Raw genomic sequence first — 56,885 nt, forward strand, 5'->3', positions numbered from 1 at the left:
CGGCCGCCCAGGCCAGCGGGGCCACCGCCAGCAGCCCCATCGACAGGACCAGGCCGGTCCAGCGCCGTGTGCGGCGCGCGTGCATGCTCATCGTTCCACCTGTGTGATGCGTGAAAACACCGACCTTAACAGGCCGTGCACGTGGCCCCATCTGCCGATGGTTGGGTCATGCCGATGTCACGCTGGGGCCGCGATATAATGGGGGTTCTCCCCTGCCGAGGGGCGCTGCGACCGGATCCCACGAGGCCCGGCCAGGCTCGGTAAGGTGGCTTTGTAACAACGGCGCCCGGCTAGATGCGAGCATCCGCTCGCCCACAACCGGAGCACACGAATGAACGCTGTTGCCAAGACCTTCTCCACCGAAGGTGATTACAAGATCCGCGATATCACGCTGGCCGACTGGGGCCGCAAGGAACTGGACATCGCCGAGCACGAAATGCCGGGCCTGATGTCGATCCGCCGCAAGTACCAGGCCGAACTGCCGCTGAAGGGCGTGCGCGTGACCGGCTCGCTGCACATGACCATCCAGACCGCGGTGCTGATCGAGACCCTGAAGGACATCGGCGCCGATGTGCGCTGGGCCTCGTGCAACATCTTCTCGACCCAGGACCACGCGGCTGCCGCCATCGCCGCCACCGGCACCCCGGTGTTCGCCTGGAAGGGCGAGACCCTGGAAGAGTACTGGGACTGCACCCTGGACGCGCTGACCTTCACCCTGGCCGACGGCACCCTGACCGGCCCGGAACTGGTGGTCGACGACGGCGGTGACGTGACCCTGCTGATCCACAAGGGCTACGAACTGGAAAACGGCAGCGACTGGGTCAACACCCCCTCTGCCTCGCACGAAGAACAGGTCATCAAGAACCTGCTCAAGCGCGTGGCCAAGGAGCGCCCGGGTTACTGGGGCCGCGTGGTGAAGGACTGGAAGGGCGTCTCCGAAGAGACCACCACCGGCGTGCACCGCCTGTACCAGCTGGCCCAGGCCGGCACCCTGCTGATCCCGGCGATCAACGTCAACGACTCGGTCACCAAGAGCAAGTTCGACAACCTGTACGGCTGCCGCGAGTCGCTGGCCGACGGCCTGAAGCGCGCGATGGACGTGATGCTGGCCGGCAAGGTGGCCGTGGTCTGCGGCTACGGCGACGTCGGCAAGGGCTGCGCGGCCTCGCTGCGTGCCTACGGCGCGCGCGTGATCGTCACCGAGATCGACCCGATCTGCGCGCTGCAGGCGGCGATGGAAGGCTATGAAGTCAACACCATCGAGTCGACCCTGGGCCGTGCCGACCTGTATGTCACCACCACCGGCAACCGCGACATCATCCGCATCGAGCACCTGAGCGCGATGAAGGACCAGGCCATCGTCTGCAACATCGGCCACTTCGACAACGAGATCCAGGTCGACGCACTGGTGTCCTACCCGGGCATCAAGCACGTCAACATCAAGCCGCAGGTGGACAAGTACATCTTCCCGAACGGCAACGCGATCTTCCTGCTGGCCGAAGGCCGCCTGGTGAACCTGGGCTGCGCCACCGGCCACCCGAGCTTCGTGATGTCCAACAGCTTCGCCAACCAGACCCTGGCACAGATCGACCTGTGGGCGAACAAGGACAGCTACGAGAAGAAGGTCTACCTGCTGCCGAAGAAGCTGGACGAAGAAGTGGCCCGCCTGCACCTGGAAAAGATCGGCGTGAAGCTGACCACCCTGACCCAGGACCAGGCCGACTACATCGGCGTGCCGGTGGAAGGCCCGTTCAAGCCGGACCACTACCGCTACTGATGCCTGCGGGGTACCGGCCAGCGGCCGGCACTACAGGCGTACGCGGGGCCGGATCCCTTTCCGCATGAAAGGGCTCTGACCCCGGCAACGGATGCAGACAGGACGGGCGCCTTCGGGCGCCCGTCCTGCGTTGCGGCACCCGGCAAGCGATCCGCGCACCCTGTCAGGGAGCACTAAGAAGCCGCTTGCTAGGCTTTACGCCCGCGTGGGCTGCCAACGGCAGGCCATGCGCCGGGACGCAGACACCAAAGGACAGGACATGCCGCGCAACCGTGAACGACTGAACCGGGCCATGAAGCCCCTGATGCCCCTGTGCTGGGTGGCCCTGCTGGCCGCCTGCACCCCACCTGCCGGCGAAGCCGGCGCTACGGCTCCGGCTGCGGCCAGCGGACAGGCCAGCCCCGCAGGCAAGGCCGCCGACGCGCCCGCCACGGTCGCCGACACGAGCGCTGGCTGCGCCGATGCAGCGTCGCCGGCACAGACCCTGGTCTGCAAGGACCCGACCCTGACCGGCCTGGATGCGGACGTGGGCAAGGCGGTCACTGCCGCACAGGCCACGCTCGATGCAGCAGGGCAGAGCAAGCTGCACGCCGAACAGCAGCGCTGGCAGGAGCACACCCGCGACCTGTGCACCGATGCACAGTGCCTGCAGCAGGTGTACGCCGATCGCCTCAAGGTGCTGTCCGCTACGCGTGACGGCCTGGTCGACCAGGATGCATGCGAAGCCCCTGACGGCCAGCAGCAATGCGTGGACCTGCTGGTGCTGCGCGATCCCAACAGCCAGCTGGCGAACTTCAACACGCTGCTGGGTGAGAACGGCCAGGAAGGCCGCCTGCTGGGCTGCACGGCCGCCACGAACATGGGCGGCGGCCCCAACGCCCTGCTCGCAGCCAACTGCACCCAGGAAACCTCCGCCGGCAGGCGCAACGTGCAGCTGTGCAGCAACCAGATGGTTGGCCAGTTCGCCCTCGAACCGGCGCCGGCTGCTTACGGCACCCAGGCCATCCGCCAGCTGCTCGGCTTCACCCAGCAGCACTGCGCCGGCTGACAATCGCCGGGCACGCCCGGCGCTTTACCCTCATTGAAGGACGATGACCATGGCAACGGATTCCACCCTTACGCGCGAACAGCTGTCCACGCTGTTCCTCAACACCGAGCTCGGCGGCAACACCCGCCACCTGGACCACTTCTCATACGCACAGAAAGGCGCAAGCACCTATTCGTTCGGGCTGGTGCAGTTCGATGTCGGCGGCAATCCGCAGGCCAGGCGCTTCCTGCGCGACAACGGCTTCACCGATGGCGACATCGCACTGTTGTCCCAGCAGGGCGGATTAAGCACCCAGCAGCTGGCGGCGCTCGACGCCAAGTTGCAGGCCATTCCGCAGGCCAGGATGGACGAGCTCACCAACGCCAAGCTGGACAGCGCCATCGAGCGTGTCGATCAGGCCATCGCCAAGGTGCGTGCAACCAATCCGGCCGCGGCCGATGCCATCGCCGCCAACCCGGAGTTGCAGCTGGCCATGGCGGACTATGACAACCAGTTCGGCAGCATGGGCCCGCAGTTCATCAGCTATCTGGCCGGCAATGCGGAAAAGCTGCAGGGCGGCACCGTCCAGGCCGGCAATCCGCCGACGCGCGGCGACGTGCAGAACTTCGTCGATGCCACCAAGTACGGCATCCAGTCGCAGGCCGCCGTAGCCAGCCGCGATGAGCGCTTCGACCGGGCCATGGTCCAGATCGGCATCACCCCCACCCATGCTCCCTCGCACGGGTCACCGGGCACGCCTGCGGGCAACGGCGTGCTGGTCAACGGCAGCAAGGGCGATGAGGTGCAGGCCATGCAGCAGAAGCTGTCCGACCTGGGCTACCTGGGCAAGGATGGCAAGCCGCTGGTGGCCGATGGCGATTTCGGCCCCGGCACCGTGGAAGCGGTCAAGCAGTTCCAGCGTGACCACCAGCTCACCGTTGACGGCAAGGCCGGCGGCGCAACCCTGGGGGCGCTGGAGGCGGCCACGCAGCAGCGCGCACCGGCGGCCGAGCCGACCATGGCCACCCCGGGCCACGCCGACCACCCCCGCTACCAGCAGGTCGTGGAAAAGCTGGAGGCACTGGAAGAACAGCGTCGCCAGGGCGGCCTGTCGCCGCTGTTCAATGACCGCAGCCAGCTCGAGAACGCCGCAGGCCAGGTGGCTTACGAGTCAAAGTTGGCCGGCATGAGCCAGGTCGATACCGTGCTGGCGCGGCCGGACAACCAGGGCGTGTTCGCGGTGCAGGGCCAGCTCGGCGATCCCGCCATGCACCGCACCTACGTCGACCTGTCGCAGGCGGTGAACCAGAACCTGCAGGACAGCACGCGGCAGAGCCAGGCGCTGGACAACGAGCTGTCACAGCGGCAGACCCAGGAACAGATACAGACGCAGCAATCGATGTCGCGCTGATGCTGGATGCAGCCGATCGCAGCCGGGACGGGCGCCCTTGGGCGCCCGTTCTGCATTGAGGCGCGAGTCTCGGTCAAGGCAACGCCCCTGTCCCGCGCTAGGATGCGCCCATGACTCCGGCCATCAACCTGCTCAAGCGCGAGAAGATCGCCCACACCGTGCGCAGCTATGTGCACGACGCCCACGCCGAATCGTATGGCGGCGAAGCCGTCGACAAGCTCGGCCTCGACCCGGCCCAGGTCTTCAAGACCCTGCTGGCCAGCACTGAAGCACATGAACTGCTGGTGGCGATCGTGCCGGTGGCCGGCCACCTGGACCTGAAAGCGCTGGCCGAAGCGGCCGGCTGCAAGAAGTGCGAGATGGCCGCCGCCGACGCCGCGCAGCGTGCGACCGGCTACCTGGTCGGCGGCATCAGCCCGCTGGGGCAGAAGAAGCGCCTGCGCACGTTCCTGGATGCCAGCGCGCAGGTGTTGCCCACGCTGCACGTCAGCGCCGGCCGCCGTGGCATGGAAGTGGAACTGGCGCCGGCCGACCTGCTGCGCCTGACCGCCGGCCACTACGCTGCCATCGGCAAGGCACGCTGATGCGCTGGCCGTGGTCTGCGGCGCCGCCGCCCAGGCTGGAAGACGCGCAGGCCGATGTGCTGCTGCAGGACCTGCTGTCGCGCGACGCGACGCGCATCACCGACGCCGCCCGCATCGTCGCACGACTGTTCAGTGCACCGTCGCTGGACGCATTGGCCGCGCATGTGGACCTGATTGAACGTAGCTGCCACAGCATCACCCTCGGCGGCATGCTGATCAGCAACCAGGCGCATCTGGAGGCGGCCCTGAAACGGCTGCGTCACTGGCAGGCGCACGCAGGCTGCCTGTGCGCGCTCAATCCCGGCTACCCGTTCTTCGATCCGCGCCGCTTGATCGAACAAGGGCAGATGCAGCTGCTCGCGTTGCAGGAGGCCGAGGATGGTTGGGGCGATTGCCACAACGTTGCCTGCATGCACTGCGGCCAGCATTGGCAGGCCATCGACCGCGAGTACCACTACCCGTGGTGGGAATGGAAAGCTGCCTGAAGGCCAGGCAGCCAAGCATGGCGTGGCTCTACTGCGGTCCGTACACTCACGCGATGCGTGGATGACCAATATCGCTCACGGCCGCCAGTTCGCGTTGCTCTCCCAGAACTCGACAGAACACCGGTAGGCCTCGCGGTCCAACGGCACGCCGGAACCGCCCTCTTCCACGCCCAGCGCATTGCGCATCATCGTAATCGGCGCCATCGGCACCTCTGCCGGCTCGGCAGTATAGATACAGCCGACGATGCCCCAGTCGGCCTCGATCGGCGAGCCTTCCTTCGCCAGCTGCTCGGCGCTGTACAGGATCACCACCAGATAGTTCGCACGCGGCGACTCCACGCCCTCGAACCAGCGCACCAGCACCGGCAGTTCGTCGCGATTGCGTGCCTCGTAACCACTGCGCAGCAGATGGCGGTTGGCCTCGGTGATCGGCACGGTCAGGCAGCGCGTGCTGGTCCAGTTCTCGTAGACGAACAGTTTGCAGAACGGCGCATAGCCGTCCAGTACCTTCATCGGCGCGTGCGCGTTGAGGTGCGCTTCGAACTGTTCGGCAGTGCAGTCCTGGATCGTGTTGCCACGCGGTACGCGCGGGAACAGGCGGGGACGGGCGAAATCGGTGAGAACGATGGACATGGCGCGGCGTGATCAGGGAATCCGCTGCACAGAGTACCTGCCCACGCCGCATGGAGGGCGGGATGCCGATGGTCACTGGCATCGGCAACCGTGTTGGCGCACCCTGCAGGCGACCCCATGCAAGGATTGCCGGCTCATGGATGCACTACCCCGCTCCGCCCGTCGTCGCCGCTGGCCGCGCGTGCTGGCCTTGCTCCTGCTGGTCCCCCCCCTGTTGTTCACCGCCGCCCTGCTCTGGCCGCTGTCTGCACCACCGCTGCCCCACCCCGGCAACAGTCACGTGATCGTCAACGCACGCGTGGTGGACATCGCCCGCGGCCAGGCCAGCGAACCCACCACGGTGACCGTGCGCAACGGCACCATCACCGCCATCGGTGAAGACCCGCCGGAGACCACGTTGCCGGTTCTCGATGCGGGCGGACGCTGGCTGCTGCCCGGTTTCTGGGACATGCACACCCATGCACTGCAGCTGTCACCGCAACTGCAGTTTCCGTTGATGCTGGCCAATGGCATTACCGGTACCCGCGACATGATGGACTGCCCACAGGCCACCGATCCGCTGATCGCCTGCGTGGCCGACAAACGCCGCTGGACCGCACAGGCCATTGCCGGGCAGCAGGTTGCACCGCGCTTCGTACAGATCGCCAGCTTCTATTTTGAAGACCCGGCGCTGACGCCAGATGCAGCGGCCGCACGTGCACACGCGTACCGCGCACGCGGCGTCGATGCGTTCAAGGTCTACAACCGCCTTCGCGCCGAGACCTACCAGCGGCTGGCCAGCGAAGCGCGGCAGCTGCATCTGCCCCTGGTCGGACACCTGCCCAGGGCGGTCCCGCTGGAAGCCGCATTGCACGCGGGCCAGCGCAGCTTCGAGCACGGCCATCTGTTCGTGCGCCATTGCTTCGACAACGCGGCGGCGTGGCGCGGTGGCACGCTCGACAGCGAGGATCCAACCGCGCTGGCCGAACGCATGGTCGGCGGCTACCAGCCCGCGCTCTGCAACGAGGCGTTCGGTGTGATGCAGGCCAGCGGTGCCGCGTTCGTACCAACCCATGTCACCCGCGAAGAGGATGCACGCGCGCGCGATCCGGCGTTCGTCGACGACCCGCGCCTGGCCTATCTGGATCCGCTCTCGCGCTGGGCATGGCGTGATGACCTGCAGGCCACCGTGGCGCGCTACCCCGGCCTGCGCGGCGAAGACGCACTGAAGGCCTACTTCGAGCACGGGCTGGCGCTGACCGGCACCGCGCATCGTGCGGGCGTCACCGTGCTGGTCGGCACCGATACCGGGCTGGGCGGCTTCCGCTACCACGATGAACTGCAGTGGCTGCGGCAGGCCGGCTTGAGCCAGGCCGACGTGCTGCGCGCAGCCACGCTGCAGGCCGCGCGCCATCTGGACCTGCAGGCATTGCATGGCAGCGTCGAGGTCGGCAAGGTGGCCGATCTGGTGCTGCTCGATGGCAATCCGCTGCACGAAACCGCCAGTACCCGCCGCGTGCACGCGGTGCTGCTTGCCGGCCATCTCTACGACCGCCCGCGGCTGGATGCGCTGCTGGCCTATGCGCGCAAGCAGGCACGTTCGCCCGCCGTGATGGCGCGGTTGTTGTGGGGCTTCATCATCAGCCCCGTCAGTGCCGAGCTGTAGCGGCAGCTACAACGCCATCCGCTCGCGCAGTTCACGCGCCTGCCGGCGCGACACCTCCACCTCGCTGCCGTCATCCAGCGCCAGGTCATAACCATCAGCGATGCTGGGCGTCACGCCGCGGATGCGGCGCAGGTTGACCAGCGTGTTGCGGTTGGCACGGAAGAACAGATCCTGTGGCAGGCGTGCCTCCAGCGCGCTCAGGCTGCGGGTCAGCAGGGCGTTCTGGTCGCGGAACCACAGCCGGGTGTAGTTGCCATCCACCACCAGCCGGCGGATCTCGGACACCGCTACGAACCAGCAGCGTTCGCCCTCGCGCACGAACACCTGGTCCTGCGCGCCCAGCGTGCCGCGCGACTCCGGCGTTTCGGCCGCCACCACTTCGCGCTGGCGCGCCCGCTGCAACGCCTCCAGCAACCGCGGCGCTTCCACCGGCTTCACCAGGTAGTCCAGCGCATTGGCCTGGAACGCGCGCACCGCGTAGGTGTCGTAGGCAGTAACGAAGACCACGGCCGGCACCACCTCCAGGCTGTCCAGCACGTCGAAACCGCTGCCGGAGGGCATCTGCACATCCAGCAGCACCAGGTCCGGGGCCAGCGTGGCGATCGCCTCGCGCGCGGCCGGCACATCGTCGGCCTCGCCCACGCACTGCACCCACGGCAGCGCCGACAACAGCGTGCGCAGCTCCTGGCGCGCCAGCCGTGCGTCATCAACGATCAACACACGCAGCACGCCACTCATTGCGGAATCTCCAGCAGGGCCTGCATGCGGTCGCCGACCGGCTGCAGGGTGAAACGACCCTGCGTGCCAAGCTGCGCACGCAGGTAGGCAAGGCCAACGCCATGGCCATGGGTGGGCTCGTTGGCGCTGCCCAGCGGATTGTCCACCTGCAGACGCAGCACGTCATTGTCCAGCGTGGCACGGATCTGCACCTCACCGCCGCCCGGGTGGCTGGCGCTGCCATGCTTGATCGCATTCTCCACCAGCAGCTGCAGCGCCATCGCCGGCAGCTGTGCCTGCATGGCATCGGCATCGATCTGCCGGTTCACCTGCAGGCGCTGTTCGAAGTGGACTGCCTCGATGGCCAGGTAGTCGTCCACGACCACCAGTTCCTCGGCCAGGGTGACCTGCTCGCTGCGGTTGTGTGCCAGCGCCTGGCGCAGCGTGCGCGACAGGCGGGTGACCATGTCGCGCGCACGCTCCGGGTCTTCCAGGATCAGCGCGCGCAGGTTGTTCAGCGCATTGAACATGAAATGCGGGTTGAGCCGTGCACGCAGTGCATCGCGCTCCAGCGCGCTGCGCTCGGCCTCGGCACGCAGGCGCGCCAGTTCCGCACTGCGTATCCGGCGCAGGCTGTGCAGGCCTGCCCAGAGCGCTGCCCACAGGGCCAGCATCACCGCAGTGGTGTACCAGTAGAGCAGCAGCGCCTTAGGGCTGAAGTCGGCCGTCTGCCGCCCCAGGCTCACCCAGTTCCAGGCCAGCGCCGAGTGCAGCGCGATGTTCACCAGCAGCTGCGCCACTGCCGCGCCCAATGCCACCGACAGCGCCAGCCGCAGCAACAGCCCGGCCGTGCCGCGCGCCCACCAGTCGGCACGCAGCGCCAGCGCACGGATGGCACCGCTGCACCCGAACAGGGCCAACGCCAGACCCAGCGTGATCAACACGCCTGCGCTTCCGGCATCGCTGAAATAGGCCTGGCGCAGGCCGATTCCGGCAACGCCATAGAGCGCCCACACCAGCGCATTGAGCAGCCAGAAGCGTACCGTCGAGGAGGAATCCGGCATGTCCATTTCGAGGCGTGTTGAAACTCAGTGGTGGTGGTCGAGGAAGGCCTGCACCTGACTGCGCAGCCAGCGCGGATCATCCCACATCAGGAAGTGGAAACCCTGCGCGCTCATCGCGATCTGCACGCCTTGCAGTTTCGCGTACTGCGCCTGGAACACCGCGCGCGTGCTGTCCTCGGTGCCGCCCATCGGCTGGTAGTCGGCCCAGCTGCCCAGCACCAGCGTCGGTGCGGTGATCGAGGCGATGCTGTCACGCAGGTCGGTGGTCATCACCGCATGCATGGCATCGGCCGTGGTCTGGCGGTCGCTGGCTTCGCCCCAGCGGCCCAGCTCGGCCTGCCGCTGCGGATCGCGGGTCATCCCCGGCAGGCCGGCCTTCAGCTGCGCCTGCCATTGCGCAGCGTCGGCGGCCAGCATGCCCTTGCGCAGCTGGTCGGCCATCGGCCGCACGCTGTCAGCGGTAGCCTTCGGGTCACGCGCGGCCGGCAGGAACGGCAGTGCGTCAACCACCACCAGCGCGCTGACCGCCTTCGGCTCGGTCTGCGCCATCTGCAGGCCCAGCAGGCCACCGAGGCTGTGGCCAACCACCACCACCGGCCCCAGGTGCTGGTCATGCAGGTAGGCCAGCAGCTGCCCGCGCATCGCCGGCAGGAACTCGGCCGGGCGCGGATCGGCCGCAAGCGCACCGGCAAAGCCCGGCAGCTGCACCAGATGACACTGCACAGCTTTCAGGGCCAGGCAGGTCTCGCGCCAGACCCCGGCGCTGCTGTTCAGGCCGGGGATCATCAGCAGCGGGCGACCTTTGCCGACCACCTCGACCTGCACCTTACCCGCCGCCGGGGCGCTGGCGGCGTGCGCCGAGCCGGAACCGAGCACGGCCATCGCCATGCCGATCATCGCCAGCCGGGCCAAGGCCTTCATTGCATACCAGAGTGCCAGGAAGATCTTCATCATTTGCTCCTTCGTCGGGTGGGTGTTGCCGGGATGGGAACAGCGTGGCGCCGACCACGGCACCCGGGTTGCGATTTCGGAGCAGCGGCCGATCGCCGGGGCGAACGGTCGCAGGCGACGGACGGTGCACACCCGTACGAATTGACAACATCCATCTTGATGGAGCGATATACTGATCCGCACCCGCCGCTGCCGCCCGTACCATGACCGCCATCAGCTTCGAGTTCTATCCGCCCAAGACCGACGAACAGCGCAGCCAGCTGGATCGTGCCGCAGCCAAGCTGAAGGACTACGGCCCCGAGTACGTGTCCTGTACCTTCGGCGCTGGTGGCTCGACCCTGAGCTATACCTCCGAGACCGTGCGCCATCTCAACCAGCACCATGGCTTCGAGGCGGCGCCGCATCTGTCCTGCGTCGGCGGCACCCGCCAGGAGATCCGCGAACTGCTCAAGCTGTACCGCGCCATCGGCTGCCATCGCCTGGTCGCGCTGCGCGGCGACCTGCCCTCCGGCATGGGGTTTCCCGGCGACATGCGCTACGCCGCCGAGCTGATCGAGTTCATCCGCGCCGAACACGGCGATGCGTTCCGCATCGAAGTGGGCGCCTACCCTGAGACCCATCCACAGGCCTCCGATGCACTGGCCGACCTCAAGCACTTCAAGGCCAAGATCGATGCCGGCGCCGACGCGGCGATCACCCAGTATTTCTACAACCCGGATGCGTACTTCCACTTCGTCGATGCCGTGCGCCGGCTCGGTGTGCAGGTACCGATCACGCCGGGCATCATGCCGATCGCCAACTTCAGCCAGCTGCGCCGTTTCTCCGAGCAGTGCGGTGCGGAAATCCCGCGCTGGATCAGCCGCAAGATGCAGGCCTATGGCGATGACGCCGAATCGGTGCGGGCGTTCGGTACCGAAGTGGTGGCCAGGCTGTGCCAGCGCCTGGTCGAGGGCGGCGCGCCGGGCCTGCACTTCTACACCCTGAACCTGGCCAGGCCGACCACGTCGGTGCTGAAGCTGCTGCACGGCTGAAAGCACGCCATGCCACCACGATCGGCGCTACCCTGCGTCGATGAACCGGCTTTCTTTCCTGCTGTTGCTGCTGTCATTGTGCTCGGCATCGAGCGTGGTCCATGCGCAGTCCCCACGCTTGAACCGCTGCACTGATGCACGGGGGCAGAGCGTGTACACCGACCGCCCCTGCGACAGTGTCGGCGCCCGATCGCGATTGCCACCGCCCGCGCCCACCGGCAGCACCCTGTCGCGCGACACCCTGGGGGCGCGCTGCCCACGTCGCCTGAGCGAGCTGGTGGACGCACTGCGCGTCGGCATCCTCAGCAACGATGTGAACCGGTTGTCGTCGCTATACCTGTGGGGCGCAGTCTCCGATGCCGGTGCGCAGCGCATCCTCGGTCAACTGGAATCGCTGGCGCGGCGGCCACTGGTAGACGTGGTACCGGTGTATCCCTCACAGGCGCTGCCACAATCGCAGGATGAGGATCAGGGCCCTGCGGCGCAGGGATCCGACCCGGAGCCGCCGACCGTGCGGCATCCGATCGGCCTGCGCCTGGAACAGACCTTGCCCGGCAGCGTGTCGCGCGCTTCGACGGTGCTGGGGTTGCGGCGGCAGTATGGGTGTTTCTGGATCACGTTGTAACCGGACGGGTCGGATCCCTTTCCAGCGGAAAGGGCTCCGGCCCCGGATTGCCGCGATGGGGTCAGAGCCCCGCTGCGCAGGGATCGGACCCCGCATGCCGGCTCACGCCGGCCACAGCCCACGAATCGCAGCGATACCCTGCCCACCATGGCGACGGGCTTCGGCGATATGGCCGGCGGCCATCCCACCCAACGCGTAGATCGGCAGCGACACCTGCGCGCGCAGCGCGGCGAAGGCCTCCCAGCCCAGCGGCACCGCATCGGGATGGCTGGCCGTGGCCTGCACCGGGCCGAGCACCGCGAAGTCGCAGCCCAGCCGCTGCGCCGCCTGCAGCTGCTCCAGGTCGTGGCAGGACGCGGCGACAAGCTGCCCTTCCGGCAAGGGCCGTTCCTGCAGGTCCTGCAGCTGCTCGCTGCCCAGGTGCACCCCCACGCCCAGTGCACGTGCCAGCGCGACATCGCGGTTGAGCAGCCATTGCACGCCGCGACGATGCGCGCGCACGGCCTGTTCGATCATCGCCTGCCGTTGCGGGTGTTCCGGTGGCAGGCGCAGCTGGATGCGCTGCTGGCCCGCCGCGACCGCGCGCTGCAGGCAGTCATGCCAGTGCTGCACGCCGCTGGCATCGTCAGCCGGCGCCGGCGTGATCAGGTAGCGGTCCGGTTGACGCAGTGCGGCCACCACCGGCAGGTCGGCCGGCGGCATCGAATAGCGGCCCAGCTTGTCCTGCGCCACCCAGGTGATCGCCTGGCCTTCGCGGCCACGCGGGGTGCCTTTCCAGCTGCGCACATGGCGCACTTCCAGGGTCAGGTGCTTGTCCGGATAGCGCTGCGGCACGTCCATCAGCCACTCGCCGACATCGGCCTCGATGCCCAGTTCCTCGCGCAGCTCGCGCACCAGCGCCTGTTCGGAGGTCTCGCCGGATTCGCGCTTGCCGCCGGGGAACTCCCACAGGCCGGCCATGTCGCGGTTCTCGGTACGGCGGTTGAGCAGCACGCGGCCACGGGCGTCGGTGATGACGGCGGCCACGACGTGGATCGATCGGGTGGGGGAAGGCATGGAGGAAGCATGCCCAGAACAGGGCGGCCGGCGCAATCACGGATCCGGTGCAGCTCCCCCGCAACAAACGAAAAGCCCCGCTTTCGCGGGGCTCTTCGGGATCAGCTCAGCTGGCCGTGGCAGTGCTTGTACTTCTTGCCACTGCCGCACGGGCACGGATCATTGCGGCCGATCTTCGGCTCGTCGCGCTGCAGCGTGGCCACCCCCTGCTGGGCGGCCTGCACCTGCGCGGCTTCCTCGTCGGCACTGTAGCCGCCTGCATCCTGGTGCTGGAACTGCGACTGGCTCAGGCGAGCCTGCGCCTGCTGGCGCTCGGCGGCCTCCAGGGCCTGGACTTCCTCGTCGCTGCGGATACGCAAGCGGGCCAGCAGGGTCACCACTTCGCGCTTGACGTTCTCCAGCATGTCCGAGAACAGCTCGAAGGCTTCCTTCTTGTATTCCTGCTTGGGCTGTTTCTGCGCGTAACCACGCAGGTAGATGCCCTGGCGCAGGTAATCCATGCGCGCCAGGTGCTCCTTCCAGCTCTGGTCCAGCACGGTCAGCATCACGTGCTTCTCCAGCGCGCGCATGGTCTCTTCGCCCAGGCTGGCTTCCTTCTCGGCGAAGTGCTGGTTGACGCGCTCCTGGACCTTGCTGGCGATGGCCTCGGCGTCCAGTTCCTCATGCTGCTTGACCAGGTCGGTCAGCGACATCTGCAGGCCGAAGTCCGACTCCAGGGTCGCTTCCAGGCCACGCAGGTCCCACTGCTCGTCGATCGAGTTCGGCGGCACGAAGCGCGCAACGATGTCGAAGATCACGTCGTCACGGATGCCGTCGACGTTGTCCTTCACCGATTCGGCGTCCAGCAGCTCGTCGCGCTGGGCGTAGATCACCTTGCGCTGATCGTTGTTGACGTCGTCGAAGTCCAGCAGGTTCTTGCGGATGTCGAAGTTGTGGGCTTCGACCTTGCGCTGCGCCTTTTCGATCTGGCGGCTGACCAGGCGGTCCTCGATGACGTCGTCTTCCTTCATGCCCATCATGCGCATGGCCTTCTGCACCCAGTCGGAGGCGAAGATGCGCATCAGGTTGTCTTCCAGCGACAGGTAGAAGCGGGACGAACCCGGGTCACCCTGGCGGCCCGAACGGCCACGCAGCTGGTTGTCGATACGACGCGATTCGTGGCGCTCGGTGCCGACGATGTGCAGGCCGCCGGCCGCCTTTACTGCCTCGTGGCGCTTCTGCCATTCGGCCTTGACCGCGGCCTTCTGCTCGTCGGTCGCGTCCTCGCCCAGGGCGTGGATCTCGGCTTCCAGCGAGCCGCCCAGCACGATGTCGGTACCACGGCCGGCCATGTTGGTGGCGATGGTCACCGCGCCCGGACGGCCGGCGTTGGCGACGATGGTGGCTTCGCGGTCATGCTGCTTGGCGTTGAGCACTTCGTGCTTCACGCCGGCCTTGCTCAGGTGCTCGGACAGCATTTCCGAGGTTTCGATCGAGGTGGTACCCACCAGCACCGGCTGGCCGCGCTTGGCGCACTCTTCGATGTCGGCCAGCACCGCATTGAACTTGCCCTTGCGGTTGAGGAACACCTGGTCCGGGCTGTCCTTGCGGATGGTCGGGCGGTTGGTCGGGATCACCACCACTTCCAGGCCATAGATGCTCTGGAACTCGAACGCTTCGGTATCGGCCGTACCGGTCATGCCGGACAGCTTCTTGTACATGCGGAACAGGTTCTGGAAGGTGATGCTCGCCAGCGTCTGGTTCTCGCGCTGCACCGGCACGCCTTCCTTCGCTTCCACCGCCTGGTGCAGGCCATCGGACCAGCGGCGGCCGGCCAGGGTACGGCCGGTGAACTCGTCGACGATGACCACTTCGCCGTCGCGCACGATGTAGTCAACGTCGCGCTGGTAGATCGCGTGCGCGCGCAGGGCGGCGTTGAGGTGGTGCACCACGGTCAGGTTCTGCGCCGCGTACAGGCCTTCGGTTTCGCCATCGAGGATGCCGGCCTCGACCAGCAGCTGCTCGGCGTGCTCCATGCCCGCTTCGGACAGGTGCACCTGCTTGCCCTTCTCGTCGACCCAGAAATCCCCTTCGCCGTCTTCCGCTTCCTGCTTGACCAGGTGCGGCACGACACGGTTGACGCGGATGTACAGCTCCGGGGAATCATCGGCCGGACCGGAGATGATCAGCGGGGTGCGCGCTTCGTCGATCAGGATGGAGTCGACTTCGTCGACGATGGCGTAGTGCAGGCCGCGCTGGTAGCGGTCGGCCTTGGACAGCGCCATGTTGTCGCGCAGGTAGTCGAAGCCGAATTCGTTGTTGGTGCCGTAGGTGATGTCCGCAGCGTATGCTTCGCGCTTGTCGCTGTGCGGCATGCCCGGGTACACCACGCCCACGCTCAGGCCCAGCCAGTTGTACAGCTTGCCCATCTGCGCGGCGTCGCGGCGGGCCAGGTAGTCGTTCACGGTGACCACGTGCACGCCCTTGCCTTCCAGCGCGTTGAGGTACACCGGCAGGGTCGCCACCAGGGTCTTGCCTTCACCGGTGCGCATTTCTGCGATCTTGCCCAGGTGAAGCACCATGCCGCCGATCAACTGCACGTCGTAGTGGCGCATGCCCAGCACGCGGCGACCGGCTTCGCGGCAGACCGCGAACGCTTCCGGCAGCACCTTGTCCAGGGCTTCACCGCCAGCGATGCGCTGCTTGAACTCCGGCGTCTTGGCCTGAAGCTGCTCGTCGGACAGCTTCTCGATCTCCGGCTCCAGCGCATTGATCTTGGCGACGATGCGGTTGAGCTGGCGCAGCTGTCGTTCGTTACGACTGCCAAATACGCGGGTAAGCAGGCTGTTGATCATTGAAGGAACCGGGTTGGATGGACACGACGCCCGGCCTCCCCCTTGGGATCCGTCCGCCGCAAACGAAACAGGGCGCCTGGCGCCCTGTCGATGGCAACACCCATTGTAGCTTGGGACGGCCGGCTGAGGTTTCAAGCGCCAATCCGGTCGCAATCGCCCCGGATTCGGCAAAGAAACACGGATACGGGGCCAGAGCCCTCCCGCGGCGCGGAAGGGATCCGACCCGGGCATCAGCCGCGGCTGACGCGGCCGACCGGCGTGTTGCCGCCGTCGCCGAGGAACTTGCGCGGGTTGACCACGTTGCCGTTTTCCCACACTTCGAAGTGCACGTGGGCACCGGTCGAACGGCCGGTGGAACCGGCCTTGGCCACTTCCTGGCCGGCACGGACCAGGTCGCCGGCCTTCACCACCAGGCGCGAATTGTGCGCGTAGCGGGTGACATAGCCATTGCCATGGTCGACATCGACGACATTGCCGTAGCCGCCCTTCACGCCGGCGAAGCTGACCACGCCCTCGGCCACGGCCATCACCGGGTCACCGACCTTTGCGTGGAAGTCCATGCCCTTGTGGGTGGCGGCGCCGCGGCCGAACGGGTCGGCACGGGTGCCGAAGCCGGACGTCACATAGCTGTTGCGGATCGGCATGCGCGACGGCACCGCGTTCTGCTGCAGCTGGTGGTCGAACATCAGCGATTCCATCACCGACAGCTGGCGGCCTGAAGCAGCGAAGCGCTGCTCCAGCACCTGTAAGTCGGCGTTGACGTCCTTGACCGGGATGTCGCTGGTCGGGCCGCCTGCGTCACCGTCACCGAGGCCCGGGGTCTCGTTGAAGTCGAACTCGCCGTCCTCCAGCTTGCCCATCTGGGTCAGCCGTTCGCCGAGGGCGTTGAGGCGGGTCGCCTGGGCCTGCAGCTCGCCGAGGCGGGCCGCCAGTGCATTGACCTGGGTCTGCGCATCGCGCTTGACCTTGGCCAGTTCCGCATCCTGGCGCTCGACCTTGGCCTGCAGCCGGGAATCATTCAGCGCGCTGGCGCCAATGCCGCCAGCAAGGCCGATAATGCAGCCTACCCCGAGCACGCTGCCCAGCAGGGCGCGGGGGCGGTCCTCGAAATAGAACCGCAAACGCGCGATCGGCGACGACTTGGCCTGTCCTTCACGCGTTTTGATTACGATCTTTTTGAATGCCATCAGTGAGTTTTCATGTCTGAGCCGAAATCCAGCGTTCGCCCCGCGTCGGCACCGAAACCGGCGCTGGATGCGGTAATGGCGGACAAAAGCGGCAACCCGCTGCGGCGTGCCTTGTGGCTCGACGCGCTGGACCGTCAGTTGCGCCCCCAGTTGCCGCCACCTCTGCGCAGCCGTTGCCGGCTGGCCAATGTGGACGGGGAACACCTCGTTTTTCTCGTCGAGTCCCCGGTCTGGCATGCCAAGTTGCGGCTTGCCGAAGCCCAGCTGCTCGACGCGGCCCGTTCCATCGGGCTGAAGGCCACCAGGGTGACCATCAAGACTGCGTCTCCCACTCCCACGCGCTCCCCAGCGCTCGACAACCGGAATGGACCCCACGCAGTTTCAGCCGCCACGCACAAAGGGCTACGCGACGCCTTGGCTTGCCTGCAGGACGTTCCTTCGAAGCCGAAGAAACGGTCCTGATGGCAACGGAGCATCCGGCTCCGCTCCCCGTCGCGCGTGTCACCACGGCGTGAAACATTTCGGGGGCCGGGTCGCATCCTAGCGGCCATCCGGGGGCCTGTCGTTAGATTGTTGTTAAAACTGCGTTAAATTCAGGCTTCTGATCCAACAGGTTCACAAAACCGTGACCTTGAACCAGCCTTGACGTCTTTCAAGCACGCTGAATGCGTCGGCGACGGCGGAAACAAGAACGCCGCCCAGGAAGGCGGCGTTTTTATCTTTAAATTCAACAGCCTATGAAATCAGGCATACGCCGGGGTGGCGTATTCCACCGGATCCGGTGTGGCCGGCGAGTCGAAGCTGACCCATTCCCAGGCGCTGGCGTCGGCCATCAGGGCCCGCACCAGCTTGTTGTTGAGCGCGTGGCCGGACTTGAAGCCCTCGTAGGCGCCGAGCACCTGGCCACCGGCCAGATAGAGGTCGCCGATGGCGTCAAGAATCTTGTGGCGCACGAATTCGTCGGCGTAGCGCAGGCCGTCTTCGTTGAGCACGCGGAACTCGTCCAGCACGATGGCGTTGTCCATCGAACCGCCCAGGCCCAGGTTGCGCTCGCGCATGTACTCCAGGTCACGCATGAAACCAAAGGTGCGCGCGCGGGAGATTTCCTTGGTGTAGGCCAGCGTCGAGAACTCGATTTCCTGGCGCGACTGCTTGGCCGGAATCATCGGGTGGTCGAACTGGATGGTGAAGCCCAGCTTGTAACCCTCGTACGGGGTGAAGCGGGCCACCTTGTCGCCCTCGGTCACTTCCACGGTCTTCAGCACGCGGATGAAGCGCTTGGGCGCATCCTGTTCCACGATACCGGCCGACTGCAGCAGGAACACGAACGGACCGGACGAACCGTCCATGATCGGCAGCTCGGCCGAGGACAGTTCGACGATGATGTTGTCCACACCCAGGCCGGCCAGCGCCGACATCAGGTGTTCGACGGTCTGGATCTTGGCGTCGTTGCAGGTCAGGCCGGTGCACAGGGTCACTTCGGTGACCAGTTCGGCCTTGGCCGGCACTTCCACCACCGGGTCCAGGTCCACGCGGCGGAACACGATGCCATGGTTGACCGGTGCCGGGCGCAGGGTCATGTAGACCTTGTCACCACTGTGCAGGCCAACGCCGGTGGCGCGGATCGTGTTCTTGAGGGTGCGTTGCTGGATCATGGGGATGGACCGGAAGTGACACATTAGATTAACACGCGCACTCCCCTACCCTGGCTGAAACGCCAGTGACAGCCACCGGCAGGACACGCCGGCACGCCGCTGGGAAAGCGCGTGAAGCAGGGCGGCCGGGCCCATCCTGGCCCGGCGCCCGCATTTTCAGGACATGGTGGCGCAACCCGGGGAGGACAACCCCGGGCCGCCCCGCTTAGTCCGCCTGGCGGCGCAGGAAGGCCGGGATGTCCAGGTAGTCGTTCGGCAGTTCCGCCGCTGCCGGGGCCGAAGCCGCCGGGGCCGACGGGGCGGAAGCCGCCGCGGTATCGCTGCTGGCGCGACGCAGGCCCAGGCCCATGCCGCCCACGGCCTTGGACACGGCGTCGCCGCCGTTGTCGAACTCGCCGAACTCCGGCTGGCCGGTGGTGGCGTTGCGGACCAGCTTGATCGGTGCACGCTCGCCCGGACGCTGGGTCTTGCTGGCCGAGACGCGGTTCAGGCCAGTGGCCACCACGGTCACGCGCACTTCGTCCTGCATGTCCGGGTCCAGCACGGTGCCGACCACGACGGTGGCGTCTTCCGAAGCGAAGCCGTCGATGGTGCGGCCGATCTCGTCGAACTCGGCCATGGTGAAGTCCGCGCCGGCGGTGATGTTGACCAGGATGCCGTTGGCACCGGCCAGGTTCACATCGTCCAGCAGCGGGTTCTGGATCGCCGATTCGGCAGCGGCCTGGGCGCGGTCATCGCCCCGTGCGGTGCCGGTACCCATCATCGCCAGGCCCATTTCGGACATGACGGTGCGCACGTCGGCGAAGTCGACGTTGATCAGGCCCGGACGCACGATCAGGTCGGCGATGCCCTGCACGGCGCCCTGCAGCACGTCGTTGGCGGCGCGGAAGGCCTGGATCATGGTCGCGTTGCGACCCAGCACGGTGATCAGCTTCTCGTTCGGGATCGTGATCAGCGAGTCGCAGTGCTGGCTCAGTTCCTCGATGCCCTTCAGCGCCACCTGCATGCGGCGACGGCCTTCGAACGGGAACGGCTTGGTGACCACGGCCACGGTCAGGATGCCCATTTCCTTGGCCAGCTGCGCCACCACCGGCGCAGCGCCGGTGCCGGTGCCGCCGCCCATGCCGGCGGTGATGAACACCATGTCGGCGCCCTGCAGCGCGTCCATGATGCGCTCACGGTCTTCCAGCGCGGCCTGGCGGCCGACTTCCGGGTTCGCGCCTGCGCCCAGGCCCTTGGTCACGTTGGTACCCAGCTGCAGCTGCAGCTTGGCACCACAATTCTTGATGGCCTGCGAGTCGGTGTTGGCGGTGATGAACTCCACGCCGTCCACCGCCGAGTTGACCATGTGCGCCACGGCATTGCCGCCGCCGCCGCCCACGCCAACCACCTTGATCACCGCATTGGGTGCCATCTTTTCGATCAGTTCAAAATGCGCCATGTCCGTGTCCTCGTTGTATCCGCTTGTCGGTGGCATGGACGGTCGGGCCTCCTGCCTTCGCGTGTCATGTTGCCGTTGCGGCTGTGTGGGTTGTGTAGTGCGTTGTTGCGTTGTGATGCGGGTACTGCGGGTGTTGCGCCGGGCCGGGCCCGGAGTTACGGGTTCCGCGTCAGAACTCGCCGCGGAACCAGGTCTTGAGCTTCTTGAACATGCTTCCAGCGCGCCCGGTCGGCAGCGACGGCCGCCGCGGGTGCTCGATCTGGCTGCCCATCAGCAGCAGGCCCACGCCGGTGGCGTGCACCGGGTTGCCGACCACTTCGCCCAGGCCGGTGACGTGCTGCGGGATGCCCACGCGCACCGGCATCTGCAGCATTTCCTCGGCCAGTTCGACCACGCCTTCCATCTTCGATGCGCCCCCTGTCAGCACCATGCCGGCGCGCACCAGTTCCTCGAAGCCGGAGCGGCGCAGTTCGGCCTGCACCATCTCGAAGATCTCCTCGTAGCGACCCTGCACGGCCTGCGCCAGCGAATGGCGCGGCATGCGGCGCGGCGGGCGGTCGCCGACCGACGGCACCTGGATGCTCTCCTCGGCCGTGGCCAGCTGGGCCAGGGCGCAGGCATAGCGCACCTTGATCTGCTCGGCTTCCGGGGTCGGTGTGCGCAGCATGTGCGCGATATCGTTGGTCACGTGGTCGCCGGCGATCGGCAGCGAGGCGGTGTGGCAGATCGCGCCCTGCACGAACACCGCGATGTCGGTGGTACCGGCGCCCATGTCGACCAGCACCACGCCCAGCTCGCGCTCGTCGGCGGTCAGCACCGCCACGCTGGAGGCCAGCGAGGACAGCACCAGGTCGTCCACCTGCAGGCCGCAGCGCTGCACGCACTTGCTGATGTTGGCCGCCGCCGACTGCGCGCACACCACCAGGTGCGCGTGCACTTCCAGGCGCACGCCGGTCATGCCGACCGGGTTGCGGATGCCTTCCTGCGAATCGTCCAGCACGTACTCGCGCGGAATCGCGTGCAGGATCTTCTGGTCGGCCGGGATCGCCACCGCCTTGGCCGCGTCGAGCACGCGATCCAGGTCGCCCCAGGTCACTTCACCGTCGCGGATCGGCACGATGCCCGGCGAGTTCTTGCACTGCACGTGGTTGCCGGAGATCGAGGCGTACACCGAACGGATCTCGCAGCCGGCCATCAGCTCGGCTTCTTCCACCGCACGCTGGATCGACTGCACGGTCGATTCGATGTCCACCACCACGCCACGTTTCAACCCGCGCGATTCGTGCGAGCCGATGCCGATCACTTCGATCGGGTTGCCCGGCGAATACTCGCCCACCAGCGCCACCACCTTGGAGGTGCCGATGTCCAGGCCAACGATCAGCGATTTGTCACCCTTGCGATTCATGTCCTTTCCTGCGTGCTTCTGGCCGGGGTCGCCGGCGTTTTCGCCGGCGTGGCCGGGGTACCCCAGCTCAGCGTGAAACCATTGGTGTAACGGAGGTCGGCGCGCTCGATCGGCGCGTCCTGTCGGTTGAGCTGCGGCAGCACCTTGACGAAGCGCTGCATGCGCGAGCGCGCGTCGTCACGGCCGACCACCACTTCGGTGCCGTTGCTCAGCACCAGCGACCAACTGCCGCGCGCATCCATCGTCACCCGGCGCACGTCGACGCCGGCCGGTGCGAACAAGGCACGCGAGTCGCTGTACAGCTTCATCACTTCCTGGGTCTGGCTGTCCGGGCCATCCAGCTCCGGCAGTTCCAGGTCTGACAGTTTCTTCGGCGTGGGGAACAGCTTGCCCTGCTCGGAGACCAGGCGGTCGTTGCCCCAGCGTGCGAACGGCTTGTGCTCGACCAGGGTCACTTCCAGCACATCCGGCCACTGCTTGCGTACCTGCGCGCTTTCCACCCACGGCAGCTTTTCCAGCGCGTCCTGCGCATCCTGCAGCTTGACCGCAAAGAAGCCGGCGCGCGCGTATGGCAGCAACACCTGCTGCAGCTGTTCGGCGGGCACCCGCTTGAACTCGCCATGCACGCGCAGCTTCGCCAGCGGCCAGCGCTCGGCGCCGACCCAGCCATTGACCACGGCCACCACCGGCAGTGCAACCACCGACAGTGCCAACAGCCAGACGAAGATGCGCAGCAGCGCGTTCATGCGTGCGCGGCCTCCAGGGTCTGTTCCAGCACGCGCCACACCAGTTCCTCGAAACCGATGCCGGCCTGGCGGGCCGCCTTGGGCACCAGCGAATGGCTGGTCATGCCGGGCGCGGTGTTCACTTCCAGCAGGAAGAAACGGCCGCTGGCCCGGTCACGCATCACGTCCACGCGGCCCCAGCCACGGCAGCCAGCGGCGCGGAATGCGGCCAGCGCGATGCGGCGGATCTCGTCTTCGTCGCCACCGTCCAGGCCCGGGCACAGGTACTGGGTGTCCTCGGCGATGTACTTGGCGTTGTAGTCGTACCACTGGCCCTTGGGCACGATGCGGATCGACGGCAGGGCAACATCGCCAAGGATGGCCACGGTCAGCTCATCGCCCACCACCATCTGCTCCATCAGCAACTGGCCGTCGTAGCGCGCGGCCAGGGCCACGGCCTCGTCCAGGCCGGCCTCGTCGGTGACCCGGCTGATGCCCACGCTGGAGCCTTCGTTGGCCGGCTTCACCACCACCGGCAGGCCCAGCTCGGCGGCCAGCGCATGCACGTTCGACGCGTCGACCTTGCGGTACTGCGGGGTCGGCAGGCCCAGCGACAGCCACACCTGCTTGGTGCGGATCTTGTCCATGCTCAGCGCCGAACCCAGCACGTCCGAGCCGGTGTACGGCACGCCGAAGGCGTCCATCAGGCCCTGCACGATGCCGTCCTCACCGCCACCGTTGTGGCCATGCAGGATGTTGAACACGCGGTCGATGCCACCGGCGGCGAGCGCGCTGGCCAGCGCCGGAATGCCATCGACGGCGAAGGCATCGACGCCGCGCGACTGCAGGGCTTCGAGCACGTTGCGGCCCGAATCCAGCGACACCTCGCGTTCGCTGGAACTGCCGCCGAGCAGCACGGCGACGCGGCCGAACACGGCCGGGTCGGTCACGCGCAGCGGCGGGAAAGTCAGCGCGCTCACGCCTGGCCCTCCGCCTGGAAGCCTTCCACCGCGATATGGGTGGCCACGGCACCGATGTCGCCGGCACCCATCATCAGCAGCAGGTCACCGTCCTGCAGCACGTCCGGCAGCACGCTGGCCAGCTCGGCGGCCTTGCCCACCACCACCGGCTCGCTGCGGCCGCGCGCGCGGATGGCGCGGGCCAGCGCATGCGAGTCAGCACCGGCAATGGGTTCCTCACCGGCCGGATAGACCTCGCTCAGCACCAGCGCGTCGACGCTGGACAGCACCGCGGCGAACTTGTCGAACTGGTCACGGGTGCGGCTGTAGCGGTGCGGCTGGAAGGCCACCACCAGGCGCTTGTCAGCCCAGCCGCCGCGGGCGGCGGCGAATACCGCCTCCAGCTCGCTCGGGTGATGGCCGTAGTCGTCGATGATGCGCACCTTGGCACCGCTGGCGGTGGTCACTTCGCCCAGATCATTGAAGCGGCGACCGACACCGGCGAAGCCTTCCAGCGCGCGCGCGATGGCGTCCGGTGCTACACCCAGCTGCCAGCCCACCGCGGCGGCGGCCAGCGCGTTGAGTACGTTGTGCCTGCCCGGCAGCGCCAGCACCACTTCCTGGCTGGTGCCCTGCGGCAGGCGCAGGGTGAAGCGCATGCGCGATCCTTCCTGCACCACGTTCTCGGCGCGCACGTCGGCCTGCGGGCTCATGCCGTAGCTCATCACGTGGCGCGGGGTCCTGGCGGCCAGCGCGGCCACTTCCGGATCGTCGATGCACAGCACCGCCAGGCCGTAGAACGGCAGGCGCTGCAGGAATTCGGCGAACGCCGCCTGCACGCGGGCAAAGTCGTTGCCGTAGTTTTCCAGGTGGTCGGCGTCAATGTTCGTGATGATCGACATCAGCGGGTTCAGGCGCAGGAAGCTGCCATCGCTTTCGTCGGCCTCGGCCACCAGCCACTGCCCACCGCCCAGCTTGGCGTTGGCACCGGCAGCCAGCAGCTGGCCACCGATCACGAACGTCGGGTCCAGGCCACCTTCGCTCAGCACCGCCGCGGTCAGGCTGGTGGTGGTGGTCTTGCCATGGGTACCGGCCACGGCGATGCCGCGGCGGAAGCGCATCAGCTCGGCCAGCATCGCTGCGCGCGGCATGATCGGAATGCGCTGGCTGCGCGCTTCCATCAGTTCCGGGTTGTCTTCGCGGATGGCACTGGAGACCACCACGCAGTCGGTGCCCAGCACGTTGGCTGCCGAGTGGCCGCGCATGATGCGCGCTCCCAGGCTGGCCAGGCGGCGGGTTGCCACGTTGTCGGCGTTGTCCGAGCCGGACACTTCGTAGCCCAGCGTCAGCATCACTTCGGCGATGCCACTCATGCCGGTGCCACCGATGCCGACGAAATGCACGCGCGGGAACGCGCGCACCAGGTCGTTGGTGTCGTGCAGGCGGCGGATCATGCGCGGCCTCGCGCAGGGCAGGCGCGGTGGCATGCCTTCTTCATACAGCTTCCTCGAGAATGATATCGGCGATGCGCTCGGCGGCATCGACCTTGGCCAGGGCACGCGCGGCTTGCGCCATCTGCATGCGGCGGGCGGGATTTTCGGACAGATCGCGCAGCAGTGCGGCAATGCCGTCGGCCAGCGTTCCGTCCTGCTTCAGCAACACCGCCGCGCCGCGCTCGACCAGGTACTCCGCATTGCGGGTCTGGTGATCGTCGACGGCAGCGGGGAATGGCACCAGCACGCTGCCGACGCCGGCCGCGCACAGCTCGGCCAGGGTCGACGCACCGGAGCGGCACACGACCAGATCGGCCCAGGCGAAGGCCTCGGCCATGTCGGCGATGAACGGGGTGATTTCCGCCTGCACGCCGGCCTTGGCATACGCCTCGACCGCCTCGGCATGCATCTTCTCGCCACTCTGGTGGCGCACCTGCACCGGCACGCCGGCACCCAGCGCGGCAATCGCCTGCGGCACGCCGGCATTGAGTGCGCGCGCACCCTGGCTGCCACCCACCACCAGCACGCGCAGCGGGCCGTTGCGGTCGGCGAAGCGCTGTTCCGGCGGGGCGATGGCGGCGATCTCCGCACGCACCGGGTTGCCCACGAACTCCTCGCGCTGGGCGAAGGTGCCCGGGAAGCCGGTCAGCAGCCGGCGCGCATAGCGCGACAGGATGCGGTTGGTCAGGCCGGGCGCACGGTTCTGCTCATGCACGATCAGCGGCAGGCCATGCAGGCGCGTGGCCATGCCACCCGGGCCGGAGGCGAAGCCACCGAAAGCCACCACCGCACGCGGCTGGCGTTTGCGGATGATCATGCCGGCCGCGCGCAGCGCACGCATCAGCCGCCATGGCGCCGCCAGCAGCGCCAGCTTGCCCTTGCCGCGCAGGCCGGTGATCGCCAGCGTGTCGATGGCGATGTCGTGCTGCGGCACCAGGCGGGTTTCCATCGCGCCTTCGGCGCCCATCCAGGTGACCGGCACGCCACGCTCGCGCAGCACGCGGGCCACGGCCAGGCCGGGGAAGATGTGACCGCCGGTACCACCGGCCAGGATCATCACCGGGCGCACCTTCTCGTTGGCTGCACTCATGACAGCCTCCCGAACGTCGGTTCGATGCGCGACTGCAGGCGGCTGGTGCCGCGCGCGGCGTTCGCCGCAGCGGCAGCCACCGGCTCGGCGCTCACCGGCACGCTGGCGACCGCCGGCGTGGCGGCGGGTTCCATCGGCTCGGCAGCGGTTTCTTCGGCGCCACCGATGCGCACGGCTTGGCGACGCTCGGCGCGCTTGAGCTCGTAGGACACGCGCAGCAGCAGGCCCATCGCCACGCAGGTCATCAGCACCGACGAGCCGCCGGAGGAGATCAGCGGCAGAGTCAGGCCCTTGGTCGGCAGGATGCCCAGGTTCACGCCGATCGAAACGAAGGTCTGCATGCTGATCCACAGGCCGATGCCGAAGGCGATGTAGCCGGAGAAGTGGCGCTTCATTTCCACGCAGCGCATGCCCAGCCAGAAGGTACGGCCGACCAGCAGCGCGTACAGCGCCACGATCACGCAGGTACCGAGGAAACCGAATTCCTCGGCGGTGACCGAGAAGATGAAGTCGGTATGCGCTTCCGGCAGGTAGTACAGCTTCTGCACCGAATTGCCCAGGCCGACGCCGGTCCACTCGCCACGGCCCACCGCCATCAGCGCGTTGGACAGCTGGTAGCCGTCGCCCTGCTGGTCGGCCCACGGGTCCAGGAACGAGGTGATGCGGCGCATGCGGTACGGCTCGATGATCGCCAGCGCGCTCATGCCGACCAGGCCGATGACCACCGGCATCGACATGCGCGGCATGTTCACCCCGCCCAGCACCAGCATGCCGGCGGTGATCGCCAGCAGCAGGGTCGAAGAACCGAAGTCCGGCTGCAGCAGCAGCAGCACCACCAGCGCACCGGCCACGCCCAGCGGCTTGAGCATCGCCGGCCAGGTCGCATTGACCTCGTCGCGGAAGCGCACCAGGTAGCTGGACAGCCAGACGATGTACAGCACCTTCACCGCCTCGACCGTCTGGAACTTGGAGATGCCCAGGTTGATCCAGCGGCGTGCGCCGTTGACCGTGCTGCCCAGGCCCGGCGCGAACACCGTCAGCAGCAGCACGAAGCAGCCCAGCAGCAGCATCTGGTTGTACTGCTCGATGGATTTCAGCTCGGTGCGGGCGGCGATGACCGCCAGCACGATACCCACCGCCAGGAAGATCAGGTGGCGGTTGAGGTAGTAGAACGGGCTGCTCATCAAGGCGATCGAGCTGGACGCCACCATCACCACGCCCACGCCGGTGAGCGCGATGATCGCGCCCAGCAGCCACTTGTCGTAGCTGCCTTCGATGGCTTCAAGGCGTGTTGCCTGGCGGGACAGGTCGTTCATCTCAGCGCACCTTCAACGTGGCCAGGCCGATCAGCACGAGCACGACGGAGATGATCCAGAAGCGCACGATCACGCGCGGCTCCGGCCAGCCCTTCAGTTCGAAATGGTGGTGGATCGGCGCCATGCGGAACACGCGCTTGCCGGTCAGCTTGAACGAGGCGACCTGGATCATCACCGACAGCGTTTCGATGACGAACACGCCGCCCATGATCACCAGCACCAGTTCCTGGCGGGTGATCACCGCGATCGTGCCCAGCACCGCCCCCAGCGCCAGCGCGCCGATGTCGCCCATGAAGACCATGGCCGGATAGGTGTTGAACCACAGGAAGCCCAGGCCGGCTCCGGCGATGGCCGCGCAGATGATGACCAGCTCGCCGGCGCCCGGGATCTGCGGGATCTGCAGGTAGTTGGCGAACACCACGTTGCCCGAGGCATAGGCGAACACGCCCAGCGCGCAGGCCACCAGCACGGTCGGCATGATTGCCAGGCCGTCCAGGCCGTCGGTCAGGTTCACCGCGTTGGAGAAGCCGACGATCCAGAAGTAGGCGATGGCCACGAAGCCGATGCCGGCCAGCGGCAGCGCGACCGACTTGAACATCGGGATGTAGAAGGTCAGCGCTGCCGGCACGTCGGCCGTGTAGAACAGGAACAGGCCCGCGGCCAGGCCGAAGATCGACTGCAGCAGGTACTTCCAGCGCGACTTCAGGCCGTTCGGGTCACGGCGGACGATCTTGATCCAGTCGTCATACCAGCCGATGGCGCCGAAGCACAGCATCACCGCCAGCACCAGCCACACGTAGCGGTTGCGCAGGTCCGCCCACATCAGCACCGACAGGGTGATGGTGAGCAGGATCAGCGAACCGCCCATGGTCGGCGTGCCGGCCTTGGAGAAATGGGTCTGCGGACCGTCCTGGCGGATCGGCTGGCCGCCCTTGAACTGGGCGAGCTTGCGGATCATCGCCGGGCCGAACCACAGCGACAGGAACAAGGCCGTCAGCGCGGCAAGGATGGCGCGGAACGTCTGGTAGTTGAACAGCCCGAACAGGCTCTCCAACTGCTGCAACCATCGAGCCAGTTCATACAACATGCGGGGATTCCTCTCCTTGCGCCAGCAGCGCTTTGACAATCGTGTCCATGGCGCTGCCACGGGAACCCTTGACCAGGCAGCGCACGCCGGCGTGCAGCTCGTCCTTCAGCGCCTGCGACAGCGCGTCATGGGTGGCGAAATGACGGCCGCCGTCGCCGAAGGCGGTGGCGGCGGCGGCACTGAGCGGGCCCAGCGCATACAGGCGCTTGAGGCCGGCGGCGCGTGCGCGGATGCCGGCCTGCGCATGCAGCGCCTCGGCATCCGGGCCCAGCTCGCGCATGTCACCCAGCACCAGCCAGCCCTCTTCCGGGGCAGTGGCCAGGGCATCGATGGCCGCAGCCAGCGAGCCGGGATTGGCGTTGTAGCTGTCGTCCACCAGCACCGCGCCGTTGCGCAGCTGATGGGCGATCTGGCGTCCCGGTACCGGCTGGGCCTCGGCCAGCCCGGCCGCAATCAGCGCCAGATCGACACCGGCGGCCAGCGCCAGGCTGGCGGCGGCCAGCGCATTGCTGACGTTGTGGCGACCCGGCAGGCCCAGCACCACGCGGGCTTCGCCGGTCGGTGCGACCAGGGTGAACTGGCTGCCCTGCGCACCGGCGCGGATGTCGCGCGCGGTCACGTCCGCCGAGTGTTCCAGGCCATAGCGCAGCACGCGGCAACGCGCCGGAGTGCCGACGAAGTGCTGTTCGAACCAGCGGCCGTAGGCATCGTCGGCGTTGATCACCGCCACGCCATCGGCCGGCAGCGCGGCATAGATCGCGCCCTTGGTCACCGCCACGCCGAGCAGGCTGCCCATCCGCTCCAGGTGGGCGGGGGCAATGTTGTTGACCAGCGCATAGCGCGGGCGGGCGATGTCGGTCAGGTAGGCGATATCGCCAGGCTTGCCAGCGCCCATCTCGTAGACGGCGTAGTCGGCATCTTCCGGCGCGTCGATCACCGCCAGCGGCAGGCCGATCTCGTTGTTGCGGTTACCCGGGTTGGCGTAGACCACCTTGTGCGCGTGCTGGGCCACCTGCTGCAGGATCGACAGCAGCAGGCTCTTCACGCTGGTCTTGCCATTGCTGCCGGTGATCGCGAACACCTCGGTGCCACGGTCACGCTGCATGCCGGTGGCGATCTTCGCCAGTGCCAGCTCGCTGTCGGCCACCAGTACCTGCGGCAGTTCGACCGGCAACAGGCGCTCGACCAGCAGCGCACTGGCACCGCGCGCCTGCGCGTCGGCAGCGAAGTCATGGCCGTCGAAACGCTCACCGCGCAGCGCCACATACAGGCTGCCCGGCCCCAGGTTGCGGGTGTCATTGCTGACCGCATCGATGGCCACGTCGTCGCCGTGGATCTCGCCACCGGCCCAGTGTGCGATCAGCGAAAGCAGGGTGCGCTTCATGCGGCGCCCTCCCCGGCCTGTGCCTGCAGAACACCGGCCTTGGCCGCCAGTGCAGCCGCAGCCACTTCGGTGTCGTCGAAGTCATGGCGCACGCCATTCACTTCCTGGTACGGCTCATGGCCCTTGCCGGCAATCAGGATGATGTCGCCGGCACCGGCTCGCTTCACCGCCAGGCCGATCGCACGCGCGCGGTTGCGCTGCACGGTCACGGCATCGGCGTGCTGGAAGCCGGCCAGGATGTCGGCCACGATCACGTCGCCATCCTCGCCACGCGGGTTGTCGTCGGTGACGATGACCTGGTTGGCCAGGCGCTCGGCAATCGCCGCCATCTGCGGACGCTTGCCGGTATCGCGCTCGCCACCGCAGCCGAACACACAGAACAGCGTGCCCTGCAGATGGCCGTGCAGGCTGTCCAGCGCCTGTTCCAGCGCGTCCGGGGTATGCGCGTAGTCGACCACCACGGTCGGCAGGCCGTCTTCGCCGCCGAGGCGGTTCATGCGGCCACGGATCGGCTGCAGCGCCGACAGCACCTCGGCGATGCGCGGCAGCGGCTGGCCCTGCGCGTGCAGGGTGCCGGCCACGGCCAGCAGGTTGTCCACGTTGAAGCGGCCCAGCAGCGGCGACTGCACCGCGGCACGCTGGCCGTCGATGACCAGCTCGAAGGCAATACCGCGCCCATCCAGCTGCAGCGCTTCGGCGCGCACGCTGGCGTCAGCGGCACCGCGCGAGCTCAGGCCGATCGGTTGCACGCCGGCAGGCAGGCCGGCGAACAGCTGGCGACCGAAGGCGTCGTCCAGGTTCACCACCGCCGCCTTCAGGCCCGGGCGATGGAACAGGCGCGCCTTGGCCGCGCCGTAGCTGGCCATGTCACCGTGGTAGTCCAGATGGTCGCGGGTGAGGTTGGTGAACACCGCCACGTCGTAGTGCACGGCATCCACGCGGCCCTGGTCCAGCGCGTGCGAGCTGACTTCCATCGCCACCGCGCGCGCGCCGGCGTCGCGCAGCTGTGCCAGCAGCGCATGCATCTGCAGTACCAGCGGCGTGGTGAATCCGGTCGGCTCGACCGCACCATAAAGTCCGGCGCCCAACGTGCCGATGCTGCCACTGGGCGTTCCGAGCAGGTGCCAGGCCTGGGCCAGCAGCTGCACGGTGGAGGTCTTGCCGTTGGTACCGGTCACCCCGACCATCGCCATCGCCCGCGACGGCGCGCCGTGGAACTGGTCGGCCATCGCCCCCATGCGCGCCCGCAGGCCCGGCACGGCGATCGCATCGGCCGGCGCCGGCAGCTCGGCCGGTGCCGGTGGCTCGAACAGGATGGCGCTGGCACCGGCCGCACGGGCCTGCTCGACAAAGCCCAGGCCATGCGCGCCGAAACCGGCGATGGCGACGAAGGCATTGCCGGGGCGCACGGCGCGGCTGTCCAGCACCAGGCCGGTCAGAACGGGATCATGGCCCGCCAGGGCCACGTCCGGAAGCAACTGCGAAAGCAACATCGAAGGACTCATTGCGTGCCTCCCGTAGCGGGCGGCGTCTGGGCTTGCGCGCTCGGCAGCGCGGCATCGAATTCAGCGGCGGCATCGACCGGCAGCGCGGTCTCGGCCGGCGGTGCGGGCAGGATCGAGGCCGAATGGCCGACCTTGCCCGACTGCTGTGCGGCCAGCCACGACTGCAGGTCATCCAGCGGCACGTCCATCAGGCGCAGGGTGCCTTCCATCACGTTGTGATAGACCGGCGCCGACACCAGGCCGCCGTAGAACTTGCCGGCCTGCGGATCGTTGATGACGATGACGGTGGCGAAGCGCGGGTTGGTGGCCGGCACCACGCCGGCAAACAGCGCGTTGTAATGGCCGCGCTCGTAACCACCCGGACCGGCCTTGCGCGCGGTGCCGGTCTTGCCGGCCACGCGGTAGCCCAGCACCGCCGCCTGCTTGGCGCCGCCCTGGGTGACCACCGTCTCCATCATCGCCACCACCTGCCTGGCGACGTTCTCGTCGATGATCTGCTGGCCTTCGTTGCGCTGGCCCTTGACGAAGGTCGGCGCGATCAGGCGCCCGCCGTTGGCCAGCGCCGAGTAGGCGGTGGCAATCTGCAGTGGCGTGACCGACAGGCCGTAGCCGTAGGACATGGTGGTCTTGGTGGTCCCCGACCAGCGCGCCGGACGCATTACCACACCGGCCGATTCACCCGGGAACCCGCTGTGCGGCGCCGAGCCATAGCCGAAGCGGCGCACGCCGTCGTAGAAGGTCTGGTCCGGCATCTTCGCCGCAACCTTGGCTGCACCCACGTTCGAACTGCGGGTGATCACGCCGGTCACGTTCAGCACGCCGTTGTTGCGTGGCACGTCGCGGATGGTGAAGCGACCCAGCGTCATGTAGCCCGGGTTGGTGTCGATGATGGTGTCCTTGGTCACCGCACCGGCCTGCAGCGCGGTGGCGATGGTCAGCGGCTTCATCGTCGAACCCGGCTCGACCAGGTCGGTCACCGCGCGGTTGCGGCGCGTATCAGGGATCGCGCCGGTCAACGAATTCGGGTTGTAGGTCGGCAGGTTGACCATGGCCAGGATCTCGCCGGTGGTCACGTCCATGATCACCATCGAACCGCCGGCCGCCTTGTTGGCCACCAGCGCGTTGCGCAGTTCCTTGAAGGCCAGGTACTGGATGCGGCGGTCGATACTGAGCGTCAGGTCCTTGCCCGGCTCAGCGGCACGCAGCAGATCGCTTTCGACGGTCTCCCCCTTGCGGTTGCGGATCACCCGCTTCGCACCGGGCTTGCCGCGCAGCCATTCGTCGAAGGCCAGCTCCAGGCCTTCCTGGCCGCGATCATCGATGTTGGTGAAGCCCAGCACGTGCGCCATCGCCTCACCCTGCGGGTAGAAGCGGCGGAACTCGCGCTGAGCCGCCACGCCCGGAATCTTCAGCGCGACCACCTTCTCTGCCTCGTCCGGATTGATCCGGCGACGCAGGTACATGAATTCCTTGTCCGACTTCTGCGACAGGCGGCTGCTCAGCTCATCCACCGACATGCCGACCGCCTGGGCCAGCTCGGGGATGCGCTCGGGCGAACGCAGCAGGTCCTGCGGGTTGACCCAGATCGAGGCAACCGGCGTGGATACCGCCAGCGGCTCGCCGTTGCGGTCGGTGATCATGCCGCGCGAGGTCTTGATCGGCAGCTCGCGCAGGTAGCGGGCCTCACCCTGGCGCTGGTAGAAGTCGCTGTTGATGATCTGCACGTAGGCCGCGCGACCGACCAGCGACACCGAGCACAGGCCAAGCGCCAACGCCACCCAGCGCAGGCGCTGGCGCAGGTTGAAGGCATTGCGTGGACGGTTGCGACCGGCCTTGCTCATGGGCGCACCACCACGATGTCGGCGGCCTCGGGGAACTTCATGCCGAGCTTCTCGCGGGCGATGCGATCGACACGGTTTGCTTCGGCCAGGGTGGCCTGTTCCAGCTGCAGGCGGCCGAATTCCAGGTTGATGTCATCGCGCTTGCGCTCGGCGCGCGACAGCTCGATGAACGTCTGCCGATGACGGTGACGCACGAACACGACGCCGATCGCCGAGGCCACGGTGCAGGCCAACAGGATGATCAGCAGCAGCCGGCTCATGCGTCGGCCTCCCGCTTCTGGGCCACGCGCAGCACGGCGCTGCGGGCGCGCGGGTTGGCGGCCAGCTCTTCGTCGGTGGCCTTGATTGCCCCACCGATCAGGTCCAGCGTCGGCACGAACGCAACGGCCTCGGGCAGGCGGCGGTTGGCCGGCGGCGCCTTGGCCAGGCGGTTCATGTACTGCTTGACGATGCGGTCTTCCAGCGAGTGGAAGCTGATCACCGCCAGACGGCCACCGGGCTTGAGCCGTTCCACCGCCGCATCGAGCCCTGCTTCCAGATCGGCCAGCTCGCGGTTGATGTGGATGCGGATGGCCTGGAAGCTGCGCGTGGCGGGATGGATCTTGTCCTTTCCACGCGGCATCACCGAGGCAATCAGCTCGGCCAGTTCGGCGGTGCGGGTGAACGGCTGCTTCTCGCGGCGGGCCACGATGGCGCGGGCGATGCGCCGGCTCTGGCGCTCTTCGCCGTAGGTCCACAGCACATCGGCGATCTCGCGCTCTTCCACGCGGTTGATCCACTGCGCGGCGCTTTCACCGCTGTCCGGGTCCATGCGCATGTCCAGCGGGCCGTCCTTGCCGAAGCTGAAGCCACGTTCGGCCACGTCCAGCTGCGGCGACGACACGCCCAGGTCGAACAGTACGCCGTCCAGGCCTTCGGCCGTCGCATCCCACTGCAGCAGCTGGGCGAAGCTGCCACGGAAGATGGACACGCGCGGGTCCGGCGCGAAATCACGCTCGGCAACGGCGATGGCTTCCGGATCCTTGTCCATGACCAGCAGGCGCCCCTCGGGACCGAGCTGGGTGAGCACGCCACGTGCATGACCGCCACGACCGAACGTGCCATCCAGATAACGTCCGTTTTCGATCACCCTCAGGCCTTCAAGGACCTGGGTGTACAGGACCGGCAGGTGCACCGCCGGCGACTGCGACACCGGAAGGTGACCGGCCTGCGCTTCTGGGCGCATCCGGGCACCCCGGCTCACAACTTCAGGTCGAGCAACCCATCACCCAGATCCTCGTCAGACAACGTCTGCTGGATCAGGGCCCGATGCGCCTGCTCGCTCCACAATTCGAACTTGTCGCCCATGCCGAGCAATACCGCCTTCTTCTCAATGCCCACCGCACCGCGGTGGCTGGCGGGGATGCTGATGCGACCGTTGCCGTCCAGCTCCAGATGGGCGGCCGAGCCGACCAGCTTCTGCTGCAACAGGCGCACGACGCGCTGGGTGTTGGGCTTGGACATCACATCATCGCGGACCCGCTCCCATTCCGACTCTGCATACAGCCACAGGCAGCCGGCTTCGAACGGGTTGTAGGTCAGCACGAGACGGTTGTTGCTGGCGCGCGCGACGAGGTCGCGGTAAGCGGTGGGAACCGCCATGCGCCCCTTGTCGTCAACTGTGATGGCCGTCTCGCCCTGGAACACGACGCCTGCACCTTGTCCTTCGCCCGGTGAAACATTGAACCACGAAAACCCACAAAACACCCGGATTTCCCTCTGATGCCCACCTTAGCAGCGGGCCGAGGGTTGTCAACAACTTTTCAGCAGGGAAATCGCCAGCCGCATCAATGGCTTGCAACAACCTTTAGAGAATTGTTCAAGGCTTATCCACAAGTTGCTGATCCGTCTCAATTTTTGAGATTGAACGGAAGTTCAGGGGCGTGGACGGGGCGTGAAACATCGGCCGCGCATTCATCAGAGCCGGGCCGGAAACGGCGCCAGACTGCGCAAACCGTGCACAATGACGCCATGTGCCTGCTCGCTCTTGGCTGGATGCACCACCCGCGCTGGCGGCTGGTGATGGCCGGCAACCGTGATGAGTTCCACGCCCGCCCCACCGCAGCGCTGGCCCCCTGGCAGGATGAGACTTCCGTCATCGGGGGACGCGACCTGCGCTCCGGCGGTGGCTGGGCCGGGGTCGGCGCCTCGGGCCGGATGGCGGTGGTCACCAACGTCCGCGACCCGCTGGTGGCCCAGACCGGACCGTCGCGGGGCGCGCTGGTGGCCGACTTCCTGCGCGGCCGCGACCCGGCCGCCGTGCATATTGATCGCTTGGCAACCGTGGCCAGTGCCTACGCCCCATTCAATCTGTTGCTGGCCGATGGCGACAGCCTGGAGTACCTGGGCAACCATCCCGCCGAACGGCAGACGCTTGGCCCGGGCGTGCATGGCATGTCCAACGGTGCGCTGGACGCGCCCTGGCCGAAGACCCGGCGGTTGATGACGGCGCTCTCGGCCTGGCTGGATGAGGACGGGGTCAGATCTCTTTCGCAAAGCGAAAGGGATCTGACCCCGGACCTGACCCCGCTATGGACCGCGCTGGCCGACGAACACCGCCCCGCCGACAGGGACCTCCCCGACACCGGCATCGGCCTGGAACGCGAGCGCTGGCTGAGCCCGGCCTTCATCCGCGGCGACGACTACGGCACCCGTGCCAGCACCGTGCTGCTGATCGATGCCGACGGCCACGGCGAGATCCACGAGCACCGCTTCGGCCCGCAGGGTGTCTCCAGCGGACAGAACCACGTCATATTCTGACCCGGTCGTGCCGGCCGCTGGCCGGGTTCTCCTGCCGGCACGACCTGCACGCCGTTGTCGCCATCGACGCGGCGGCAGGCGTCATCGCAACAGGCCTGAAACGTCATTCAGCTTCCAGCGGCGACCGCGATCCGCCCGTGCCGCAGGGGTCCCGGCATTGCAGCCCGCCCACTGTGTCCTTTTCGCATTTGGCACTGTGTCTATAAATGTCGGCCCTGACCTCCCAGGGTGGTCGCGCCCGGCATCACGCCGCGCGATCGACCGCAACCACAAGGAGGCCCCATGCGCCGCATCCTCATCCTGCTCGCCACCCATCTGCTCACCCTCGGCCTGGGCTTCGGCCTGGGCGTCTATCTGCTGCCAATCCTGATCGCCCCCGATGACCCGCCGGTCGCTCAGGTACAGGCCGCGATGAAAGACGCCACCTACCGCACCACCTTCCGCCGCGACCTCAAGGGCAGCGATGCGGTGCACTGGGCCGAAGGCAAGGTCAGCGTCAGCGCCACCCAGGTCGCCTTCGACGGCAAGATGGGACCGGGCCCGGATTACAAGGTCTACCTGGTCCGCGACTTCGTCGACAACAAGGCCGACTTCCTGAAGATCAAGGCGCAGGCCCAGCGCATCGGCGAGGTAAAGACCTTCAACCGCTTCCTGGTCGAGGTGCCCGCGAACGTGGACGTGGACGACTACACCACGGTGGTGGTGTGGTGCGAGCGCTTCTCGCAGTTCATTTCCGCCGGGCAGTACCGCACGCCGGGCTGAACAACATCCCGAGCGTCTGGACGGAAAGCAGCCGAGCATGGCTCGGCTGTACTGTAGAGCCGAGCCGTGCTCGGCTTACCGGAAAAAGAGGCGGAGCCGGCCGATAAGCCGGGTTCTGTCGTGGACAGTCATTCCTCTAGGCGTTACGTCACCGCAACGCTCAAGCAACCTACCCGGATCCAACGCGGGCCGCGCCAAAGGATCCCTATTTGGTCTTGCTCCAGGTGGGGTTTGCCGTGCCGGTCTGTTGCCAGACTCGCGGTGCGCTCTTACCGCACCATTTCACCCTTACCGGCCTTCCGAAGAAGACGTAGGCGGTATCTTTCTGTTGCACTTTCCGTCGGCTTGCGCCGCCCAGGCGTTACCTGGCACCTTGCCCTATGGAGCCCGGACTTTCCTCGGCACCCCCGAAGGGATGACGCGACTGTCTGGCCGGCTCCGCCAGCGCGTATTCTAGCGTACGCACGCCCTTCCTGCCGTGCCGATCGCGGCGGCCGGTTCATCCACGCGTGGCGTGGCTCTAGCGGCCCTTCGCCCTCGCCATCACCACCGCCCGCGACTCCAGCACCACACCTACGATCAATTCCCGCACCTGCGGTTGCGAACCGTCCCATTCAATGCGGCGAACGCGCACGTCCACGCGATCGCCAGGCGCGTGGGCTTTCAACGCTTGGCCGACACCGAAGACGGTCTTCACTCGGGTACCCGCCACGGCCAGCACCTCATCCCCCTTGCGCAGGCCGGCGCGATGGGCCGGACCCTCGTCAGGCTCGGATTCGATCACGGTCGCGCCCCCCATCTGAACGCCGAGGACCGGGCGCAGCGCGTCGCTACGCGAATCCCCTTCCCCGGCCTGCTCGCGCGCCAATTCGGTGGCGCCCAGCAGTGCATCGTCCAACCCCGCATCGAAATAGGGCGCGTTGTCCACGAATGCGGCGCATTGCCACGACGCGCGCTCGGGCACCGGCTCGCGCCTCGCACGCAGGGCCTGCCGCAGGTCGCGCCATTGCGCCGCGCTGACGTACCGCTGCTGGCTGTTCACCAACTGCTGGTAGGCCGCCTCGATCTGCGCGTGGTTGTCGGCCCCCACCTGCAGACATGCCTCGTAGCTCTCCAACGCGTCACGTGCCGCGCGGTAGGTCAGGTAATTGCCGTAATCGCGAACCGACTGCAGCCGATTGAACTCGACCAACCCCGGATCGAACAGCAGGTAGCCGACATAGTCCGGGCCCAGATCGGCTTCGGTAATGGCTGCAGGTGGCGGCGCTTCAGCTGCAGGAGCTGGCACATCGGCCAGTGCGAACAGCAGGAACAGTCCCTTTTCAAACATCTGTCTTTCCTCCCTGAAGGAAATTTGAGAGCTTCGCCCCTTAGCCCCCCGGAATTCGGCCGCTGCCGTGTTCCAGCGTCCCAGTCTGTGAACGAGCCATGCAGGTCTGTACGCCCTTTCAGGACTTTTCGCCCAGCTCCCGGCGAAGATCGTCGACCAACCGCTTTCTGCTGCTACGGTCATACTCGGCCGGCGAAAACGGCATCGACGCACGCGCATAATCGTCGATCAATGCCAGCAGCGCCTGCCTGTCGACACGCGCGTCGAGAGGCGTGTGGGTGTCACTGGCGAGTGCGACCAGTTGTTCCTGGAGCAGCTCCTTTCTTGCGATGCCGGCGCCGGTGGACGGATCTGCGATACACAGACCGAAGGTCCCGTTGAAGAAGTGCGGGAGCAGCAGTTGCGCCTTGTCGTGCGCAGCGTTGGCATCCCCAAGCACGGCTGTCATGTAGCCCTCGAGCTCCTGCAGCAGAACGTCGACCACAGCCGCCCGCTCACTGCCCGGTGGTGCATGATCGGCGATGCGTGTCCAGCGTGCGCAATCGGTACGGAAGTACTCCCCCACAAGGTCTTCGCTGATGGGAATGGAGCCGAACACTGCAGACCGGATGGTGCCTTCCTCGCAGGTGTAGGTGGGCTGCGGCACCGCGCCCACTGCAATCAGGCGACTGAGTCTTTCTTCTGACACATTGCAGAATGCGGCGAACGCATCCTTTGGCAGGAAATGAGCTTGAAGGTAGGCTGTCAATGCCATCTCGAACAATTACTCCCAAGTGGGGGATGAAGAGGCGTGTGCCGGAGCGTCTTCGCCCAAGCCAGGCGTTTGAGGACATCCCGAGCACCGGTCCTCACGCGTCAGAGGCCTCGGAAATGGGGTCACACTACGGACACCCTTCCGCATCGGGAGTATCCGCACGGGCTCGACTGATCTCAATGTCGCTCTACAGGACGTCCCGTCATGCCAAAGGCTGCTGGGTTCGTACGATCATCAGTGGGTCGATCATTGATGCTCATCACGACATTGCCTGGCCCCTGATTCGCCCCTCAGCTGCGCACGTGAGCACATTCACTCGCCAGAGATCGGCGACCCTCCGGCGGATCCGAACCGTTTCGCATTTCGCGCCGCGCGCTGCCCAGGCATGGCCCGGAGCGATCCATCAACTCCCGTACAGCGCCTTGCGCGGTGCGCCGGTCAACTCAGCAGCCAGCTTGGCGGCAGTTGACGGCGGCAGGTGCTCGCTCAGCTTCGCGTAGACGCGACGGCCGTGTGCCAGCTGCGCTTCCTCATCGTCACCCGCCCCCTGCACCATCACTACGAACTCGCCCTTGCGCTGGTTCTCGTCGGCCTCGACCCTGGCCAGCAGGCCGGCCAGGTCACCATCAAGGACGGTCTCGAACAGCTTGGTCAGCTCGCGGGCCAGCACCGCCGGGCGTTCGCCGCCGAAGATCGCCGCCATGTCGGCCAGCGACTCGGCGATGCGGTGCGAGGATTCGTAGAACACCATCGTGCGCACTTCGCCGGCCAGCGCCTGCAGGCGGTCGCGGCGGCCGCTGGCCTTGGCCGGCAGGAAGCCCTCGAAACTGAAACGGTCGCTGGGCAGGCCGGCCACGCTCAGCGCGGCGATGGCGGCGCAGGCACCGGGAACCGGACTGACCTTGATGCCCGCCGCGCGGGCCGCGCGCACCAGGCGGAACCCGGGATCGCTGACCAGCGGGGTGCCGGCATCGCTGACCAGCGCCAGCGACTCGCCGGCCTGCAGGCGCGACACCAGGCGCTGCGCCAGGGCCTCTTCATTGTGTTCGTGCAGGGCCACCAGCGGTTGCTGGATGCCGAAGTGGGACAGCAGCTGGCCGCTGCGGCGGGTGTCCTCGGCACAGATGGCCGCCACCGAACGCAGCACCTCCTGCGCGCGCGGGCTCAGATCGGCCAGGTTGCCGATCGGGGTGGCGACGACGTACAGGGTTGGGACACTCATTTCAGCGGTACTCACGGGGCAAGGGTAGAATCGTAGCGTGTACCCGGCCAAGGCCGCTGCCCTCATCGCATGGACCCGATCATGAACAAGCCCGCCGCACGGATCTCCGCCCTGTCGTTGTCGCTGATGCTGTTGGCCGGTTGTGCCACCACCAGCCTGACCAGCACGCCCGATTCGCCGGCCCAGAGCCAGGCGCTGGCGCTGATCGAACAGGGCAAGCCGCACGACGCCGCACTGCAGCTGGAAGGCCTGGCCGCCACGCTGCGCGGCGGCGCCCGCAGCAACGCCCTGGCCGATGCCGCTTGGGCCTGGCACCTGGCCGGCGACAGTGCCCGCGCGCGCAGCCTGCTCGGCCAGCTCACCGCACGCCAGCTGTCCGGCGCCAGCCTGCAGCGCTACCAGCTGACCGGTGCCGAGCTCGCCTTGGCCGACAAGCAGCCGGCGCAGGCACTGGCCCTGCTGAAGGACCACGGCGATAACGTGCTGCCGGCGCTGCGTACGCGCTGGTACCTGGCCCGCGCCAGTGCCCTGCAGGGCACCGGCGATGCCTTCGGTGCCGCCACCGAGCGCGCCCGCGCCCATTCCAGCCTGACCGGCAGCGCGCGCAGCGAGAACCAGGCCGCCATTGCCGGCCTGCTCGGCACCCTCGACGACGCCACCCTGCGCAGCCGTGCCGCCGCCCTGCCGGCCAACGACCCGCTCTACAACTTCGCCGGCCGTGCGCTGATCGCGCGCGGCCTGCCGCTGCCGCGCCCGTTCGACCGCGATGGCGCGGCCCAGTTCGACACCAGCAAGCGCCCGCCGGCGATGAGCGACGGTTACCGCCCGCCGGCCAAGCTGGCCGTGCTGCTGCCGCTCAGCGGCCGCCTGGCCACCGCCGCACAGCCGGTGCGCGATGGCCTGTTGAGCGCTTATTACGGTGAAAGCCGCCGCCGCCCGGACATCAACTTCTTCGACACCGCCGGCACCCCGGCCGGTGCCCTGGCCGCCTATGACAAGGCCGTCGCCTCCGGTGCCGACTTCGTGGTCGGCCCGCTGGGCCGCGACGAAGTGGACGCGGTGTACGGCCGCCAGCAGCTGCAGGTGCCGGTGCTGGCCCTGAACCGCGGCAAGGACGCACCGCCGGCCGGCAGTGCCGGCTTCTCGCTGGCACCGGAAGACGACGGCATCGTCGCCGCCGAGTACCTGCGTGGCCGCGAGCGCGGCAAGGCGCTGGTGATCAACAGCGCTGACGACACCGGCCGCCGTGCCGCCGCCGCCTTTGCCCAGCGCTTCGCGCAGCGCGGTGGCCAGGTGGTGGCCACGATCGGCGTCACCGATGCCGTCGGCGATGTCGGCGCGCAGGTGCGCAACGCCGGCCAGGTCGATGCCGTATTCCTCGCCGTGCGTGCGCCGCAGGCGCGCCTGCTGGCGCCGCAGCTGGCGCTGGCCGGTGCAGGCGGCGCGACCCGCGTCGGCACCTCGCAGCTGACCGTTGGCAGCGGCAAGGTGGAAGAAGACGTGGCGCTGGACGGCATCGTCTATCCGAACGAAGCCTGGAACGTGCGCAGCGTGTCCGGCCTGCCGTCGGCCAGCCAGGTGGCCAGCACCCTGCCGAGCGCACGCGGTGCGGCCGGCCGCCTGTTCGCCTTCGGTGCCGACGCCTGGAAGATCACCGCCTACCTGGACAAACTGTCCAACGAAGGCGGCCTGGACGGTGCCACCGGCACCCTGTTCCTGGACAGCAACGGCAACATCCTGCGCCAGCCGGCCTGGTCGACCTTCAATGGCGGCCGGCCGATGCCGATCGTCGGTGGTCGCTGAGCGCAGCCAACGTGGCTCGGCGGTGGAAGCGGCCGCCGAGCAGCATCTGCAACAGGCCGGACTGCAGCCGCGTGCGCGCAATGTGCGCTATCGCGGCGGTGAACTGGACCTGGTGATGGACGATGCCGGCACCGTGGTGTTCGTGGAAGTGCGCTACCGCGCGCGATCGGATTTCGGCGGTGGCGCCGCTTCGGTCGATGCGCGCAAATGCCGGCGCCTGGCCCACGCCGCGCAGCTGTACCTGCAGGACCACCCGGCGCTGGCCAATGCACCCTGCCGCTTCGATGTGGTGGAAGCCACCGGCGAACCGCCGCAGCTGCATTGGCTGCGGGATGCGTTCCGCTTGGATGACTGCTGATGGCTACTCTTTGCCGGCCAGCGGCCGGCACTACCCGTCGGGCCTGCAGCCCGCCCGCGGCCGGTACGACCATGGTGCGTGACTGATGCCGTCGATCATCACCCATGCCGCTATGCCGCTGGCGCTGTGGTGCGCCGCTGATCGTGGCCGCATCCCACCGCGCCTGCTGGCCGCCGGCGTGATCGCAGCGATGTTGCCCGATGCCGATGTACTGGCCTTTGCGCTGCACATTCCCTATGCCGATGCGTTCGGCCATCGCGGCGCCAGCCACTCACTGCTGTTTGCCGGCGTGCTGGCAGCATTGGCCGCGGCGTTGGCGTTCTTGGGTAGTCGCCGACCTTGGTCGGCGGGTGTGTGCCAACCAAGGTTGGCATCTACCGTGCAAGCGGCGGTATTCGTCTTCGTCTGCGCCGCCAGCCATCCGCTGCTGGATGCGATGACCTCCGGTGGCCTGGGCGTTGCGCTGGCCTGGCCGTGGAGCGAACACCGCTTCTTCGCGCCGTGGCGCCCCATCCGCGTGTCACCGTTCGCGCCCCAGTTCTTCAGCGCACGTGGCGTGGCTACCCTGCTCTCCGAACTGCGTTGGGTGTGGCTGCCACTGGCCGGCGCCGTTGTCGCCTGGAAACTGATCCAACCCGCTCCTGCTGCCCCACGAGACCTGTCATGAGTCCTGCCCTGCCCACCGCATTGGTTACCGAACTGTCCACCCTGCTGGGCACGGAGGGCTGGCGCATGGATGACGGCGCGCTGGAGGCGAATGCGCAGGACAACTCATGGCGCCATCAGCGGCCGGCTGCAGTGGCGTTTCCGGCGGACATCGAGCAGGTGCAGGCGCTGGTGCGTGCCTGTCGCGCGCATGGCGTGGCGCTCGTCGCGCGCGGCGCCGGCACCGGCACTACCGGTGCAGCGGTCCCGCAGCCGGGCAGCATCGTACTCTCGTTCACCCGCATGGATCGCATCGTCGAGATCCGCGCCGGCGATCGTTGCGCGGTGGTGCAGCCGGGCGTTCTCAATGGCACCCTGCAGCAGGCACTGGCGCCGCACGGCCTGTTCTGGGCGCCGGACCCGTCCAGCGCCGAGATCTGCAGCATCGGCGGCAACCTGGCCTGCAATGCGGGCGGCCCGCGCGCGGTGAAGTACGGCACCAGCCGCGACAACGTGCTGGGCCTGGTGGCGGTGACCGGAACCGGCGATGTGATCCGCTGCGGCGGCGCCTACACCAAGGATGCCACCGGCTACGACCTCACCCACCTGCTGGTGGGCAGCGAGGGCACGCTGGCACTGATCGTGGAAGCCACGCTGAAACTGACCCCGCTGCCGGTCAGCCAGGCCGGCCTGCGCGTGCTGTACCGCGATGCCGATGCTGCTGCGGCCGGCGTGTCGCGGTTGATGTCGCAGCCGGTGGTGCCCACCCGCCTGGAATTCATGGATGCGCGCAGCCTGGAGCTGCTGCGGTTGAATGGTGCCGATGTGCCGGAGGCAGGCGCGATGCTGCTGGTCGAGGCCGATGGTGACCACGACACGCTGCCCTATCTGTTGCAGGCACTGGCCAGTGCCGCCGAAGGCGACGGCATGATCGAGCTGGACGTGGCGATGGAAGGCCGTGCACGCGATCAGCTGTGGGCGGCGCGCAAGGCGCTGTCGCCTGCGCTGCGCAGCGTCGCGCCGGGCAAGATCAATGAAGACGTGGTGGTTCCGGTGTCGCGCATTCCGGAACTGGTGGCCGGCGTGCAGGCCCTGGCACGTGACTACGCGCTCACCATCGTCACCTTCGGCCACGCCGGCAACGGCAACCTGCACGTCAACATCCTCTATCACCCGGAGGATGCCGACGAAAACGCGCGCGCGCACGCCGCACTGCCGAAGATCTTCGAGCTGACCTTGGCACTGGGTGGCACGTTGTCCGGCGAACACGGCATTGGCCTGGCCAAGCGCGATTTCATGGTGCAGGCGTTCAGCCCGGCGACGCTGGCGACGATGCGCGCAATCAAGGCCGCGCTGGACCCGGATGGCATTCTCAACCCGGGCAAGGTGCTGCCGCCGACATAGACCGCGCACACTCCTGTAGAGCCGAGCCCATGCTCGGCTGCTCTCCATTCCGTTCGCGAAACTCCCACGCTGCGCGCGAAAGCCGAGCGTGGGCTCGGCTCTACACCGGCCTGTCGCCTGCGATATCGATCAAGGTCTGCCGGAAGCTGGGCAACAGCACGCGGTTGCCATGTCCGCTTAGATGATCGTTGTCGAAGAACAGCGGTTCACCCTCTTCCACTGCCGAACAGGTCTGCGGACCGCACAACAGTGGCAGCGGGTCCCACACTGTGAGCGATGGATAGCGCGCTGCCAGCTCGGCCAGCAACGCCATCTGTGGTGCACGCAGCCTCTCCAGATCACCGCGCGGCATGCTCAGGCCTCCCGCGCAGGCCGGATTGTGGCGGTTGAACCAGTCCGAGCAGCGATAGGCCCCGGCCTTGAACAACGGCAGCGGCGCATCCACAACCACGTGCACGCCCAGCTTCTGCAGACGCCCTAGAACACGATCCGCCTCATCACGCGCAGCCTGTGCATGGGCCGGGGTGCGCTCGTCCAGCAGCTGTTGATAGATCTGCTGCGCATCCTGGCGCTGCCAGTCAAACCCACGCAGCTCCGGCATACGCAGGGCCGCCAGCAACACGATGTCGCCCGGACGCGCCTCGTGTTCGATGTTCGTCAGCGCGTCTTCAATGAAGCCTTGGCAATCGGCCGGGCTGGCGCGCAGCAGATTGACGAAACTGCAGCCGCCGCGGTCATCCTGGCGCACCTCGATACCGGTCTGGCGCGCGACCATGCTGGTCATCGTGCGGTAGGCCGCCGCATGCGAATCGCCGGCCACGAACAGGCGCCGCCCTTCAAGCGAGGGTGCACTTACCGGCTCCAGCGGGCGCCACGCCGGGTAGCGGCGCGCCTGCCATGCGTAGCCGTCGCGGGTGACGCTGAGCGAGACCTGCTCGTGGTATTCCACGGTAGCCCAGGCACCCGCACCACACAGCGCCACCAGCGGAAACGCCATCGCCAGCACCTTGGCCGGTGCCAGCCGCAGCAGCGGCGCCGCACTGCGCAGCGGGCGCTCGATGAAGTGGTAGGACGCGGCCGATATCGCCAGCAGCAGCACCGGATACAGCCACAGCGCGGCACCGTGCAGGCCATACGTCCAGCGCAGCAGTACAAGCAGGGGCCAATGCCACAGGTACAGCGAATAGGACAGCCGACCCAGGTAGGCCAGCGGTGCGCAGCCCAGTGCGCGGGCCATGCGCGATGTTCCCGATGCCGACACGCCTGCCAACAGCATCAACGTCCCGCCGACGGTAGCCAGCACGCCCGGCACCGGCATCGCCAGCTGAGGGGCGATCACCACGCCTGTACCAAGCAGTGCCAGACCGACCGCTGCGACCGTGTCACCGCTCCGGCCCGGCACGCGCCCACGCATCCACTGGTGCAGCAGCGCGCCCGCAGCCAGCTCCCAGAACCGTGCAGGCAGCAGATAGAACGCTGCCGCCGGTGCCGTCTGCGCCTGCCAGCCTGCCCACGCCAGCGACAGCACGGTGAGCACCGGCAACAGCCAGCGCGCCCACAGCCAGCGTTCGCGCCCGCGCAGCCACACGAAGAACAACAGCGGGAAGACTAGGTAGAACTGCTCCTCCACACCCAGCGTCCATGTATGCAGGAAGGGATTGAGTTCTGCGCCGGGTGAGAAGTAATCGTCCTGCTGTCCGGCCAGCACGATGTTGCTGAAGCCGACCAGCGCGGCCCAGCCGGTCTGGTCGAACTGCTCATTGCGCCACGCGCGGGGAATGAACAGTGCCGACAGCACGAAGGTCGCCATCAGCATCACCAGCAGCGCCGGCAGCAGGCGCAGCACGCGGCGCCGGTAGAAGTCGAGCAGCATCGCGCCCAGCGACGCATGGGTGCGCGAGGCCAACGACTGGCTGATCACGAAGCCGGACACCACGAAGAACAGGTCCACGCCGGTGAAGCCGCCGGGCAGCCACGTCGCGTTGGTGTGGAAGAGGATGACGGCCAGCACCGCCAGTGCACGCAGGCCATCAATGGCGGCGTTGTGGGAACGTTCGGGAGGGGACATGCGGGCAACCAGCAGAAGACAGGGCGGCAGCATCGCCACCGTTTGCGCAGTCATTCAATGGACGATTGCGACAGACATGGACGTCGTTCAGGTCCCGCCCCCCCGCTCGACGCGGTTGTAGAGCCGAGCCATGCTCGGCTGCTCTTCGTTCAGATCGCGGTGAGCCGAGCGTGGGCTCGGCTCTACAGAGGTCCGTGCGCCGCCCCCGACACGCCCGCTTACCAGGCCATGCGCAGGCCCAGCTGGCCGCCCACATTGCGGTAGCCATGATCGCCGTGCTGCACGCTCACGCCACCCCACGCGCCCCAGCGCTGGCCCAGCTTCAGCTCGGCACCGGCCTGCACCTCGTAGCGGTTGCGCGGCACGTCTGCGCCCAGCGTGTCACCGTTGAACTGCAACGTGCTGGTGCCGCTGCCACGCAGCCAGTTCACGCCCAGGTACGGCTGCACCGTGTTGCCGGCGGCCGTGCCATGGCCAAACACACGCACGCCCAGACGCCCGCTCAGGCCACCGGCATCGGCGTGGTCGATCACCGTGCCATTGCGCTCCACGTGGCGATCGGTGCGGAAATCGACATGGCTCAGCTGCAGCTGCGGCTGCACGTACAGCGCGCTGGCGGCACCCTGCCACACGTTGAAGGTGTAGCCGGCCTCCAGCGACGCACTGGCCATGCGCGAATCGTAGTGCTCCGGCTCCAGGTCTATGCCCTGCACCCGGTTATCGAAACGGCCGTACTGCAGGTTCGCATCCATGTACGCACCCTGCGTACCGTCAGCCACCTGCATCCAGGTGCCGTACACACCTACCGCGCTGCCACGCACCCGACCCTTGGCGCTGTAGCCGGTCAGATCGGACACTGCGCTGCTGTCAGCACGCCCCGTGCCCAGCATCACGCCGAACGCTGCATTGCCCCGGCGAACCAGGTCACTGCCGATCTGCAGCACCGAGGTGTTGCCATCAATCGACAGCTGACCACCGACCGCGCTGAAGTCCGCCCGCTGCCGGCCCACGCGCGCCCACGCGGCAAGGCCCTCATCCAGCGAAACGGCACCGATGCGGTCGTTCAGACGATGGGAAAACATGTTGATGGCTGCCGACTGGTTGGCCAGGTACGCCCCGGCTTCGGGACGCAGCACCGGCACCGGGTCCACCGGGTCCACCGGGTCCACCGGGTCCACCGGGTCCACGGGGTCCACGGGGTCCACGGGGTCCACAGGGTCCACCGGGTCCACGGGATCCACCGGATCGATGGGATCAACCGGGTCCACCGCACAGCCCGGCGCGGCCGGATTGTCCTTGCAGACATCAAACCATTGCGAACGCAGATACCAGTTGCCATCGGTGGGATCAGTCACGCCCCCCTTGAACAGGAAGTACTCATGGGAGCCGCCCACGGCGCGGCCGGCAAGCGCATAGGTCGCCAACGATGCACCGTCCACTTCGATCAGCTGGATGCCATCGGTGGTCTGAGCGCCAACGCCGCCAATGTTCTTCACCGCAATGCTTGCATCGCCCGAAGTATCGCCACGCACATGCAGGCGATCAAAGGCGCTGTCGTCACCGCCCAGGGCGCCTTGGAACAGGAACGTCGCGCCCTCGCTGTGCAGATCACCGTCCACGGTGAGCGTGTTGAATCGGCCACTGCCGTCGGACAGCGCCACACCACTGTTCAGTACGCTCAGTTCGCCCACCGTGGCATCACCGGTCAGTGTCCACTGGCTTCCGCTTTCAATCGCCATCGTCTGCACCAGGTTGGACGTGCCCTGCCACAGCGACCCGTCTGCCAGGCGCACGTGCACATCGGACTGCGGCACCAGACCGGCATCCTCGTCCTCGGGCGTGATGACGATGTCGCCGACCATCTGCGAATGCCCCTGCAACACCACGTCGAAACGCCCCGCCACCGCCGCATCCAGTGCGATGGCAATGCCATTGCCACCCGATACGTAGGCATTGTTGGACAGCGTCAAACGGGAGTCACGGTTGCTGCGAACCCACACACCGCCGTGCTGCACGCTTTCCAGCGCACTGCCGTCGATGCCCAGGCTGCCGTTGTCATTGATCACCGCAGCCCAGGCGCCCTCGCCCTCGGTGCGAATGTGCGAACCGGCCAACGTCATCCCGCCCCTGCCCCCGGTCAGCACACCATGGGCCTGCTGGCCTTCGGTACGGATGATGCTGTCGTCCAGATGGATGCTGCCGCCCTGGCGCGCAACCGCACCGATCGCACCCGCACCCGTGGTGTGAACCTGGGCCGCACGCGCAGTGATGATCGGGCCGGCGCCGATGCCAGTGAAATCGGCATACAGGCCATGGCTGCTCTCACCGGACGTGGTCACATTCACGCGGTCCAGATCCACCGTACCGGTTCGTGCATCGATACCGACCGCACGGTCCCCCTCGCTGATGACGGAACTGCGGGCCATTGCCAGCGTCGAATCGGAGAACATCTTGACGTTTGCGGTCCCGTTGCCGGTGCTGTGGAAGTTGGAGTCCGCCACCGTGACTGCATTGTTGCGACCATTGATGTCCAACGCGATGCCGTTGGCCTTCACGGTGCTTCCTGAAAGATCGAGCTGATTATCAGTGCCCAGCCAGATGCCCGCCTCGCCCTCAATTGCAACGCCGGTCAGGGTCATGTTCGCCCCGGTGGCCGACACCGCGCGGCTGCCCAGCCCCATCGCCGAGATCGAGCCACCGGTCATGGTGATGTCACCGCCGCCGGCGAGGCCGACCGACGACACACCCTCCATGCGGATGTTCACATCCTGCAGCGTTGCCTGGCTGCCGGTATGCGCCACAACGCCCATGCCGGTGCCCTTGTTGATGACGTCAGTCGCCGTCAGATGCAGTTCGCCTCCCGTCGTTGCCAGCGCGGTAGTGGCACCAAAACCGGTGGTGACCAAGGTCGAACCATTCAGTTCGATACGACTGCCAGCCCCTTCGGCACGGGCTGCGGATGCCCCGCTACCATCCGCACTCACATTGACCGCACCCATCGGCACGATGCTGCCGCCGTTGAGCGCATGGAAGGCGTGGTTGCCCACGCCGGTTGCGCTGTAATCCCCCGCTGCCGGGGTCTGTGCATCGCCGTCTGCGATGACCTGCTGTGCGTGCGCACGAACAGGGATGCCAACGGCGAGTGCCGCCGTCAAGGCGAGGGCCAGCGCCGAGTATTGGATCTGATGGGATCGCATGTTGAGGTCTCCTTTTTTCGAGACCGGCATAGTGGATGTCGCGTTGAACACCCACCATGCAATTAGTTGCAATGTCAGATGCGACATTGCGACACACATACGACATTAGTGTTCGTGAAGCGACCTCTCGAGCGTCAAAGCGTTCTACCACCCGTACGCCGTTTGACGCGTCCACCGTGCATCCCCGAGATGCTGCCCACCATCGAGCACATGGGACACAACTCCACCCCCGCAATGGGCGCCGCCACATTCATTCAGATGACATGATACTGGCGTGAAGAACCTGAGAAACAAGTGCCGTTAGGTATCCGGGCCAGCCGGAGCGAATGGCTCGCACGCCTCACCAGTAGTCAACGTTCAGCACGGCCTCGCCCTTGATCAGGCCGGGCTTCAGATCCTCGTTCACCCGAAGGTAGCGCGCGGTGTACTCGAATGTATGGACACCACCGACTCCGGGGTTGAAGAACCACGGTGTACCGAACTGTACTTCCCGGCCGGCACTGAGGAGCTGCACCCGCACACCTTCGGCAGTGGAGTCGGCGCTCGGTGTCAGCAGGCTACCCGTGTTGCCTGCATCGCCCGCATCCATCAGGACCATGTCGGCACGTGGCCGCACGACGCCGCAGTCCATCAGCAGCGACACGGGTTTTTCCCGAGCAGAGTCCCCAGGATTCATGAGGTCGGCAGCGGCGACATCCTGCAGCACCTCGGAAACGTCGCGCATGCGGCATGTGGTGGGCGGAAACGCAATCTTGATGTCCACCGGCACCGTCACATCGAAAGTGGGATGGTTGCGCCCCACGATGTGCACCGACGCCAGTGTCTGCGTATCGCGCATCTTCTGACCGCGGCTGAACATAAAGGCATTGATGATGAAACTGTCGCCGCTGTTGCGGATAGGGTAAGTCAACGTGTTGTCACCCAACGCCAGCGGCAATCGTGGGCCGTCATAGGTGGTAGCAAAGCCGATTAATGGGGAATCCGGCCCGGTTTCGTACAACGGCAACGGGCCATCCACCGGCCAGACAGGAACATCAGGCAGATCCATGACCCAGCGTAGGCCCGGTCCCTGGATATTGACTATCATCTGCAGATCGCCACCCACCGGACACCCGCTGTAGCTGACGTTGGTGCCGCCATCCACCAGCATGTGGATCTCCTCGCGGTAACCGGGCTTCTGCCTGTCCTCAACGATGGGCCAGGTGATGGTGGCGGTACAGGCCTGCGCCAGGCCCGGCAGCAGCGCCGCCACCAATACCAGCAGCGCCATGCGGCAGCTGCGCCGATGCAGGGGCACGAACACGAGGGAGCGAGAGTGATCGGACATCTTCATTTTCCTGTTCAACGCAAGGTCGGTACTTCGCGGTGCACCCTGTGGCAGCACGGGGTCGTGCATCACCAGTAGTCAACGTTCAGAACTGCCTCGCCCTTGATGGTGCCGGGCACCAGCGGTTCGTTGGTGCGGATATAGCGCGCGGTGAACTGATGGTCATGCACGCCGCCCACACCCGGATCGAAATCCCAGGTCTGGCCGAACTGCACTTCAGAGCCATTCCGCAGCAGCTGCACGCGCACGCCTTCGGCATCCGAATCGGCTGTAGGCGTCAGCTGGCTTCCCGTGTTGCCCGCATCGCCAGCATCACTGAGCGTCATCCGCGCACGCGGCGGGTCCACGCCGCAGTCCATGCGGATGGCGACCAGCTTTTCCTTTGCGGTGGAGCCCGGTACGGACAGCTCTGCAGTCTGCACGTCCTGCAGGGTTTCGGCCTTGTCCTGCAGGGGGCAGGTGGTGACTGGGAACTTGAGATCCAGCTGCACGATCGACTGGTGATCAAGTGAGGGCTCCGATGGCGCTCGCAACGTGATCGAACCGGTCATGGTCGGGGGCGTTCTCATGCGGCCCCCACGGGAAAAGACAACTGCCCAGTACTGGATCGACGCTTCAAGGGATGTCCCCCCGCTCATCTCGAACAGTCCAGGCACCTCCTCACCATTACGAAGCGGACCGTCTTCAGAAAAAGCGACGTGATGGTAGAACATCACCAGCGGGGAGTCGGGGGCCGCGGAATACGCAGGATAGGACTTCCCCCTGAAAGTGACCTCGCCTTCATAGATGAGGCCGGGCATCTCCAGGGTCATGAAGACCGGTACGTCCCGCTCCTCCGGGCAATCTTTGAAGGAACGCGAAGCAAACTTCTGGTCAAACTGCACCCTGCCCGCGTCCGGGTACGTGGCATACGTCTTGTCCAGCAGCAGATCGCGGTTGATGCCGTACTCGACACAGGCAACTGCACTGCCTGCACAGAACAGCAGCCCCAGCAACGGTGTCGCCAGCAGCTTGCGGGCATGGCGCGGGATGGGACGCGTGTCAGGGGCGGTGTTGGCGCTCATATCAGTCTCCTTGGGGTACGTTCGAGCCAGAAACAGCTCACTCGTAATCGGCAGTGACCACGATCTCGGTAGACACCTCACCTGCGCTCGGCGCTTCGCCGGTGGGCAGGAAATAGGCGGCACGCAGGTCGTAACGCGCGGTGGCGCCAGTCACCGGCACATCAATGCCGGTGTCGCCATCCTTCAGATAGGTGCTGCCGGTGGTACCGGACAGCAGCGAGATCAACACGCCGTCGGCCGCATCGCTCGCAGCAGTGTTCTTCCAGCGCGTGGCATCGCCGTCGGCGGCGGTACCGGCGAAGGACAGCACGGCCTTGCTCACGCCAACGCAGCCCGAGAACTGCAGCGACCCGGCCTTGATCTGCGCATCGGCGCCGGGCGTCAGGTCGTTGGCCTTCACCGGGTCCAGAGTAATCGGCGCAGCGGTGAGCGTGCAGGTACCGGGAAGCACCTTGCCGCTGATGGTGAGGGTGGCGCTGTCAGCCAGAGCCAGCGGCGCGGCGGCCAGCAGTGTGGTGCACAGGGTGATGCGGTTGAACAGGTTCATGAAAGAATTCCTTGGGTTGAAAGAATGAAATCAGGACATCAGAACGACGTGGCTTCGACCGCATCCAGGGCGGCCTGCAGCCCATTACTCGGGGCCGGCATCGGCGTGCACACCGCCTGGCTCCACGACAGCCCATAGGCGTCGGGGGCATCCGGGGTGGCGTATTCCAGGCGGCAGCGATGCGGGCCGTCCGGGTCGACGATCAGCTGGCCCTGTTCGGGCGCGCCACGCAGCTGGATCACACCGCCCTGGCCCACTGCGCCATGGCTGCGGCCGGTCTCATCTTCGATACGTGCCGCAAACGGCAACGGCTGGCCCAGCGCATCGGTGGCGTCGATGAACAATGTGCGTTCGCGCTTGGCATTGAACGCAACCCGCACGATGCTGCCCGCCGTCGGTGCAATCCGCTGCGAGGTCTGCAGCAATTCCACATCCATCGGCAGGCCCGACGGGTCCAGTTCGATCTGGTTCCAGCGGTAGGGGCTCACGTGCGGCAGCAGCGCATAGCCGTTGCGACCGATGCGCACGTCGCTGCCGTAGCCGATGCGGGCGCCCTGCGCGCCGTCGGCCTGCACCAGCGCGAAGCCATCGCCCACCGGCGCACCGAAGTTGATGCCATCGCGGTGCACCACCACACTGCCGGCCGCGTTGGCGTTGAAGGCGCTGTAGTCGCGGGACCGGCTGTAGCCAGCGGTGACCGTGCCCTGCCCACCGCGATAAGACGCATAGGCATTGGCGCCGCCGGCCCCGTCACTGAATTCGCTGGCAGACACGCTGTAACTCAGCTGCTGATCGGCACCCAGCGTTCCGTTCAGCCCCAGCTGGCCCTGATCGCCGCGTGCCGAATGAGCTACCTGGGTGCTCAAGCGCGGCGCGCGCGGGGCCGAACCCAACGGAATGCTGAAGGTCGCCGCATAGCGGGTGTCCTGTCTGCCATCGCCCATCTGCAGGCGCATGGCAGACAGGCTCAGATTGGCGCGGCCAATGCTGGTCTGGAAGCGCAACTGCAGATCGTTGTGCTGCTGCGCGCTGTCCCAATAGCGCACCTGTCCGCCATTAAGCGAGAGCGTGCTGCGCTCGCCGATGCGCTGCGAGAAGTTCACCTGGAAGCGCTGGCGCGCGCGGCCACTGACGCCCCAGTCGTCGTTGTACGCCTGGGCGAAATCATTCAGGGAGAGATAGCCGCGCGTGCTGTAGCGCAGCGCTGCCAGACCGAAGTTGGTACCCGTTGCGGTGATATAGCGCTGGTAGTTCAGCCGGAAGCTGTTGCCGGTAACCTGTTCGCCATTGGCCAGGCGTGCGCGCGAATGGGTAACGTCGGCACCGAACGCACCGAGCGGTGTATTGATTGCACCGCCGAACAGTGCGGACTGGAAGTCTTCGGCAATCTGCACCCCGCCCAGCGCGGTGAAATGGTTGCTGATGCCACGTGCGTAGGTAGCTTCGGCAAAGCGCAGTGCTTCACGCACACCGCGCGCGTCGCGAAGTTCACCCGCGGTGACGCTGAAGCGGCTGGCACCCGGCCGCAGCGCCTGCGGCACTGCGGAGAAGTTGACAGTGAACTGCTGCTGGCGGCCGTCGGCTTCGGTGACGGTGACGTCCAGGTCGCCACCGAAGTTGGTCGGGTACAGATCTTCGATGGAGAACGGCCCCGGCGCCACGCTTACTTCGTGGATGACGTGGCCATTCTGGCGGATGCTCACCACCGCGTTGGTTTCGGCGACGCCCTGCACCACCGGCGCGAAGCCGCGCAGCGAGTCCGGCAGCATGCGCTCGTCGCTGGCCACCCGCACACCGGTAAATGACAGCGACTCGAACAGTTCGCCACCGGTCGTACCCTGCCCCAACAGCAGCTGGGCATTCCACGCCGGAAGATCACGCTGCAGCGTGCTGCTGATCACATCGTGACGCGAGCCATGGCTGCCCTGGCTGAAGGACGAACGATGACGCAGCCGCCACGCGCCCAGGTTCACGCCCGTGTTCAATCCCAGATAGGTCGACTGCTGGCCCTTGTGGCGGCTGTGGTTGATGTTGTAATCGAAGAAGGCTGCCGTGACGCCGTGGTCGCGCAGTGCAGGTGCCACGTAGCCGCGCGCATCGCGTGCCTGCGCAGCCTGTGGCACGTTCACTAGAAGCTGCAGGTTGCTCTCATCGAACTCGACCGTGGCACCATCGATCAGGCTGGGAAGCGCGACGCAGCCTTCATCATCCTGGTCCAGATCGGCCAGGAACATCTCCTTCAGCGGCAACTGGCGTACCAGCCCGGCCGGCAGGCACGGGGTTGCACCCAGAGGCGCCGGCGCCGCCACGAAGGTGATATCGCGCGTGTCGTGGAACTGGCCATTGACCACCACGTCCAGGGGATACACGCCAGGCTCCGTGGGATTGCCCTTCGCATAGCGCTGCATGTCGATGGCCCGGCCACCAATCAGGAAGCCCTCGCTGAACTGCAGGGAATCATCACCGTTGGCACTGGCATGACCGGCAATCGCCATTGCCACGGCGGCGGCAATCGCCAGCCCCAGCGGACGGCTGGCAAAACGATGCGGCGTGCGGAGATGAAGGAGGCGCATGTGCATGGTTAGCGTCACTCGATGAGGCCGAAGGCGACATCGCTCGTAGTCGAAGTGGGCCGAAGCGTAGACAGCGTGCGGCCGGCTTCCCATGCAATTTGTTGCAAAGCGACAACGCGCCACGAAACCACGCGGTTTCCAGCCACGCCTCTGTTTCGGCGCAATTCATGCTTGTTTTCAACAAATGACGGCAGTCAATCGAATGCATTGCAGATGCACCCAACGCTGCATGCGACAGCTTGCCGCAGTCGGAAATGACGCTTCTTAACCGGACGCTGTACCGCAAGCACGGACTCAACTGTCCTGCAAGCACCTTGCAACTAATTGCATATCCACGTGCCGCCCAGTTGGGAACACTGTGCGCATCCGCTGGTTCGTCCAATGCGGATTCCCCCTGATTCCCTACCGAGGACATTCCCATGTCGAACCGATTGAACCTGATTGCCGCCGGCGCGCTCGCGCTGGCCCTGTCTCCCGCCGCATTCGCCGAGAAGCTGGAAATCACCGGCGAGCTGATGACCAGCACCTGCTCGGTGGATGCCACCGGCGGCACCATCACCGTGCCGATGGGCAAGGTGGACGTGGCGTGGGTGAATGAAGCCGAGCGCGCCGGCATGAAGAACTTCAGCATCCTGCTGGACTGCACCGGCTCCGGCGCCGCGCAGGATGTGGGTGTGCGCTTCGGCGGCACGGCCGACGGCAGCACCGGCAACCTGGCGCTGACGGCTGCGTCTACGGCCACAAACGTGGGCGTGGCGCTGTACGACGCCGCGGGCAACCACCAGAAGCTGGGCGAAGACCCGCTGCAGTGGGTGAACATTCCAGCCGCCGGCAAGGGCCAGCTGGACTACAGCGCCTGGTATTCCTCGCCGGGCAAGAACGCCACGGCCGGCACGGCCAACGCCTCGGGCGATTTCGTCGTGCTTTACAAGTAACGCATATCCCTGCGCGTCACCCCGTGGTGGCGCGCCTTATTGGAGGACGACCTGATGAAGATCCGTGCAATGACGTGGATGACCGCGCTGCTGGCTGGCGCCCTGGCGCTGCCGGCATCGGCAGCGGTGACGCTGCAGGGCACGCGTATCGTGCATGACGCGGCCCAAGGCCGCGATGTAACCGTGAAGGCCACCAACGGTGGCGACAAGGCCGCGATGGTGCAGGTCTGGATTGACGATGGCGACAGCCATGCACGCCCCGAGAACGTGCGCACGCCCTTCCGCCTGACGCCGGCCGACCCGCGCCTGCTGCAGGCCCACCAGGGGCAGGCGTACCGCATTACTTACGCGCCGCGCCCGTCGGAGACACCGCTGCCGACGGATCGTGAATCGGTGTTCTACTTCAACCTTCTGGACATTCCGCCCAAACCCACCGATGCCGCCGGCAAGAACCTGCTGCAGTTCGCCGTGCGCACGCGGGTGAAGCTGTTCCACCGCCCGGCCGGCCTGCCCGGCAAGCCGCGTGATGCGGCCGGGCAACTGCAATGGCGTGCGCAGGCCGGTGCCCTGCTGGTGAGCAACCCCAGCGCCTACCACGTGACTGTAAGCACGCTGACCCTGCCCGACGGCCGCAAGGTGGAAGCAGAGATGATCGCACCGGGCGCGCAGGTACGTCTGCCGCTTCCGAGTGGTGCGGCGATGCCCGCGTCGGTGACGTTCCAGTGGCTGGACGATTACGGGACGCCGCGCGATGCCGAGGCGAAGATCTCCCCCTGAGCGCAGCCTGACGCGCGAGCCATCTTCTGTAGAGCCGAGCCCATGCTCGGCTGCTTTGCGGCCAGATCGGGCTGTACCCCGTGCATTGCGCTGTGAGCCGAGCATGGGCTCGGCTCTACATGATTTGTCGTAATTGGCGCGCCCCCGTTGCGAGCGGGCCATCTGCAACGCTTTCGAACTTTCCAACAATTCTCATTGGCAGCACAGGCGCTTCATGCAAATCATGTAGCGCCACCGACAACGGGTGGCACGGGCTTCCAATCCCGTTAGGTTGATGTGTTGGTTACGCTTGCCTGCCGGCGTCGCTCTTTCCTTGTTGGGTGGCGTCGGCAGGCATTCTGTCCGCGCTTACATGGCGGGCGGTGCGTGGGGGCCTCGTGCCCGCCGGCGCT

General features: G+C 66.9%; 48 protein-coding genes, 1 other RNA gene, 1 pseudogene and 1 riboswitch (1 of these 51 only partly in view). Of the genes and pseudogenes, 17 read left to right on the forward strand and 33 right to left on the reverse strand.

Going from position 1 to position 56,885, the window contains the following annotated elements:
- Nucleotides 1-91, reverse strand: the 5' end (the start) of a protein-coding gene (locus AC2A1N_RS00260; RefSeq protein WP_242891014.1) for a S9 family peptidase. The gene continues 2,426 nt to the left of window position 1, outside the view; only the first 91 of its 2,517 coding nucleotides appear in the window; it begins with the start codon at nt 89-91; its stop codon lies beyond the left edge, outside the window.
- Nucleotides 92-211: 120 nt separating this feature from the next.
- Nucleotides 212-295, forward strand: a riboswitch (S-adenosyl-L-homocysteine riboswitch).
- 36 nt (nt 296-331) lie between these two features.
- On the opposite strand from AC2A1N_RS00260, the gene ahcY reads away from it, so the two are divergent.
- The 5 genes from ahcY to AC2A1N_RS00285 all read left to right on the forward strand — a co-directional run bounded on the left by ahcY (nt 332) and on the right by AC2A1N_RS00285 (nt 5,284).
- Entirely contained in the window at nt 332-1,777 is a 1,446-nt protein-coding gene (gene ahcY / locus AC2A1N_RS00265) for an adenosylhomocysteinase (protein ID WP_049414067.1), read from the forward strand.
- A 292-nt stretch (nt 1,778-2,069) separates the two neighbouring features.
- On the forward strand, nt 2,070-2,825 hold the full coding sequence (locus AC2A1N_RS00270; RefSeq protein WP_229298511.1) for a lysozyme inhibitor LprI family protein: 756 nt from the start codon (nt 2,070-2,072) through the stop codon (nt 2,823-2,825).
- A gap of 49 nt (nt 2,826-2,874) precedes the next feature.
- Entirely contained in the window at nt 2,875-4,215 is a 1,341-nt protein-coding gene (locus AC2A1N_RS00275; RefSeq protein WP_242891017.1) for a peptidoglycan-binding domain-containing protein, read from the forward strand.
- Between the two features lie 110 nt (nt 4,216-4,325).
- Nucleotides 4,326-4,799 (forward strand): Cys-tRNA(Pro) deacylase, encoded by a 474-nt coding sequence (ybaK, locus tag AC2A1N_RS00280; protein WP_061478380.1) that lies wholly within the window; start codon nt 4,326-4,328, stop codon nt 4,797-4,799.
- Complete coding sequence (locus tag AC2A1N_RS00285; protein ID WP_061478381.1) at nt 4,799-5,284, forward strand: hypothetical protein; 486 nt, start codon at nt 4,799-4,801, stop codon at nt 5,282-5,284. Before ybaK ends, AC2A1N_RS00285 begins: the two co-directional genes overlap by 1 nt.
- Before the next feature lie 75 nt (nt 5,285-5,359).
- Here AC2A1N_RS00285 and AC2A1N_RS00290 read toward each other — a convergent pair whose 3' ends face one another.
- On the reverse strand, nt 5,360-5,917 hold the full coding sequence (locus AC2A1N_RS00290; RefSeq protein WP_242891019.1) for a DUF3228 family protein: 558 nt from the start codon (nt 5,915-5,917) through the stop codon (nt 5,360-5,362).
- A gap of 136 nt (nt 5,918-6,053) precedes the next feature.
- Here AC2A1N_RS00290 and AC2A1N_RS00295 point away from each other — a divergent pair, with 136 nt between their 5' ends.
- Nucleotides 6,054-7,562, forward strand: a complete 1,509-nt coding sequence (locus tag AC2A1N_RS00295; RefSeq protein ID WP_484371193.1) for an amidohydrolase family protein — start codon at nt 6,054-6,056, stop codon at nt 7,560-7,562.
- A gap of 6 nt (nt 7,563-7,568) precedes the next feature.
- Here AC2A1N_RS00295 and AC2A1N_RS00300 read toward each other — a convergent pair whose 3' ends face one another.
- From AC2A1N_RS00300 to AC2A1N_RS00310, 3 genes are read right to left on the reverse strand one after another with little or no spacing between them, the layout of a single operon-like run.
- Nucleotides 7,569-8,300, reverse strand: coding sequence for a LytR/AlgR family response regulator transcription factor (locus AC2A1N_RS00300; RefSeq protein WP_061478383.1), 732 nt, complete (start codon nt 8,298-8,300; stop codon nt 7,569-7,571).
- Entirely contained in the window at nt 8,297-9,343 is a 1,047-nt protein-coding gene (locus tag AC2A1N_RS00305) for a sensor histidine kinase (protein ID WP_484371196.1), read from the reverse strand. The genes AC2A1N_RS00300 and AC2A1N_RS00305 overlap by 4 nt, the downstream gene beginning before the upstream one ends.
- 24 nt (nt 9,344-9,367) lie before the next feature.
- On the reverse strand, nt 9,368-10,294 hold the full coding sequence (locus AC2A1N_RS00310) for an alpha/beta fold hydrolase (protein ID WP_242891025.1): 927 nt from the start codon (nt 10,292-10,294) through the stop codon (nt 9,368-9,370).
- A 203-nt stretch (nt 10,295-10,497) separates the two neighbouring features.
- On the opposite strand from AC2A1N_RS00310, the gene metF reads away from it, so the two are divergent.
- Together metF and AC2A1N_RS00320 are read left to right on the forward strand one after the other, a co-directional pair.
- Nucleotides 10,498-11,325, forward strand: coding sequence for a methylenetetrahydrofolate reductase [NAD(P)H] (metF, locus tag AC2A1N_RS00315; protein WP_242891027.1), 828 nt, complete (start codon nt 10,498-10,500; stop codon nt 11,323-11,325).
- A 40-nt stretch (nt 11,326-11,365) separates the two neighbouring features.
- Nucleotides 11,366-11,950: a DUF4124 domain-containing protein gene (locus AC2A1N_RS00320; protein WP_242891029.1), complete on the forward strand. Its 585-nt coding sequence runs from the start codon at nt 11,366-11,368 to the stop codon at nt 11,948-11,950.
- A 102-nt stretch (nt 11,951-12,052) separates the two neighbouring features.
- On the opposite strand, the gene AC2A1N_RS00325 is transcribed toward AC2A1N_RS00320, so the two are convergent.
- The 3 genes from AC2A1N_RS00325 to AC2A1N_RS00335 all read right to left on the reverse strand — a co-directional run bounded on the left by AC2A1N_RS00325 (nt 12,053) and on the right by AC2A1N_RS00335 (nt 17,027).
- A complete protein-coding gene (locus tag AC2A1N_RS00325; protein WP_242891031.1) occupies nt 12,053-13,006 on the reverse strand; it encodes a Nudix family hydrolase in 954 nt (317 codons plus the stop codon).
- Between the two features lie 101 nt (nt 13,007-13,107).
- On the reverse strand, nt 13,108-15,840 hold the full coding sequence (gene secA, locus AC2A1N_RS00330) for a preprotein translocase subunit SecA (protein ID WP_484371199.1): 2,733 nt from the start codon (nt 15,838-15,840) through the stop codon (nt 13,108-13,110).
- Nucleotides 15,841-16,070: 230 nt separating this feature from the next.
- Nucleotides 16,071-17,027 (reverse strand): M23 family metallopeptidase, encoded by a 957-nt coding sequence (locus AC2A1N_RS00335; RefSeq protein ID WP_033834438.1) that lies wholly within the window; start codon nt 17,025-17,027, stop codon nt 16,071-16,073.
- A 12-nt stretch (nt 17,028-17,039) separates the two neighbouring features.
- Between AC2A1N_RS00335 and AC2A1N_RS00340 the strand changes: the two genes are divergently transcribed.
- Nucleotides 17,040-17,489: a DciA family protein gene (locus tag AC2A1N_RS00340; RefSeq protein WP_049413132.1), complete on the forward strand. Its 450-nt coding sequence runs from the start codon at nt 17,040-17,042 to the stop codon at nt 17,487-17,489.
- Between the two features lie 281 nt (nt 17,490-17,770).
- Here the strand turns inward: AC2A1N_RS00340 and lpxC are convergent, their stop codons facing one another.
- The 15 genes and pseudogenes from lpxC to mraZ form a co-directional block, all read right to left on the reverse strand.
- Entirely contained in the window at nt 17,771-18,682 is a 912-nt protein-coding gene (lpxC, locus tag AC2A1N_RS00345) for a UDP-3-O-acyl-N-acetylglucosamine deacetylase (protein ID WP_061478389.1), read from the reverse strand.
- Nucleotides 18,683-18,887: 205 nt separating this feature from the next.
- The gene (ftsZ, locus tag AC2A1N_RS00350; protein ID WP_005415297.1) at nt 18,888-20,123 is read right to left on the reverse strand and encodes a cell division protein FtsZ; all 1,236 of its coding nucleotides are present in this window, start codon (nt 20,121-20,123) and stop codon (nt 18,888-18,890) included.
- Nucleotides 20,124-20,292: 169 nt separating this feature from the next.
- Nucleotides 20,293-21,528: a cell division protein FtsA gene (gene ftsA, locus AC2A1N_RS00355; protein WP_005408083.1), complete on the reverse strand. Its 1,236-nt coding sequence runs from the start codon at nt 21,526-21,528 to the stop codon at nt 20,293-20,295.
- A 68-nt stretch (nt 21,529-21,596) separates the two neighbouring features.
- Nucleotides 21,597-22,274 (reverse strand): annotated as a pseudogene (locus tag AC2A1N_RS00360) (cell division protein FtsQ/DivIB); the annotation flags it as partial.
- Nucleotides 22,271-23,233, reverse strand: a complete 963-nt coding sequence (locus tag AC2A1N_RS00365) for a D-alanine--D-alanine ligase (protein ID WP_061478390.1) — start codon at nt 23,231-23,233, stop codon at nt 22,271-22,273. The pseudogene AC2A1N_RS00360 and the gene AC2A1N_RS00365, both read right to left, overlap by 4 nt.
- Nucleotides 23,230-24,666 (reverse strand): UDP-N-acetylmuramate--L-alanine ligase, encoded by a 1,437-nt coding sequence (gene murC / locus AC2A1N_RS00370; RefSeq protein WP_061478391.1) that lies wholly within the window; start codon nt 24,664-24,666, stop codon nt 23,230-23,232. Before murC ends, AC2A1N_RS00365 begins: the two co-directional genes overlap by 4 nt.
- Nucleotides 24,667-24,706: 40 nt before the next feature.
- Nucleotides 24,707-25,795: an undecaprenyldiphospho-muramoylpentapeptide beta-N-acetylglucosaminyltransferase gene (gene murG / locus AC2A1N_RS00375; RefSeq protein ID WP_005415293.1), complete on the reverse strand. Its 1,089-nt coding sequence runs from the start codon at nt 25,793-25,795 to the stop codon at nt 24,707-24,709.
- Nucleotides 25,792-27,111: a putative lipid II flippase FtsW gene (gene ftsW, locus AC2A1N_RS00380; protein ID WP_242891033.1), complete on the reverse strand. Its 1,320-nt coding sequence runs from the start codon at nt 27,109-27,111 to the stop codon at nt 25,792-25,794. The genes murG and ftsW overlap by 4 nt, the downstream gene beginning before the upstream one ends.
- 1 nt (nt 27,112) lies before the next feature.
- A complete protein-coding gene (gene mraY / locus AC2A1N_RS00385) occupies nt 27,113-28,198 on the reverse strand; it encodes a phospho-N-acetylmuramoyl-pentapeptide-transferase (RefSeq protein WP_061478394.1) in 1,086 nt (361 codons plus the stop codon).
- Entirely contained in the window at nt 28,188-29,582 is a 1,395-nt protein-coding gene (locus AC2A1N_RS00390) for a UDP-N-acetylmuramoyl-tripeptide--D-alanyl-D-alanine ligase (protein ID WP_061478395.1), read from the reverse strand. The genes mraY and AC2A1N_RS00390 overlap by 11 nt, the downstream gene beginning before the upstream one ends.
- The gene (locus tag AC2A1N_RS00395) at nt 29,579-31,087 is read right to left on the reverse strand and encodes a UDP-N-acetylmuramoyl-L-alanyl-D-glutamate--2,6-diaminopimelate ligase (protein WP_061478396.1); all 1,509 of its coding nucleotides are present in this window, start codon (nt 31,085-31,087) and stop codon (nt 29,579-29,581) included. The genes AC2A1N_RS00390 and AC2A1N_RS00395 overlap by 4 nt, the downstream gene beginning before the upstream one ends.
- A complete protein-coding gene (locus AC2A1N_RS00400) occupies nt 31,084-32,928 on the reverse strand; it encodes a peptidoglycan D,D-transpeptidase FtsI family protein (RefSeq protein WP_099495697.1) in 1,845 nt (614 codons plus the stop codon). Before AC2A1N_RS00400 ends, AC2A1N_RS00395 begins: the two co-directional genes overlap by 4 nt.
- Entirely contained in the window at nt 32,925-33,188 is a 264-nt protein-coding gene (gene ftsL, locus AC2A1N_RS00405) for a cell division protein FtsL (RefSeq protein WP_005415286.1), read from the reverse strand. Before ftsL ends, AC2A1N_RS00400 begins: the two co-directional genes overlap by 4 nt.
- Nucleotides 33,185-34,153: a 16S rRNA (cytosine(1402)-N(4))-methyltransferase RsmH gene (gene rsmH / locus AC2A1N_RS00410; protein WP_049413117.1), complete on the reverse strand. Its 969-nt coding sequence runs from the start codon at nt 34,151-34,153 to the stop codon at nt 33,185-33,187. Before rsmH ends, ftsL begins: the two co-directional genes overlap by 4 nt.
- Before the next feature lie 14 nt (nt 34,154-34,167).
- Nucleotides 34,168-34,614, reverse strand: coding sequence for a division/cell wall cluster transcriptional repressor MraZ (gene mraZ / locus AC2A1N_RS00415; protein ID WP_004143635.1), 447 nt, complete (start codon nt 34,612-34,614; stop codon nt 34,168-34,170).
- Between the two features lie 324 nt (nt 34,615-34,938).
- On the opposite strand from mraZ, the gene AC2A1N_RS00420 reads away from it, so the two are divergent.
- Complete coding sequence (locus AC2A1N_RS00420; protein ID WP_484371206.1) at nt 34,939-35,727, forward strand: NRDE family protein; 789 nt, start codon at nt 34,939-34,941, stop codon at nt 35,725-35,727.
- A gap of 282 nt (nt 35,728-36,009) precedes the next feature.
- The gene (locus tag AC2A1N_RS00425; protein WP_005415283.1) at nt 36,010-36,489 is read left to right on the forward strand and encodes a DM13 domain-containing protein; all 480 of its coding nucleotides are present in this window, start codon (nt 36,010-36,012) and stop codon (nt 36,487-36,489) included.
- An 88-nt stretch (nt 36,490-36,577) separates the two neighbouring features.
- Here the strand turns inward: AC2A1N_RS00425 and rnpB are convergent.
- From rnpB to rsmI, 4 genes are all read right to left on the reverse strand, one after another.
- An RNA gene (gene rnpB, locus AC2A1N_RS00430) (RNase P RNA component class A) lies at nt 36,578-36,929 on the reverse strand.
- Nucleotides 36,930-37,009: 80 nt separating this feature from the next.
- On the reverse strand, nt 37,010-37,819 hold the full coding sequence (locus AC2A1N_RS00435; protein ID WP_484371208.1) for a PDZ domain-containing protein: 810 nt from the start codon (nt 37,817-37,819) through the stop codon (nt 37,010-37,012).
- Nucleotides 37,820-37,937: 118 nt separating this feature from the next.
- A complete protein-coding gene (locus tag AC2A1N_RS00440; protein ID WP_484371210.1) occupies nt 37,938-38,573 on the reverse strand; it encodes a DUF6058 family natural product biosynthesis protein in 636 nt (211 codons plus the stop codon).
- Between the two features lie 403 nt (nt 38,574-38,976).
- Nucleotides 38,977-39,795 carry a 16S rRNA (cytidine(1402)-2'-O)-methyltransferase gene (gene rsmI / locus AC2A1N_RS00445; protein ID WP_061478399.1) on the reverse strand — a complete coding sequence of 273 codons (819 nt, stop codon included), beginning with the start codon at nt 39,793-39,795 and terminating at the stop codon, nt 38,977-38,979.
- 81 nt (nt 39,796-39,876) lie between these two features.
- Between rsmI and AC2A1N_RS00450 the strand changes: the two genes are divergently transcribed.
- From AC2A1N_RS00450 to AC2A1N_RS00465, 4 genes are all read left to right on the forward strand, one after another.
- Nucleotides 39,877-41,598, forward strand: a complete 1,722-nt coding sequence (locus AC2A1N_RS00450) for a penicillin-binding protein activator (protein WP_484371212.1) — start codon at nt 39,877-39,879, stop codon at nt 41,596-41,598.
- Nucleotides 41,588-41,956 carry a YraN family protein gene (locus tag AC2A1N_RS00455; RefSeq protein WP_049439300.1) on the forward strand — a complete coding sequence of 123 codons (369 nt, stop codon included), beginning with the start codon at nt 41,588-41,590 and terminating at the stop codon, nt 41,954-41,956. The genes AC2A1N_RS00450 and AC2A1N_RS00455 overlap by 11 nt, the downstream gene beginning before the upstream one ends.
- An 85-nt stretch (nt 41,957-42,041) precedes the next feature.
- Nucleotides 42,042-42,623 carry a metal-dependent hydrolase gene (locus tag AC2A1N_RS00460; protein ID WP_242891050.1) on the forward strand — a complete coding sequence of 194 codons (582 nt, stop codon included), beginning with the start codon at nt 42,042-42,044 and terminating at the stop codon, nt 42,621-42,623.
- Nucleotides 42,620-44,005, forward strand: a complete 1,386-nt coding sequence (locus AC2A1N_RS00465) for an FAD-binding oxidoreductase (protein WP_242891052.1) — start codon at nt 42,620-42,622, stop codon at nt 44,003-44,005. Before AC2A1N_RS00460 ends, AC2A1N_RS00465 begins: the two co-directional genes overlap by 4 nt.
- Before the next feature lie 100 nt (nt 44,006-44,105).
- On the opposite strand, the gene AC2A1N_RS00470 is transcribed toward AC2A1N_RS00465, so the two are convergent.
- From AC2A1N_RS00470 to AC2A1N_RS00495, 6 genes are all read right to left on the reverse strand, one after another.
- Nucleotides 44,106-46,127, reverse strand: coding sequence for an acyltransferase family protein (locus AC2A1N_RS00470; RefSeq protein ID WP_343235611.1), 2,022 nt, complete (start codon nt 46,125-46,127; stop codon nt 44,106-44,108).
- 164 nt (nt 46,128-46,291) lie between these two features.
- The gene (locus AC2A1N_RS00475; protein ID WP_484371215.1) at nt 46,292-49,270 is read right to left on the reverse strand and encodes an autotransporter family protein; all 2,979 of its coding nucleotides are present in this window, start codon (nt 49,268-49,270) and stop codon (nt 46,292-46,294) included.
- 340 nt (nt 49,271-49,610) lie between these two features.
- Nucleotides 49,611-50,597 (reverse strand): fimbrial protein, encoded by a 987-nt coding sequence (locus AC2A1N_RS00480; RefSeq protein WP_484371217.1) that lies wholly within the window; start codon nt 50,595-50,597, stop codon nt 49,611-49,613.
- A 68-nt stretch (nt 50,598-50,665) separates the two neighbouring features.
- On the reverse strand, nt 50,666-51,661 hold the full coding sequence (locus AC2A1N_RS00485) for a fimbrial protein (protein ID WP_229298508.1): 996 nt from the start codon (nt 51,659-51,661) through the stop codon (nt 50,666-50,668).
- A 37-nt stretch (nt 51,662-51,698) separates the two neighbouring features.
- A complete protein-coding gene (locus tag AC2A1N_RS00490) occupies nt 51,699-52,208 on the reverse strand; it encodes a fimbrial protein (protein ID WP_484371220.1) in 510 nt (169 codons plus the stop codon).
- A gap of 38 nt (nt 52,209-52,246) precedes the next feature.
- Nucleotides 52,247-54,781 carry a fimbria/pilus outer membrane usher protein gene (locus AC2A1N_RS00495; RefSeq protein ID WP_484371281.1) on the reverse strand — a complete coding sequence of 845 codons (2,535 nt, stop codon included), beginning with the start codon at nt 54,779-54,781 and terminating at the stop codon, nt 52,247-52,249.
- Nucleotides 54,782-55,200: 419 nt separating this feature from the next.
- Here AC2A1N_RS00495 and AC2A1N_RS00500 point away from each other — a divergent pair, with 419 nt between their 5' ends.
- Both AC2A1N_RS00500 and AC2A1N_RS00505 read left to right on the forward strand, forming a co-directional pair.
- Entirely contained in the window at nt 55,201-55,716 is a 516-nt protein-coding gene (locus AC2A1N_RS00500) for a fimbrial protein (protein ID WP_061478407.1), read from the forward strand.
- A gap of 54 nt (nt 55,717-55,770) precedes the next feature.
- Nucleotides 55,771-56,493, forward strand: coding sequence for a fimbrial biogenesis chaperone (locus AC2A1N_RS00505; protein WP_484371222.1), 723 nt, complete (start codon nt 55,771-55,773; stop codon nt 56,491-56,493).
- Nucleotides 56,494-56,885: the final 392 nt, after the last annotated feature.

The sequence above is a fragment of the Stenotrophomonas maltophilia group sp. SKK55 genome (assembly GCF_057179845.1).

Coding starts and splice junctions, on each gene's coding strand:
- AC2A1N_RS00290 (WP_242891019.1), bottom strand. CDS start 5,917: ATGTCCATCGTTCTCACCGATTTCGCCCGTCCCCGCCTGTTCCCGCGC.
- lpxC (WP_061478389.1), bottom strand. CDS start 18,682: ATGATCCAGCAACGCACCCTCAAGAACACGATCCGCGCCACCGGCGTT.
- AC2A1N_RS00505 (WP_484371222.1), top strand. CDS start 55,771: ATGAAGATCCGTGCAATGACGTGGATGACCGCGCTGCTGGCTGGCGCC.
- AC2A1N_RS00295 (WP_484371193.1), top strand. CDS start 6,054: ATGGATGCACTACCCCGCTCCGCCCGTCGTCGCCGCTGGCCGCGCGTG.
- AC2A1N_RS00285 (WP_061478381.1), top strand. CDS start 4,799: ATGCGCTGGCCGTGGTCTGCGGCGCCGCCGCCCAGGCTGGAAGACGCG.
- AC2A1N_RS00435 (WP_484371208.1), bottom strand. CDS start 37,819: ATGTTTGAAAAGGGACTGTTCCTGCTGTTCGCACTGGCCGATGTGCCA.
- AC2A1N_RS00440 (WP_484371210.1), bottom strand. CDS start 38,573: ATGGCATTGACAGCCTACCTTCAAGCTCATTTCCTGCCAAAGGATGCG.
- AC2A1N_RS00310 (WP_242891025.1), bottom strand. CDS start 10,294: ATGAAGATCTTCCTGGCACTCTGGTATGCAATGAAGGCCTTGGCCCGG.
- AC2A1N_RS00460 (WP_242891050.1), top strand. CDS start 42,042: ATGCCGTCGATCATCACCCATGCCGCTATGCCGCTGGCGCTGTGGTGC.
- AC2A1N_RS00390 (WP_061478395.1), bottom strand. CDS start 29,582: ATGAAGCGCACCCTGCTTTCGCTGATCGCACACTGGGCCGGTGGCGAG.
- AC2A1N_RS00325 (WP_242891031.1), bottom strand. CDS start 13,006: ATGCCTTCCCCCACCCGATCGATCCACGTCGTGGCCGCCGTCATCACC.
- rsmI (WP_061478399.1), bottom strand. CDS start 39,795: ATGAGTGTCCCAACCCTGTACGTCGTCGCCACCCCGATCGGCAACCTG.
- mraY (WP_061478394.1), bottom strand. CDS start 28,198: ATGTTGTATGAACTGGCTCGATGGTTGCAGCAGTTGGAGAGCCTGTTC.
- rsmH (WP_049413117.1), bottom strand. CDS start 34,153: ATGCGCCCAGAAGCGCAGGCCGGTCACCTTCCGGTGTCGCAGTCGCCG.
- murG (WP_005415293.1), bottom strand. CDS start 25,795: ATGAGTGCAGCCAACGAGAAGGTGCGCCCGGTGATGATCCTGGCCGGT.
- ybaK (WP_061478380.1), top strand. CDS start 4,326: ATGACTCCGGCCATCAACCTGCTCAAGCGCGAGAAGATCGCCCACACC.
- AC2A1N_RS00450 (WP_484371212.1), top strand. CDS start 39,877: ATGAACAAGCCCGCCGCACGGATCTCCGCCCTGTCGTTGTCGCTGATG.
- AC2A1N_RS00275 (WP_242891017.1), top strand. CDS start 2,875: ATGGCAACGGATTCCACCCTTACGCGCGAACAGCTGTCCACGCTGTTC.
- AC2A1N_RS00425 (WP_005415283.1), top strand. CDS start 36,010: ATGCGCCGCATCCTCATCCTGCTCGCCACCCATCTGCTCACCCTCGGC.
- AC2A1N_RS00320 (WP_242891029.1), top strand. CDS start 11,366: ATGAACCGGCTTTCTTTCCTGCTGTTGCTGCTGTCATTGTGCTCGGCA.
- AC2A1N_RS00305 (WP_484371196.1), bottom strand. CDS start 9,343: ATGCCGGATTCCTCCTCGACGGTACGCTTCTGGCTGCTCAATGCGCTG.
- AC2A1N_RS00470 (WP_343235611.1), bottom strand. CDS start 46,127: ATGACTGCGCAAACGGTGGCGATGCTGCCGCCCTGTCTTCTGCTGGTT.
- AC2A1N_RS00485 (WP_229298508.1), bottom strand. CDS start 51,661: ATGAGCGCCAACACCGCCCCTGACACGCGTCCCATCCCGCGCCATGCC.
- AC2A1N_RS00400 (WP_099495697.1), bottom strand. CDS start 32,928: ATGAGCAAGGCCGGTCGCAACCGTCCACGCAATGCCTTCAACCTGCGC.
- AC2A1N_RS00340 (WP_049413132.1), top strand. CDS start 17,040: ATGTCTGAGCCGAAATCCAGCGTTCGCCCCGCGTCGGCACCGAAACCG.
- ftsL (WP_005415286.1), bottom strand. CDS start 33,188: ATGAGCCGGCTGCTGCTGATCATCCTGTTGGCCTGCACCGTGGCCTCG.
- secA (WP_484371199.1), bottom strand. CDS start 15,840: ATGATCAACAGCCTGCTTACCCGCGTATTTGGCAGTCGTAACGAACGA.
- AC2A1N_RS00300 (WP_061478383.1), bottom strand. CDS start 8,300: ATGAGTGGCGTGCTGCGTGTGTTGATCGTTGATGACGCACGGCTGGCG.
- AC2A1N_RS00495 (WP_484371281.1), bottom strand. CDS start 54,781: ATGCGCCTCCTTCATCTCCGCACGCCGCATCGTTTTGCCAGCCGTCCG.
- AC2A1N_RS00475 (WP_484371215.1), bottom strand. CDS start 49,270: ATGCGATCCCATCAGATCCAATACTCGGCGCTGGCCCTCGCCTTGACG.
- metF (WP_242891027.1), top strand. CDS start 10,498: ATGACCGCCATCAGCTTCGAGTTCTATCCGCCCAAGACCGACGAACAG.
- AC2A1N_RS00335 (WP_033834438.1), bottom strand. CDS start 17,027: ATGGCATTCAAAAAGATCGTAATCAAAACGCGTGAAGGACAGGCCAAG.
- AC2A1N_RS00420 (WP_484371206.1), top strand. CDS start 34,939: ATGTGCCTGCTCGCTCTTGGCTGGATGCACCACCCGCGCTGGCGGCTG.
- AC2A1N_RS00270 (WP_229298511.1), top strand. CDS start 2,070: ATGAAGCCCCTGATGCCCCTGTGCTGGGTGGCCCTGCTGGCCGCCTGC.
- AC2A1N_RS00465 (WP_242891052.1), top strand. CDS start 42,620: ATGAGTCCTGCCCTGCCCACCGCATTGGTTACCGAACTGTCCACCCTG.
- ftsA (WP_005408083.1), bottom strand. CDS start 21,528: ATGAATCGCAAGGGTGACAAATCGCTGATCGTTGGCCTGGACATCGGC.
- ftsZ (WP_005415297.1), bottom strand. CDS start 20,123: ATGGCGCATTTTGAACTGATCGAAAAGATGGCACCCAATGCGGTGATC.
- AC2A1N_RS00480 (WP_484371217.1), bottom strand. CDS start 50,597: ATGTCCGATCACTCTCGCTCCCTCGTGTTCGTGCCCCTGCATCGGCGC.
- murC (WP_061478391.1), bottom strand. CDS start 24,666: ATGATCCGCCGCCTGCACGACACCAACGACCTGGTGCGCGCGTTCCCG.
- AC2A1N_RS00395 (WP_061478396.1), bottom strand. CDS start 31,087: ATGAGTCCTTCGATGTTGCTTTCGCAGTTGCTTCCGGACGTGGCCCTG.
- AC2A1N_RS00500 (WP_061478407.1), top strand. CDS start 55,201: ATGTCGAACCGATTGAACCTGATTGCCGCCGGCGCGCTCGCGCTGGCC.
- ftsW (WP_242891033.1), bottom strand. CDS start 27,111: ATGAACGACCTGTCCCGCCAGGCAACACGCCTTGAAGCCATCGAAGGC.
- ahcY (WP_049414067.1), top strand. CDS start 332: ATGAACGCTGTTGCCAAGACCTTCTCCACCGAAGGTGATTACAAGATC.
- AC2A1N_RS00490 (WP_484371220.1), bottom strand. CDS start 52,208: ATGAACCTGTTCAACCGCATCACCCTGTGCACCACACTGCTGGCCGCC.